Source organism: Kineococcus sp. G2 (assembly GCF_037154035.1).
GTDB lineage: Bacteria > Actinomycetota > Actinomycetes > Actinomycetales > Kineococcaceae > Kineococcus.
The window spans coordinates 1-57,671 of the sequence record NZ_JBBBEM010000118.1 but is presented as its reverse complement, the minus strand read 5'-3'; the positions used below and the strand labels follow the sequence as shown (position 1 = coordinate 57,671).

Here is a 57,671-nt window from a genome sequence, read left to right as displayed (position 1 = left end):
TTCATCGCGGTGACCGCGATCGTGCTGCCGCTGACGCGGTTCCTGGCCCGCAAGGAGGTCGAGCTGTGAGCTCCCTGACCACTCCCGCCCGCCGCCGCACCGCACCTGCGCGCTCCACCGCCGCCCCGGCGGCCGCGCGGGTGGGAGGGACCCGTGCGGCGCTGTACCGCTACGGCGTCGGCACGCTGGCGATCCTCGTCAGCGTGGTCGTCTTCATCGTCCCCTTCCTCTTCATCGTGCTGACCGCGGTCATGGACGCGGAGCAGGCCAGCGAGTTCCGCTTCGCCCTGCCGCGCGAGTTCCAGGCGTGGCAGAACCTGGTGGAGGTCGTGCAGACGCGCGACTACCTGCTGGTGATCGCGTTCATCAACTCCACCACCCTGACGGTGGCCAGCGTGGCGCTGCTGGTGGTGTTCGGCTCCATGGTGGCGTTCGTCCTGCAGCGGCGCGCCACCCGCTTCAACGCTCTGATCAACTTCCTGGTGCTGGCCGGGCTCATCATGCCGCCGGCGGTGGTGCCCACCATCTGGGTGCTGCAGCGCATGGGGATGTTCGGCACCATGCCGGGCCTGATCCTGGTGGAGGTCGCCTTCGGCCTGTCCTTCACGATCCTACTGTTCCGGGCGTTCATCTCCACCATCCCGCGCGAGCTGGACGAAGCGGCCGTCCTCGACGGGGCCGGGCCGTTGCGGTTGTTCTTCCGGGTGATCCTCCCGCTGCTGCGCCCGGTGCTGGTCACGGTGGTGCTGGTGCAGTCGGTGGCGGTGTTCAACGACTTCCAGACCCCGCTGTACTTCCTGCCGGGGGATGCCGGGGCGACGGTGCAGCTGACCCTGTTCAACTTCCAGAGCCAGGACCTGACGACCTACAACCTGCTGTTCATGGACATCCTGCTGATCACGATCCCGATGCTGGTGCTGTACCTGTTCTTCAACCGCCAGATCGTCGCCGGCATGACCTCCGGCGCCGTCAAGGGCTGACAGTCCCGCACGCACCCGCCCCACCCACCCCACCACGGAGAGCCGATGCCCCCCACCTGGCGCGCGACCATGATCGCCGCTGACGCCGACCACGACGGTGCCCCGCTGCTGCGCCGCCGCTTCACCCTCGAGCCCGGCCACGGCGAGGTGCGCCGCGCCGTGCTGCACGTCACCGCGCAGGGCGTCGTCGAGACTCACCTCGACGGCGTGCCCGTGTCCGACGACGTGCTCGCCCCGGGCTGGAGCAGCTACGAGTGGCGGCTGCGCTACCGGACCCACGACGTCACCGGTGCCCTGCGCGAGAGCGGCGGTGAGCACGTGCTGGGCCTGGCGCTGGGCAACGGCTGGTCGCGCGGTCGCCTGGCCTGGGGCGGGGGACGCGCCTACTACGGCGATGACCTGGGTGGCTTCGCCCAGCTGGAGGTGGAGTTCGCCGACGGGCACACCCAGTTCGTCGTCACGGACGAGGCGTGGGAATCGCACGCCTCGGCCGTCACCGCGAACGACCTGTACGACGGGCAGAGCATCGACGCCCGCCGCCTGGACCCGGCCTGGGCCACCGTCGGCGGCGACCGCGAGGGGTGGGGCGGCGTGCGCACCCTGGAGTTCGACACCGGGCGGCTGACCGAGCACGTCGGTCCGCCGGTGCGCCGGCAGGAGGTGCTGCCCGCGCAGCGGGTGTGGACGTCGCCGTCGGGCAAGACCCTGGTCGACTTCGGGCAGAACCTGGTGGGGTGGGTGCGCTTCAGCGTGCGCGGCGGAGCCGGCTCCACCATCACGATCCGGCACGCGGAGGTGCTCGAGCGCGAGGAGCTGGGCACCCGTCCGCTGCGCAGCGCCGAGGCCACCGACCGCTTCACCCTCTCCGGGGGTGAGGACTCCTTCGAGCCGACGTTCACCTTCCACGGGTTCCGCTACGCCGAGGTGGACGGCTGGCCGGGCGAGCTGCGTCCCGAGGACCTCGAGGCCGTCGTCGTCCACTCGCAGCTGCGGCGCACGGGGGAGTTCGAGTGCTCGAACGAGCTGCTCAACCAGCTGCACCGCAACGTGGTGTGGGGGACGAAGGGCAACTTCCTGGACGTGCCCACCGACTGCCCGCAGCGCGACGAGCGCCTGGGGTGGACCGGCGACCTGGCGGTCTTCGCCCCGACGGCGGCGTACCTGTTCGACGTGCGGGACTTCCTGCGCGACTGGCTGCGCGACATGGCCCTGGAGCAGCGCCACGGCGGCGGCATCGTGCCCTTCGTCGTCCCCGACGTGCTGAAGTACCTCCCGCCGCACGACGAGTTCCGGGACCCGGACTCCACCGCCGTGTGGTCCGACGTGGCCGTCTGGCTGCCGTGGGCGCTGCACCAGGCGTACGGCGACGACGAACTGCTGGCCGAGAGCTACCCGGCCATGGCGCTGCACGTCGACCACGTCGCCGGCCTGCTCTCGGAGACCGGTCTGTGGGACACCGGCTTCCAGTTCGGCGACTGGCTCGACCCGGACGCGCCACCGGACGAGCCCGCCGCCGCCAAGGCCGACAAGGGCGTCGTCGCCACCGCCTGCGTGTTCCGCAGCGCCCGCACCACCGCCGACGCCGCCCGCCTGCTCGGGCACGAGGAGGACGCCGGGCGCTTCGACGCCCTCGCCGAGCGCGTCCGCGCGGCGTTCCTGGAGCACTACGTCGACGAGCAGGGCCTCGTGCTCAGCGACTGCGCCACCGCGTACGCGCTGGCCATCGAGTTCGGGCTCCTGGAGGGCGAGCAGCGCGCGTGGGCGGGCGACCGCCTGGCGGAGCTGGCGGAGAAGGCCGGCTACCGCGTCTCCACCGGTTTCGCCGGCACCCCCTACGTGACGGGGGCGCTGAGCAGCACCGGCCACCTGGACACCGCCTACCGGCTGCTGCTGGAGGAGCAGTGCCCGTCCTGGCTGTACCCGGTGACGATGGGCGCCACCACGATCTGGGAGCGCTGGGACTCCATGCTCCCCGACGGCACCATCAACCCCGGGCAGATGACGAGCTTCAACCACTACGCCCTGGGCGCGGTGGCCGACTGGGTGCACCGCACCGTCGCCGGCATCTCCCCGCTGGAGCCGGGCTACCGCAGGGCGCTCATCGCCCCGCAGCCCGGTGGGGGCCTGACCTGGGCCAAGGGCTCCCTGGACACCCCGCACGGGCGACTCGCGGTGCACTGGCGCCTGGAGGGCGGGCAACTGTCCGCCGAGGTGACGGTGCCCGAGGGCACCACCGCCGTGCTGCGCCTGCCCGGCGAGGGCGAGCGGGAGCTGCCGGCCGGCACCCACCGGGTCGGCGCCGGTTCCTGAACCCCGCGCGGTGCCCGGGTCACGGCCCGGGCACCGCGCTCGTCTCTGCCGAGGAGCAGCGTGCACCAGCGAACCCCGCACCGAGGGGAGGGAGGGTGACGTTCGCGGCGGTGCCGCCGCGCCCCGCCCCGGCACCCGCCGAGACCGCCGGCCTGGCACCCTTGGCGGTCGTGGCGACCGTCAAGGAGGTGGCCCAGCGGGCCGGGGTCTCGCTGGGCACCGTCAGCAACGTCCTCAACCGCCCCGAGGTGGTCTCCGAGGCGCTGCGCGCGCGCGTCGAGCAGGCCATCGCCGAGCTCGGGTTCGTGCGCAACGAGTCCGCGCGGCAGCTGCGGGCGGGCGTGAGCCGGACCATCGCCGTCGTGGTCCTGGACGTGGCCAACCCCTTCTTCACCGACCTGGTGGCGGGTGCGGAGGAGGTCGCCGAGCGCCACGGCGCCCTCGTGGTGCTGTGCAACAGCGGCAACGACCCGCGGCGCGAGGCCCGTCACCTGCTGCGCCTGCAGCAGCAGCGGGTCCTCGGCGTGCTGCTCAGCCCGGTGCACGACGCGCCGAGCAGCGCCCTGGAGTCGGTGCGCTCGCACGGCACGCCGGTGGTGCTCGTCGACCGGGGGGCGCCCACCGCGGAGAACTCCTCCGTCGCCGTGGACGACGTGCTCGGCGGGCGGCTGGCCGGGGAGCACCTGCTGGAGCGCGGGCACCGGCGCCTGGCGTTCGTCGGGGTGCCGGCCGGGCTGCGCCAGGTCGACGACCGCCTCGCCGGGTTGCGGCGGGCGGTCGGCGCGGCCGGGTCCGTGGAGGCCGTCAGCGCCAGCGGCCTGACGGTGCGCGCCGGCTCCCAGGCCGCGGCGGCCCTGTTCGCGGGGGAGGACCCGCCCACCGCGGTGTTCTGCGCCAACGACCTGCTGGCCCTGGGGGTGCTCAACGAGTGCGTGCGCCGCGGGGTGCGGGTGCCGCACGACCTGGCGATCGTCGGCTACGACGACATCGGGTTCGCCGCCACAGCCGCCGTGCCGCTCACCTCGGTGCGCCAGCCGCGCGAGGTGCTGGGCCGCACCGGGGTGGAGCTGCTGCTGGCGCAGGTGGAGGGCCGGCCGGCCCGGCAGCTCGTGTTCGAGCCGGAGCTGGTGGTGCGCCGCTCCAGCGACCGCAAGATCGAGCGCTGAACCCCGCCCCCGTCAGCGCGCCGGCGGGGCGGCGGTGCTGGCGCGCACCCGCAGGTCCACGGCGAGGTCCATGCGCGGGGCGGCCGGTTCCTCCCCGTCGGCCAGCGCGAGCAGCAGCCTCGTGGCGGCCTCGGCCATCTCGTGCAGCGGCTGGTGCACCGTGGTCAGCTCGGGCCCGACCCACTCCGCGGCGGGCAGGTCGTCGTAGCCGACGACGGACAGCTCACCGGGCACGGCGACGCCCAGGTCGCGCGCGGCGCGCAGCACCCCGAAGGCCATGAGGTCGTTGCAGGCGAACACGGCGGTGGGCCGGTCGGGGGCGGCGAGCAGTTCGCAGGCGATCCGCAGGCCCCCCTCGACGGAGAAGTCGCCGGCGTGCACGAGCTCCTCCCGGTAGGGCAGCCCGGCCTCCAGGAGGGCGTCGCGGTAGCCGCCCAGGCGGGCGCGGCTGCAGAAGGTGTCCAGCGGGCCGGTGATGACGGCGACGTCGCGGTGACCCAGCTCCAGCAGGTGCCGGGTGGCGATCAGCCCGCCGTGGTAGTTCGCCGAGCCGACCGAGGCCACCCCGGGTTCGACCTCGCCGATGGGGTCGACGATGACGTGCGGGATGCCGCGCGCCACCAGCTGGGTGCGCTGGCCGTCCTCGAGGTCGGAGAAGACCATGATGACCCCGGCGGGGCGGCGGGCCAGGACGCTGGCGAGCCACTCCTGCCGGGGGCGGTGCGCGCCCAGGCACTCGGAGAGGACGACCTCGACGCCGGCGGGGCGCGCGGTGCGCTCCACGCCGCGGATGACCTCCACGGCCCACGGGTTGCCCAGCTCGTTGAAGACCAGGTCGATCAGCCGCGGCCCGGGGGGTGGCCCGCTGCGGCGGCGCTGGCGGTAGCCGTGCTGGGAGATGATCCGCTCCACGCGCGCGCGCGTGCTCTCGGCCACGTCGTCGCGGCCGTTGATCACCTTGGAGACGGTGGGTACGGAGACCCCCGCCTCGGCGGCGAGCTGGGCCATGGTCACGCGGGGCGGGGCCACGTCGTCTCCTCGTTCGTCGTCGGCACGTCGCACACCCTGCCGCGCCCCCGTGCCAGGTGGTGCCCGGCGTGTCCGCGGGCACGGAGGGTGTCGTCCTCGTTGACGCTGCGGGGTGCGGCTGTCTAGTGTCGAATCTATCGGCTCATAGCCGAAAGTTTCGACTGGAGGCAATGGTGCCCTACGGACGACCGAACGACCAGGGCCTTCCCTGGTTCGCCGGCAGCGAGCCCTGCTGGCTGCCGCCGCGACGCGCGGCGGTGCTCGCCACCGCCCGCGCCACCGTCCTCGGCGACGACCCCGTCACCGCGACGCTGCGCGAGGACCTGCAGGTCCTGGCCGCCGCGGCGGGCGGGCAACCGGCCGGGGACGCGGCCGGCGGACGGCGCCTCGTCGTCGGCGCCCTGCCGGAGCTGAGCGCGCAGGCCCTCGGCCCGGCGCTCGCCGGCGCGGTGGAGGACGCCGGCGTCCCCGCCGGCGAAGGTTTCGCCGTCGTCGCCCGCGGCGACGAGGTCCTGCTGACCGCGGCGCGTCCCGCCGGGCTGCGGCACGGGCTGGGCTGGCTGACCCGCCGGTTCCCCGGCGGCTGGCCGGACGCGGACCTCACCCACGTCGAGGAGCCCCGCACGGACCTGCGCGTGCTGGACCACTGGGACAACATGACCGACGGCCCCATGGGCGTCGTCGAGCGCGGCTACGCCGGTGACTCGATCTTCTTCGCCGACGGCCGCGTGCGCACCGGCGACGCCGACCTCGCCCGCGTGCGCGACTACGCGCGCCTGATCTCCTCGATCGGCGTCAACGCCGTGTGCCTGAACAACGTCAACGTCCACGCCACCGAGGCGCACCTGCTCGACGAGCACCTCGCCGACCTCGCCCGCCTCGCAGCGGTCCTCGACGTCCACGGCGTGCGCACCCTGCTGAGCGTCGACTTCTCCGCCCCGATGTCCCTGGGCGGCCTCGACACCGCCGACCCGCTCGACGAGCGCGTCGGGGCCTGGTGGACCGAGGCGACGAAGCGGGTGGCGACCACCCTGCCCGGTTTCGGCGGGTACGTCGTCAAGGCGGACTCCGAGAACCGTCCCGGCCCGCACACCTACGGGCGCACCCACGCCGACGGCGCCAACGTGCTGGCCGCCGCGCTCGCCCCCTTCGACGCGCTGGTGTTCTGGCGCTGCTTCGTCTACGACTGCCACCAGGACTGGCGCGACCGCTCCACCGACCGGGCCCGCGCCGCGCACGACCACTTCGCGCCCCTGGACGGGGAGTTCGCGCCCAACGCGGTGCTGCAGGTCAAGAACGGGCCCATGGACTTCCAGGTGCGCGAGCCCGTCTCCCCGCTGCTCGGGGCGCTGCCGCGCACCGGCGTCGCCGTGGAGTTCCAGATCACCCAGGAGTACACCGGTCAGCAGAGGCACCTGTGCCACCTGGGCACCCAGTGGAGCGAGGTGCTGCGCTTCGACCTGCACGCCCACGGCGGCGGGGAGCCGCTGCGGGTCGCCGACGTCGCCGCGCGCAGCCGCCGGCGGGGGGGAGCCCCCACCGGGATCGTCGGCGTCGCCAACGTGGGCACCGACGCCAACTGGACGGGGCACGCGCTGGCGCAGGCCAACCTGTACGCGTTCGGCCGCCTCGCCTGGGACCCGGAGCTCGACCCGCGCGACGTGCTGGGCGAGTGGGTCGAGCAGACGTTCGAGCTGCCCGGCGACCTCGCCGCGGAACTGGCGACGGTGATGGAGCGCTCCTGGTCGGTGTACGAGTCGTACACCGCGCCGCTCGGCGTCGGCTGGATGGTCCGGCCCGGCCACCACTACGGCCCCGACGTCGACGGCTACGAGTACACGCCCTGGGGCACCTACCACTTCGCCGACCGCGACGGCATCGGCGTGGACCGCACCGTCGCCACCGGCACCGGGTACGCCGGCCAGTACGCCCCGGGGTGGGCCGGGGTCTACGAGGACGTCGCCACCTGCCCCGACGAGCTGCTGCTGTTCTTCCACCACGTGCCCTACGCGCACGAGCTGCGCAGCGGGAGCACCGTGATCCAGCACGTGTACGACACGCACTTCGCCGGCGTGGAGGCCGTCGAGGGCTTCGCCGCCACCTGGGAGCGCATCGCCGCGCACGTCCCCGGTCCCGTCGCGCGCAACGTGACCGAGCGCTTCGCCGAGCAGTTGCGCAGCGCGCGCGAGTGGCGCGACCAGGTCAACACCTACTTCTTCCGCAAGTCCGGCGTCCCCGACGCCGCGGGCCGGCGCATCCACTGACGCGATCGTCCCGCACCACCCGAGCACTCGACGAGGAGGACGAGATGGCTGTGAGCACCCCGCCGGCCAAGCGGTTGCGCTCGCGCGCACCGCTGGCCGACGCGGCCGCCGTGCGCGCGCCACGGACCACCTGGCGCAGCGCGCTGCGCAAGGACTGGCGGCTGTACTCGCTGCTGGTGCTGCCGCTGCTGTGGTTCCTGGTGTTCAAGTACCTGCCGATGGCCGGCAACGTCATCGCGTTCCGCCGCTTCACCCCCGGCGGCAGCGTCTTCGGCGAGGAGTGGGTCGGCCTCGACTACGTGCAGATGTTCATCGACGACCCGACCTTCTGGGCCGTCTTCAGGAACACGCTCGTCCTGGGCGGCCTCACCCTGCTGGTGGGGTTCCCCGCGCCCATCATCTTCGCCCTGCTGCTCAACGAGCTGAAGGCGCGGCGGTTCAAGCGGTTCGTGCAGACCGCCTCCTACCTGCCGCACTTCATGTCGATCGTCATCGTGGTCGCCATGATCATGCAGCTGGTCTCGCTGCGCGGGACGATCAACCAGGTCGTCGGCCTCTTCGGCGCCGACCCGGTGAACTTCATCCAGAACCCCGACTGGTTCCGCACGATCTACGTCACCAGCGACGTCTGGCAGACGATGGGCTGGGGCGCGATCCTCTACCTCGCGGCGCTGACCACGATCGACGACTCGCTGTACGAGGCGGCCCGCATCGACGGCGCCAACCGCTGGCAGCAGACCTGGCACGTGACGCTGCCGGGCATCGCCCCCACCGTGGTCACGCTGCTCATCCTCAACATCGGCAGCTTCCTCGCCGTCGGCTTCGAGAAGGTCCTGCTCCTGCAGAACCCGCTCACCTACGAGACGGGAGACGTCATCTCCACCTACCTGTACCGGGTCGGTCTGCAGTCGAACAGCTTCAGCTACGCGACCGCCATCGGCCTCTTCGAGTCCCTCATCGGCCTGGTCCTGGTCCTGTCGGCGAACGCGGTGTCCCGCCGCGTCGCGGGATCGAGCCTGTGGTGAGCGCGGTCCAGGCGCCTTCGCCGCGCAAGGGCCGCGCCGGCGCCCGCGCCGCCAAGCCCGTCGTCTCCGTGGTGGCCGACACCCCCGGGCAGCGCCGGTTCAAGGTGTTCGCCGTCGTGGTGCTGTCCCTCGTGGTCGCCGTCACGCTGTACCCCTTCGTCAACGTGCTGGCCCAGTCCTTCAGCGACTCCGCGAACATCGCCGCCGGCAAGGTGAACCTGTTCCCGCGCGGCTTCAACGTGGACACCTACCGGGTCGTCATGAGCGACCGCGACTTCTGGGTCGGGTACCGCAACACGATCGTCTACACGGTCCTCGCCACCGCGATCTCGATGGTCCTGACGACCTGCTTCGCCTACGCCACCAGCAAGAGGCACCTGAAGGGCCGCAAGGCCTTCATCCTCTTCGCCGTCTTCACCATGTTCTTCAACGGCGGCATCATCCCCAACTACGTCCTGGTCACCAGCCTGGGGATGCGCAACACCGTCTGGGCCGTGGTCCTGCCCAGCGCCATCAGCGTCTTCAACGTGCTGGTGATGAAGACCTTCTTCGAGGCCATGCCGGAGGAGCTGGAGGAGGCCGCCTCCATCGACGGCCTGAACACCTACGGCATCCTGCTGCGCATCGTCCTGCCGCTGAGCAAGGCCGTGCTGGCGACGATGCTGCTCTTCTACGCGGTCAGCCACTGGAACTCCTGGTTCCAGGCCTTCCTGTACCTGGACGACAAGGACATGTTCCCCGTCACGATCTACCTGCGGAACATGATCGCCGGGGTGTCCAGCACCGCGTCCTCCGGAGCGGAGGCGTCCGACATCGGCATGATCTCGGCCAACATCCAGTCCGTGACGATGGTGCTCATCGTCCTGCCCATCGTCTGCATCTACCCCTTCATCCAGAAGTACTTCGTGTCGGGCGTCATGCTCGGCTCGGTCAAGCAGTGACAGTCCCGCAAGCAGTGATCCCCCGATCGACGACGATCCCTGGAGCGCACCCCGTGAACCGCACCTCGACCTCCCCGTCCGCCCGCACGCTGACCCGTCGCACCACCCTCGCCGGCCTCGTCGCCCTGACCGGCGGTGCCCTGGCCGCCTGCGGCGGTGGCGGCGACGACGGCGCCGACGTGAGCGACAAGACCACCGGTGCGATGAAGGACTTCGACGCCGGCACCGCCTTCAAGGCGACGGCGCCGCTGACGTACACCAGCCTCTTCTCCGACCAGCCCACCTACCCCTTCAAGGAGGACTGGCTGTTCTGGACGGCGCTGCAGGAGAACACCGACGTCGGTCTGGACTTCACCATCGTCCCGGCCAGCGACTACGAGCAGAAGCGCAGCCTCGTCGTCAGCGCCGGCGACTCGCCGATCATCATCCCCAAGACCTACCCGGGCCAGGAGACGCCGTTCGTGGCGTCCGGGGTGGTCCTGCCGGTCAGCGACTACACCGACCTCATGCCGCACTTCCGCGATCAGGTCGAGAAGTGGGACCTGCAGAGCGAGGTCGACACCCTCCGCCAGAAGGACGGCAAGTACTACGTCCTGCCCGGCCTGCACGAGGCGCTGTGGCCGGACTACACCCTCATCGTGCGCACCGACGTCTTCGAGAAGGCCGGCGTGCCGCTGCCCACCAGCTGGGCGGAGGTCGAGAGCGCCCTGGCGGCGATCAAGCAGGCCAACCCCGACTCCATCCCGTTCTCCGACCGCTACGAGGGCAAGAGCGTCCTGAACTACGGCGCCGTCGCCTTCGGCACCGTGGGCGGCTGGGGCTACGGCGAGGGCCTGCAGTTCGACGAGGACAACGACGAGTTCGTCTTCGCCGCCGCCACCGACGAGTACAGGTCGATGGTGGAGTACTTCGCCGGCCTGGTGTCCAAGGGCCTCATGGACCCGGAGAGCTTCACCCAGACCGACGACGCCGCGCAGGCGAAGTTCACCAGCGGCCGCTCCTTCGTCATCTCCGGCAACTCGCAGGACCCCTCGGTGTACCGGGCGCAGATGGACCAGTCCATCGGCGCCGGCAACTACGCCATCTCCAAGATCATCGTCCCCTCCGGGCCGGCCGGCGACCTCATCGGCGGCTCCCGCCTGGAGAACGGCATCATGATCTCCGCGAAGGCCGCCGAGCGCGACGACTTCCAGGCGCTCATGCAGTTCATCGACTGGCTGTTCTACAGCGACGAGGGCCGCGAGTTCGCCAAGTGGGGCGTGGAGGGCACCACCTACACCAAGGACGCCTCCGGCAAGCGCTCCCTCATGCCGGACATCAACTACACCGGGCTGAACCCGGCCGGCACCAAGGACCTGCGCATCGACTACGGCTTCTCGCAGGGCAACTTCTCCTACGGCGGCTCCACCGAGCTGCTGCACTCCATGATGAGCGAGGAGGAGCTGGCGTTCCAGGAGGCCATGACCGCCAAGACGCCCGTGGAGCCGCTGCCGGCGCACCCCTACAGCCAGGTCGAGCAGGAGCAGATCACCCTGCTGGCCAAGCCGCTGCAGGACTTCGTGGACCAGTCCACCCTGCAGTTCATCACCGGTCAGCGCAGCCTGGCCGACTGGGACGCCTACGTCGGCGAGCTGGAGCAGCGCGGGTCCACCCGCTACCTGGAGCTGGTGAACAAGGCCTACGCCGAGGCGAAGGCCTGAGCCGGACGTGAGCACCACCCAGCGGCTGACGCCGCACGACGGTCTGCTGTGGCGGGCCTGCGAGGGCGTGCACCGGGCCCTGGTCGTCGAGGCGTGCTTCCTCGCGGCCTGCGCACCCGGCGTCGCGCTCACCGCGGTGCTCGTCCCGGACCCGTCGAACGCACCGCTCTTCGGTGCGGCGGCGCTGCCGCTGGGGCCGGCGCTGGCGGCGGCGCTGCACTGCGCCGACCGCCAGCTCGCCGGGGACGACGACCCCGCGGCCCGCACCTTCTGGCGCGGCTGGCGGGCGAACGCCACGGACGCGCTGCGGCTGTGGGCGCCGGCGGTCGCAGTCCTCGTCGTCCTCGCCCTGTCGGCGAGCGCGGCCGGTCTCGCACCCGCCGGCCAGGCGGTGCGCGGGGTGCTCGCGGTGGTCGCCGCGCTGGTCACCGTGGTGGCGATCACCGCCCTGGTGATCGCCACCCCGTTCCGCTTCCGCACCCGCGACGCGGCCCGCCTCGCCGTCCACGTGCTGGGCCGGCGGCCCGGGACGGCGCTGGGCGTGGCCGGCCTGCTCGTGCTGGCGGGGGTGCTGGCGCTGACGTCGCTGTGGCTGGCGCTGGCGGCGGCGAGCCTGTGGGTGCTGCTGCTGGCGATGGTGACGCGCGGCGCGGTGCGACTGGTGGCCGCGGAGTTCACGCGGCACGACGAACCCGGTGACGGGACGGACGAGGGAGAACGGTGAGCGAGGCGAAGATCCGCTACGGCGGCGACTACAACCCCGAGCAGTGGCCGGTCGAGGTGCGCGAGGAGGACCTGCGGCTGTTCGACAAGGCTTCCATCGAGACCCTCACCGTCGGGGTGTTCTCCTGGGGTCTGCTGCAGCGCGACGAGTCCACGTACGACTTCTCCGAGCTCGACGACGTCCTGCACCGGTTGCGCGACGCCGGCAAGCAGGTGGTGCTGGCCACCGGGACCGGGGCCCACCCGGCGTGGCTGGCGCGGAAGTACCCCGACGTCACCCGCGTCGACTTCGAGGGCCGCAAGCACGTCTACGGCCAGCGGCACAACGCCTGCCCCAACAGCCCGTCGTTCCACCGGTTCGCCACCGCGTACGTCGAGCGCCTCGCGCAGCGCTACGCGCACCTGGGCAACGTGGTCGCCTGGCACGTCGGCAACGAGTACGGCGGCGCCTGCTACTGCGAGAACTGCGCCGCGGCCTTCCGGGTGTGGCTGCAGCGGCGCTACGGCACCCTCGAGCGTCTCAACGACGCCTGGAACACGACGTTCTGGTCGCACACGATGTACGCGTGGGACGACGTGGTGCCGCCCAACGCCCTCAGCGAGCACTGGCGCGGGCCGAACCACACCGCCTTCCAGGGCATCACGCTGGACTACCTGCGCTTCACCACCGACAGCATGATCTCCTCCTACCTGCAGGAGAAGGAGATCCTGAACCGGATCACGCCCGGGATCCCGGTGACGACGAACTTCATGGGCGCCTACCGCCCCCTGGACTACCACCGCTGGGCCCCGCACCTGGACTTCGCCTCCTGGGACAACTACCCGCCGGACGCGAAGTCGCAGGACCGCATGGCCCTGGCGCACGACCTGATGCGCGGGCTGAAGGGCGGCGACCCGTTCTGGCTCATGGAGCAGACGCCCAGCACCACCGCCTCGCGCGACGTCAACCCGGTCAAGCGCCCCGGCGTCATGCGGCTGTGGAGCTGGCAGGCCGTCGCCCACGGCGCCGACGCGGTGCTGTTCTTCCAGATGCGCCAGTCGCGCGGGGCCTGCGAGAAGTACCACGGCGCCGTCATCGACCACTCCGGCCGCGACGACACCCGCGTCTTCTCCGAGGTCTCGGCCCTGGGCGCCGAGCTGGCCGCCCTGCGCGAGGAGGTCGTCGGCGCGCGCACCCCCGCCCGCGTCGCCCTGCTCTTCGACTGGGACTCCTGGTGGGCGGTGGAGATCTCCGACGGGCCCTCCCGCCTGGTGAACTACCTGCAGACCGTGCGCGGCTGGTACGCCGCGCTGCACGCCGCGAACGTCGGCGTGGACGTCGTGCCGGTGGACACCGACCTGGACGGCTACGACGTGGTCGTGGCCCCGCTGCTGCACGTCGTCAAGGGCGACCTCGCCGAGCGCGTCGAGCGGTTCGTCGCCACCGGCGGGACGTTCCTGACCACCTGGCTCAGCGGCCGCGTCGACGAGGACGACAACGCCTTCCTCGCCGACGTCCCGGGACCGCTGGCCGGCGTGCTGGGGCTGCGCGTCACCGAGACCGACGCCCTGCCGGCCGAGGACGTCAACCCCGTGCGCCTCGTCGACGGCTGGGAGGCCGCGCCCACCCCCCTCGGAACCGGGCCCTGGCCCGGGAGCCTCGTCTTCGACCTCGTCGAGCCGCGCGGCGCGGAGGTCGTCGCCGAGTACACGGCCGACTTCTACGCCGGCACCCCGGCCGTCACCCGCCACGCGGTGGGGGAGGGGTGCGCCTGGTACGTCGCCACGAACCTCGACGAGGCGGGCCTGGCCTGGGTGGTCCACCGGGTGCTGGCGAACGCCGGGGTGAGCTCCCCGTACGGCTGGGTGCCCGGCCTCGAGGCCGCCGAGCGGGTGCGCGAGGACGCGCGGTACCTCTTCCTGCTCAACCACGGCGAGGACGAGGTCGTCGTCCCCGCGGACCGCGCCGGCCGCTCCCTGCTGGACGGGCGCGACGTCGCCGCGGGTCAGGACCTGCGGCTGGCGCCGCGCGACGTGGTGGTCCTGAAGACGTCCACCGGCGTTTCCGGGAGGACTTCCGGAAGCAGCGGTCATACTGGTGCCGTGACCGAGGCGGAGGGGGAGTAGCCGTGGCCTTCGTGGACTGGCCGCTTCAGCGGCTGCGCGAGTACGCGCCCGAACGGGACGAACCCGCCGACCTGGACGCCTTCTGGGAGAAGACCCTCGCCGCCGCCCGCAGCCACCCCGCCGAGCTGCGCGCCGAGCGCGTCGACGCCGGCCTGCGCACCGTCGACGTCTTCGACGTGCGCTTCCCCGGGTACGGCGGGCAGCCGATCGCCGGCTGGCTCCTGGTGCCCGCCGGGCGCACCGAGCCCGGCACCGCCGTCGTGCAGTACATCGGCTACGGCGGCGGCCGCGGCGAGCCGTGGATCAACCTCGTGCCCTCCGCCGCCGGCCACGTGCACCTGGTGATGGACAGCCGCGGCCAGGGCGGCGGCGGCAACCACCGCGCCGTCACCCCCGACGTGGACGAGGGCGGCACCGGTCCGGCCACCCCCGGGTTCCTCACCCGGGGCGTGGAGTCGCCCGAGACGCACTACCTGCGCCGCCTGATCACCGACGCGGTGCGCGCCGTGGACGCCGTGCGCACCCACCCGCTCGTCGACCCCGCCCGCGTGGCCGTCATCGGCGGCAGCCAGGGCGGCGGGCTGGCGCTCGCCGCGGCCGGCCTGAGCGACGACCTGCGCGGCGTCGTGGCCGACGTGCCGTTCCTGTGCCACTACCGGCGAGCCAGCGAGATCACCGACGCCCACCCGTACGCGGAGCTGGGCCGGTTCCTGGCCGGGAACCGCGAGAAGGTCGACGACGTCTTCCGCACCCTGTCCTACTTCGACGCGGTGAACCTGGGGGCGCGCGCCGACGCCCCGGCCTGGTTCTCCACCGGGCTGATGGACTCCACCTGCCCGCCCTCGACCGTCTTCGCCGCCCACCACCACTACGCCGGGCCGAAGCAGATCGAGGTCTACCCCTACAACGGCCACGAGGGCGGCGGGCAGCAGGGCATCGCCCGCACCCTCGCCGCGCTCGCGAGCGTGCTCCGCCCCGACGGAGACTGAACGCACCACGACCGAACGCACCACGACCGAACGCACCACCCGCACCACCCCCGCCGCCCGCACCGGTGCGGCCCTGCGACCGAGGAGCACCATGACCACGCTGGACCAGCCGCCCGCCTCGTCGGCCGCTGCGCAGCCCCGCCCCTGGCACGACGCGTCGCTGCCGATCGACGCGCGCGTCGAGGCGCTGATGGCCGAGATGACGCTGGAGGAGAAGGTCGCCCAGCTGGGCAGCCGCTGGGTCGGCAACAGCCACGGCGGCGGCGAGGGGGCCGTCGCCCCCGCGGAGGTCACCGGCACCGGCAACGTCGCCCCCCTGCAGGACGTCTTCTCCGCCGGCGCCGTGGACTTCGAGCGGGCCAGCGAGCACGGCCTAGGCCACCTGACCCGCGTGTTCGGCTCCCGGCCCGTCAGCGTCGAGGAGGGCCGGGCGGAGGTGGTGCGCCTGCAGCGCTCCATCGTCGAGCGCACCCGCCTGGGCGTCCCGGCGATCGTGCACGAGGAGTGCCTGACGGGCTTCACCGCCTTCGGCGCCACCGTCTACCCGGCCGCGCTGGCGTGGGGCGCGACCTTCGACCCCGAGCTGATCCAGCGCATGTCCGCCGCCATCGGCGCCGACATGCGCGCCGTCGGCGTGCACCAGGGCCTCTCGCCCGTCCTCGACGTCGTGCGCGACTACCGCTGGGGCCGGGTCGAGGAGACGATGGGCGAGGACCCGCACCTGACCTCCGTGCTGGGCGCCGCCTACGTGCGCGGCCTGGAGAGCAGCGGTGTCGTCGCCACCCTGAAGCACTTCGCCGGGTACTCCGCCTCCCGCGCCGCCCGCAACCACGGCCCCGTCTCGATGGGCCCGCGCGAGTTCGCCGACGTCGTCCTGCCGCCGTTCGAGGCGGCGCTGCGCCACGGCGGCGCCCGCTCGGTGATGAACTCCTACACCGACGTCGACGGCGTCCCCGTCGCCTCCGACGAGCGGCTGTTCACCGACCTGCTGCGCGAGCGGTGGGGCTTCACCGGCACGGTCGTCTCCGACTACTCCGCGATCGCGTTCCTGGCCTCCATGCACCGCACCGCCGCCGACGAGGCCGACGCGGGCGTGCAGGCCCTGCGCGCCGGCATCGACGTCGAGCTGCCCGACACCCTCTGCTACGGCGACCGGCTGGTGCAGTCCGTGCGCTCCGGCGCGGTGGAGGAGTCCTACGTCGACCGGGCGCTGCGCCGCCTGCTGACCCAGAAGGCCGAGCTGGGCCTGCTGGACGCCGACTGGACCCCGGAGGGTTCCGTCGCCGCCGGCGAGGGCCGCGAGCTGGACTCCGCGGGCAACCGCGCCATCGCCCGCGAGCTGGCCGAGCGCAGCGTGGTCCTCCTCGCCAACGACGGCACCCTGCCGCTGGCGCCCGCCACCGCCCGGCGCGTCGCCGTGGTCGGCCCGTGCGCGGACGACCCGAACACCTTCATGGGCTGCTACTCCTTCGCCAACCACGTGCTGCCCCGCTACCCGCAGCTCGGGCTGGGCACGGAGGTCCCCACGGTCCTCGAGGCGCTGCGCGCCGAGCCCGGTGCCGCGTGGGAGGTCGTGCACGAGCGCGGGTGCGACGTGCGCGAGCAGGACCTCTCCGGCATCCCCGCCGCCGTGGAGGCCGCCCGCGGCGCCGACGTCGTCGTCGCCGTCGTCGGCGACCGCGCCGGCATGTTCGGCGCCGGCACCTCCGGCGAGGGCTGCGACGCCGACGACCTGCGCCTGCCGGGCGTGCAGGAGGACCTGGTGCGCGAGCTGATCGCCACCGGCACCCCGGTCGTCCTCGTCGTCGTCTCCGGCCGGCCCTACGCCCTGGGCGAGCTGACCGGCGCCGCGGCGCTCGTGCAGGCCTTCATGCCCGGCGAGGAGGGCGGCGGCGCGATCGCCGGCGTGCTGTCCGGGCGCGTGAACCCCAGCGGCAAGCTGCCCGTGCAGGTCCCCGTCACCCACGGCGGCCAGCCCGGCACCTACCTGCAGCCGCCGCTGGGTGCGGACAGCCAGGGCATCAGCAACCTCGACCCGACGCCGCTGTTCGGTTTCGGCCACGGCCTGTCGTACACCACGTTCGCCGTGGAGGACCTTCAGCTGTCCAGCGCCGAGGTCCCCACCGACGGTTCCGTCGAGGTCTCCGCGACGGTGCGCAACACCGGCGAGCGCGCCGGTGAGGAGGTCGTGCAGCTGTACCTGCACGACGTGCTCGCCCAGGTGACCCGCCCGGTGCGCGAGCTGACCGGTTTCACCCGGGTGCGGCTGGAGGCCGGCGAGGCGGCGCGCGTGACGTTCGAGGTGCACGCCGACCGCACCAGCTTCACCGGTCGCCGCGGCGAGCGCGTCGTGGAACCCGGCGAGGTCGAGGTGATGGTCGGCTCGTCGTCCACCGACACCCCCTGCACCGGTTCCTTCACGCTCACCGGGCCGCTGCGCACCGTCGGGTTCGACCGCGTCACCACCACCCCGGCGCGCGTGGACGCCCTGGGCTGAGCCCTACTCCTCCAGCTCGTCGGGGGTGCGCAGCGCGGCGCGCGGCGCCTGCCAGCCGCGCAGCACACCCCCGACGCGCAGGGACGCGCACAGCGCCGCCCCCGCCAGCGACCACACCAGGGGACGACCGCCCAGCTCGGGACCCAGGGCCGCGACGGCCGCCCCCAGCAGGGCCGGGATCGCGTAGAGGCCACCGGTGAGGATCGTGGGCACCTGCCGCACCAGCACGTCGCGCATCGTCCCGCCGCCCACGGCGGTCAGCGCGCCCAGCAGCACCGCCTGCCCGGGGTCCAGCCCCGCCTCCAGCGCCACGCGCGCACCGGTCACCGCGAACAGCGACAACCCCATCGTGTCGAAGAGCAGCAGCGGCCGCGACAACCGCGCCAGCAGCGCGTGCCCCCAGAACGCGATCAGGCCGCCGGCCGTGGCGGTCGCCAGGTAGTACCAGGTGCGCAGGGACGCCGGCGGCAGCTCGCCCAGCAGCACGTCGCGCAGCATCCCGCCGCCGATCGCCGTGACGACGCCCAGCGTGACCACCCCGAACAGGTCCAGCGTGGTGCGGCGCATCGCCGTCAGGGCTCCGTCGACGGCGAAGGCGAGCACGCCCACCAGGTCCAGGGCCAGCAGCAGGTGCGTCGCGCTCACCGCAGGAGTGTGCCCGCCGCCGCCCGGGCGGGCAGGATCGGCCCCGTCCGGGCGGCGAGGGACCGCACCGGGGGAGGAGGGACCGTGCGCATCGCGCTCGGCCAGATCAGCAGCACCGCCGACCCGCGCGCCAACCTGGAGCTGGTCGCCGCCGAGGTCGCCGCCGCCCGCGACGCCGGGGCGCGGCTGCTGGTGCTGCCGGAGGCGACGATGTGCCGCTTCGGGGTGCCGCTGGCACCGGTCGCCGAAGGGGTCGACGGGCCCTGGGCCGCGGAGCTGGAACGCTTGGCCGACGCCGCGGGGCTGACGGTCGTCGCCGGCGCCTTCACCCCGGGGGAGGGCGGCCGGGTCCGCAACACCCTGCTGGTGCGCGGCGCCGGCGTGCGGGCGCACTACGACAAGGTCCACGTCTACGACGCGTTCGGGTACGCCGAGTCCGACGCCGTCGAACCCGGCCGGGAACCGGTCGTCGTCGACGTCGACGGGGTCGGCGTGGGGCTGGCCACCTGCTACGACGTGCGCTTCCCCGGGTTGTTCACCGCGCTCGCCGACCGGGGCGCCTCGGTGGTGGCCGTGGCGGCCTCCTGGGGTGCCGGGCCGGGCAAGGCGGAGCAGTGGGAACTGCTGGTGCGCGCCCGCGCGCTGGACTCCACCTGCTCCGTGGTCGCGTGCGGCCAGGCCGACCCCGGGGTGCCCTCCGACGCCCCGACGGGGGTGGGGCGCTCGCTGGTGGCCGGGCCCCTGGGGCAGGTCGTGGCGCAGCTCGGCCCGGGGACCGGCCGCCTCGTGGTGGACGTCGACCCGGGCGAGGTGCGGCGGGTGCGCGAAGAGCTGCCCGTGCTGGTGAACCGCAGGTTCTGAGGGGGGTCCCGGAGTTTCCCGGAGGTTTCCCGGAACGGAGGGCGTGCCCCTCTTGACCCCGCCCGAGCGGTCCCGTAGGAACGTTTCACCAGGATCGTCCGCACCGCTGCGGACCGGGGAGGAACCACGACGATGACGTCTGCGTCCGACGACCGCGCTCCACGCATCACCCGCCGCCGCTTCACCGGGCTCGCCGGCCTGACGGCGCTCGCCGCCGCCGGCTGCGGGGGCGGAGGTGAGGGCGGGGGCACCGGCGAGGGGGGCCCGGCCGCCCTCCGGTTCGCCTGGTGGGGCAACGCCGACCGCGCCGCCGACACGCAACGGGCGATCGAGGCGTTCCAGGCGGCGAACCCCGGTACCACGGTGGCCGGCGAGTGGGCGGACTTCACCGGCTACTTCGACCGGCTGGCGACCAACGTCGCCGCGAACGACGCGCCGGACGTCATCACGCTGGGCGGCGCCTACCCGCGCGAGTACGGCGACCGCGGCGCGCTGCTGGACCTGTCCGAGGTGGCCGACGCCCTCCCGCTGGACCGCATCGACCGGGCGGCCCTGTCGAACGGGGAGTTCTCCGGCGTCCAGTACGGCGTGCCCACGGGGGTGAACACGTACTGCGTGGTCGTGAACCCGGTCCTGTTCGAGCAGGCCGGTCTCGCGCTCCCCGACGACGGCACCTGGACGTGGGAGGACTTCGAGCGGATCGCCGGGGAGCTGTCGACCGCGAGCCCCGAGGGCACCTACGGCGCGGTCGACCCGACGACGGCCGACGCGCTGGACCTGTTCTCCCGCCAGCGCGGCGAAGGCCTGTACACCCCGGACGGCGGCCTGGCGATCTCCGCGGCGACCCTCGAGGAGTGGTGGACGACCACGCTGCGGATGTCGCGCGCGGGGGCGACGCCGCCCGCGTCGCTGACGACCGAGCTGCTCGCCGACGCAGCTCCCGAGCAGACGCTCATGGGGCGCGGTCTCGCCGCCATGATGCTGGGCTGGAGCAACACGCTGCCCGCGCTGCGGGCCGCCTCCGCGCAGCCGCTGCAGCTGCTGCGGGCCCCCGGCGAGTCGGCCGGTCAGCCCGGGATGTGGTTGCAGGCCTCCCAGCTGTACTCGATCAGCAGCCGCACCGAGCACCCCGAGGAGGCCGCGCGCCTGGTCGACTTCCTCGTCAACACCCCGGAGGCGGGACGGATCGTCAAGGCGGACCGGGGCATCCCGACGAACCCCGACGTGCTCGAGGCGGTGCTGCCGGAGTTCGACGACGACCAGCGGGCGCAGGCGGAGTTCATCGCCCGCGTCACCCCGGTGGTGGGCGACGCCCTCGTCATCGGCCCCGTCGGGTCCACCGAGACGCGCGGTGTCGTGGAGCGGCTGAACGCCGACGTGCTGTTCGGGCAGTCCGCGCCGGCCGCCGCCGCCGGGTCGTTCCTGGACCAGGTCGGCGCGGCGATCGGCGCGTGAGCGCCGGCGTCGACCGCCGCGCGCTGGTGCGCGCGCACGACGTCGTCGTGCGCGGCGTGCTGCCGGACAGCCCCCTGTCCGTGGGCAACGGGCGGTTCGCCGCGACGGTCGACGTCACCGGCCTGCAGACCTTCCCGCAGCTGCACCCGCTGCCGGACGCCGGCGGCGGCCCGGCCGGCACGATGCTCGGCACGCTGGCCGAGTGGGCCTGGCACAGCGAGCCGAACCCGCGGGGTTTCCGCACCGCGGACGCCGAGCGGCAGCTGGACACCCCGCACGGCCCGGCGACGTACGTGGACATGACGCGCGGCGCCGACGGCCGCAGCGCCGACGGTCTGACCCCCGCGGAGGCGTGGCTGCGGTCCAACCCCCACCGCTTCGACCTCTTCCGGGCCGGGTTCACGGTCGACGGGCGCCCGGCCCGTCCGCACGAGCTGCGCGACGCGGAACAGCGGCTGGACCTGTGGTCGGGGACCCTGACCAGCCGCGTGGACCTGGCCGGGCGCCCGCTGGAGGTGACCACGGCCGCGCACCCGGACGTCGACGCCCTCGCCGTGCGGGTGCGCGGCGACCTGCGCGGGATCGGGGTGCGCCTGACGTTCGGCGCCGCCTCGACGTCGTGGAACCTCGCGCGCGACGACTCGCGCCCGCAGGACCACGTGAGCGTCCTGCGCCGCACCGCGGGTGGCCACGTGGTCGAGCGCCGCCTGCACGCGAGCACCTACCGCGTCGACGTGCGCACCGGCGGCGGTGTGCGTCGCGCCGGCCCGCACGCGGTGGACGTCGACCCGCACGGCGACGCCCTGGACCTGGTGCTGCTGCTGGGCCGCGAGGCTCCCGCCGAGGTCCCCGGCGCGGCGGCGTGCCTGGCGGCCTCGGCGGCGCACCGGGAGGCGTTCTGGGAGCGCGGCGCCGTCGTCGACGTCACCGGCAGCCGCGACCCGCGCGCGCCGGAGCTGCAGCGGCGCATCGTCCTGTCGCAGTTCGTCACCGCCCTGCACAGCGCCGGCACCCTGCCGCCGGCCGAGACGGGCCTGGTGGTCAACAGCTGGCGCGGCCGCAGCCACCTGGAGATGCACTGGTGGCACGCGGCGCACTTCCCGCTGTGGGGGCGCGCGGACCTGCTCGAGCGCAGCCTGGGCTGGTACGAGCGCGTCCTGCCGCGCGCGCAGCGCACCGCGCGGCGCCAGGGCCTGCCGGGGGCGCGCTGGCCGAAGCAGGTCACCCCGGACGGGGAGGAGACCCCCAGCGACATCGGCCCGTTCCTGCTGTGGCAGCAGCAGCACCCGGTCCACCTGGCGGAGCTTGTGCGCCGCGCGGCGGCCGGGACGCCGCGGGAGGCCGAGGTGCTGCGGCGGTGGGCGCCGCTGGTGGTCGAGACGGCGCGCTTCGCCGCCGCGCTGCCCGTGCCCGGCCAGGACGGGCGCCTGCACCTGGGCCCGCCGCTGGTGCCGGCGCAGGAGTCGTGGGCGGACGCGCGCGAGAGCGCGGCCGACCCCGCGTTCGAGCTGGCGCAGTGGCGCTGGGGCCTGCGCACGGCCGCCGCGTGGTGCCGGCGGCTGGGTGCGGAACCGGACCCGTCCTGGGAGCGGGTGGCCGACCGGCTGGTGGCGCCGCGGGTGCGCGACGGGGTGCTGGTGGCCCTGGACCGCGACGAGCCGACCCGCCGCACCGACCACCCCTCGATGCTGTGCGCGCTGGGCGTGGTGCCCGCCACCGGCCTCGTCGACCCCGCGGTGGTGCGGGCCACGCTGCACGACGTGCTGGCCGACTGGGACTGGGCGAGCGCGTGGGGCTGGGACTTCCCGGCGCTCGCGATGACGGCCGCGCGGGTGGGCGAGCCGCAGCTGGCGGTGGACGCGCTGCTGACGCCCGTGGCCAAGAACCGGTACCTGCCCAGCGGGCACAACCACCAGACGCCGGTGCTGCCGCTGTACCTGCCGGGCAACGGCGGGCTGCTCGCGGCCGTGGCGCTCATGGCCGGCGGCTGGGACGGCGACGGCGGCGGGCACGCCCCGGGCTTCCCCGCCGACGGGTCCTGGACGGTGCGCGCCGAGGGGCTCGTCCGCTCGCCCTAGGCCGGGCGCCGGGCCGGGCGCTGGGCCGGGAGGGGGAGGCGCGGCGCGCCGGAGGACGACACGCCGGTGACACTCCGCAACAACACTGTTACTTAAAGTCGTTCCTCCACACCTTCCCCACACCCCCTCAGGACAACGGCGCAGGTCACGGGCTCGCGGGGGGCGGTTGTCCACCGCGTCCACAGCCTGGGGAAATCACACGCGTGTGACACACCATCTAGTGGTGCCTTGCGATGTCGCCCCCTAGGGGTAGTGTCTGAGTCACCCCAGCACGCCGGGCTCGCACCCGAGGGAAGGACCACCCCCATGAGCATCACCGTCTACAGCACGCCCTCCTGCGTGCAGTGCAAGGCGACCTACCGCGCGCTCGACCGCAAGGGCCTGCCCTACGAGGTCGTCGACGTCACCAGCGACGCGCAGGCCCTGGAGACGGTGCGTGCCCTGGGGCACGTCCAGGCGCCCGTCGTCGTCAGCGGCGACGAGCACTGGTCCGGCTTCCGCCCCGACCGCATCGAGGCCCTGGCCGAGCGCTTCGCCGCCGTCTCCGCCTGAGGCGGCCGCCGTGCCGCTCGGCGTCGTCTACTTCTCGAGCGTCTCGGGCAACACCCACCGCTTCGTCGGCGAGCTGGACGTCCCGGCGCAGCGCATCCCCCTGCGCGCGCGGGACGAGCACCTGAGCGTCACCGAGCCCTACGTGCTCATCGTCCCCACCTACGGCGGGGGCTCCGGTGCGGGAGCGGTGCCCAAGCAGGTCATCCGCTTCCTGAACGACCCGGCCAACCGCGCCCTCGTGCGCGGGGTCATCGGCGCCGGCAACACCAACTTCGGGGTCCACTACGCCGTGGCCGGCGACGTCGTCGCCGCCAAGTGCCGCGTGCCCCACCTGTACCGCTTCGAGCTCTTCGGCACCCCCGAGGACGTGCGTCGCGTCCGCGACGGATTGGACACGCTGTGACCCTCACCTCCGACGCCCCCGAGGTCTCCGGGACCGTGCCGCAGCCGGCCGTCCCCGCCTCGCCGGGCTTCCACTCGCTCAACGCGATGCTGAACCTGTGGGACGAGCAGGGGCGCATCCAGTTCGACGCGGACCGCGAGGCGGCGCGCCAGTACTTCCTGCAGCACGTCATCCCCAGCACCCCGCGGTTCGAGACCTTCGAGGCGCGCCTGGACCACCTCGTCGCCGAGGGGTACTACGAGGCCGAGGTCCTCGACCGCTACCCGCGCACCTTCGTGCGCGAGCTCACCGACCGCGCCCACGCGGCGAAGTTCCGCTTCGCGACCTTCCTGGGAGCGTTCAAGTTCTTCACCAGCTACGCGCTGAAGAGCTTCGACGGCAAGCAGTACCTCGAGGGCTTCGAGGACCGCGCCGTGATGACGGCCCTGACCCTCGCCGCCGGCGACGAGGCGCTGGCCACCGCCATCACCGACGAGATCATCAGCGGCCGCTTCCAGCCGGCCACCCCCACCTTCCTCAACGCGGGCAAGGCCTCCCGCGGCGAGCTGGTCTCCTGCTTCCTGCTGCGCATCGAGGACGACATGGAGTCCATCGGCCGCGGCATCAACTCCGCCCTGCAGCTGTCCAAGCGCGGCGGCGGCGTGGCGCTGCTGCTGAGCAACATCCGCGAGTACGGCGCACCCATCAAGCGCATCCAGAACCAGTCCTCCGGCGTCATCCCCGTGATGAAGCTGCTGGAGGACTCCTTCTCCTACGCCAACCAGCTCGGCGCGCGCCAGGGCGCCGGCGCGGTGTACCTCTCGGCGCACCACCCCGACATCATGCGGTTCCTGGACACCAAGCGCGAGAACGCGGACGAGAAGATCCGCATCAAGACCCTCAGCCTGGGCGTCGTCGTCCCCGACATCACCTTCGAGCTCGCCAAGAACAACGAGCCGATGCACCTGTTCTCCCCGTACGACGTGGAGCGCGTGTACGGCGTGCCGTTCGGTGACCTGTCGGTGAGCGAGAAGTACCGCGAGATGGTCGCCGACGACCGGATCCGCAAGACGCAGATCAACGCGCGGGACTTCTTCCAGACCCTCGCCGAGCTGCAGTTCGAGTCGGGCTACCCGTACGTGGTGTTCGAGGACACCGTGAACCGGGCCAACCCGATCGACGGCCGCATCAACATGTCGAACCTGTGCTCGGAGATCCTGCAGGTCAACACCCCCAGCAAGCTGGGCGAGGACCTCGGGTACGAGGTCGTCGGCAAGGACATCTCCTGCAACCTCGGCTCGCTGAACATCGCCCTGGCGATGGACGGTGGAGACCTCGGCAGGACCGTCGGCACCGCGGTGCGCGCCCTGACCGCCGTCTCGGTCGCCAGCGACATCCGCTCGGTGCCGTCCGTCGCGCACGGCAACGCCCGCTCGCACGCCATCGGCCTGGGGCAGATGAACCTGCACGGGTACCTCGCCCGCGAGCACGTGCACTACGGCAGCGCCGAGGGCATCGACTTCACGAACGTCTACTTCTACTCGGTGCTGTTCCACGCGCTGCGCGCCTCGAACGAGATCGCGATCGAGACCGGCGCGACGTTCGAGGGCTTCGAGCGCTCCGCCTACGCCGACGGCAGCTTCTTCGACAAGTACACCGAGCAGGAGTGGGCACCGGCCACCGAGCGCGTCGCGCAGCTCTTCGCGGACGCCGGCATCGCCATCCCCACCCAGGACGACTGGCGGGCCCTGAAGGCGTCCGTGGTGGAGCACGGCATCTTCAACCAGAACCTGCAGGCCGTGCCGCCCACGGGGTCCATCAGCTACATCAACAACTCCACCTCCTCGATCCACCCGATCGCCTCCAAGATCGAGATCCGCAAGGAGGGCAAGCTCGGCCGCGTCTACTACCCGGCGCCGTTCATGACGAACGACAACCTGGAGTACTACGAGGACGCGTACGAGATCGGGCCCGAGAAGATCATCGACACCTACGCGGCGGCCACCCAGCACGTCGACCAGGGCCTGTCGCTGACCTTGTTCTTCAAGGACACCGCCACCACGCGCGACGTCAACCGCGCGCAGATCTACGCGTGGCGCAAGGGCATCAAGACGATCTACTACGTGCGCATCCGCCAGATGGCGCTGGAGGGCACCGAGGTCGAGGGCTGCGTCAGCTGCATGCTCTGACGAGCGGCGCGACGGATCGGGCACGAGGGACGAAGGACGAGATGGTGGAGAAGCTCAAGCTCATCGATCGCGTGAACGCGATCAACTGGAACCGCGTGCCGGACGAGAAGGACCTCGAGGTCTGGAACCGCCTGACCAGCAACTTCTGGCTGCCGGAGAAGGTGCCGCTGTCCAACGACGTGCAGTCGTGGGCGCGCCTGTCGGACGCCGAGCGCACGCTGACCATGCGGGTGTTCACGGGCCTGACCCTGCTGGACACCATCCAGGGCACGGTCGGCGCCGTCTCCCTCATCCCGGACGCGCTGACCCCGCACGAGGAGGCCGTCTACACGAACATCGCGTTCATGGAGTCGGTGCACGCCCGCAGCTACTCCTCGATCTTCTCCACCCTCGCCTCCACCCAGGCGATCGACGAGGCCTTCACCTGGTCGGAGGAGAACGAGGCCCTGCAGCGCAAGGCGTCGATCGTCCTGGAGTACTACCACGGCGACGACTCGCTGAAGCGGAAGGTGGCCTCCACCCTGCTGGAGTCCTTCCTGTTCTACTCCGGCTTCTTCCTGCCGATGCACTTCTCGTCCCGGGCGCAGCTGACGAACACCGCCGACCTGATCCGGCTCATCATCCGCGACGAGGCCGTGCACGGGTACTACATCGGCTACAAGTTCCAGCGCGGGCTCGAGCGGGTCGACCAGGCGAAGCGGGACGAGATCAAGGACTACACCTTCGACCTGCTGTTCGAGCTGTACGACAACGAGTGCAAGTACACCGCGGACCTCTACGACAACGTGGGGCTGACCGAGGACGTCAAGACGTTCCTGCACTACAACGCGAACAAGGCCCTCATGAACCTCGGCTACGAGGGCATGTTCCCGGCCGACACCGCGAAGGTCGACCCCGCCATCCTCTCCGCGCTGTCGCCGAACGCGGACGAGAACCACGACTTCTTCTCCGGCTCCGGCTCCAGCTACGTCATCGGCAAGGCCGTGGCCACCGAGGACGAGGACTGGGAGTTCTGATCTGCTCCGCGGGCCCGTCGTGACCACACCCGACGGGCCCGCGGAGCGCACACGGGGCAGGGGCCGGCCGGGCGCGTGAGCGCTCGGCCGGCCCCTCTCGCGTGCCGCGACCCGCTCCCACTACCGCTGCGCGCCACCACGGCGCACCATGGGAGGGCCGGGGCCTCGCCGTCGCGGCCGGTGGGGCCGCGCGAGGGCGCTGGTGGCCGCCGAGGAGGAGCCGTGAGCAGTGCAGACGCCGAGAGCACGATCGTCGTGGGTGTCGCCGAGGGGGGCGCCTCCGGGGCAGCGGTGCGCTGGGCGGTCGCCGAGGCCGCCGTCCGCGGCGCGCACCTGCACCTGGTGCACGCCGTCCCGCACGAGGTGCCGTACGCGGTGCCGCAGGTCCTGGGGGTGCACGCCCCCGCAGCGCCGCTGCCGGCCGATCCGCCCGGTCACCCGCGGGAGCCGGACGTCGCGCTGCGCCGCGCCGCGGAGCAGGTGCGCGCCGCCCGCCCCGGTCAGCCGGTGCGCTCCAGCACGGTGCGCGGCACGGCGCGCGAGGTGCTGCTGCGGGCGGCCGCGGACGCCACCCTCGTCGTGACCGGCCCCGGTCGCACCGCCGTCTTCCTCGCCGAGCACGCCGCCTGCCCGGTCGTCGTGGCCGGTGCCGCGGAAGCCGCCGGGGCCCGCGGCGTCGTCGTCGGCTTCGACGTCTCCCCGGCGGCGACCGCGGCCCTGGAGCTCGCCGCGGCCGAGGCGGCCCTGCGCGCCGAGCCGCTGCGCGTGGTCCACACGACCCACCTGCCGGGCGGTCACCTGGCCGTGACGGACCCCGAGGCCCACCTGGTGTCGCGGCGGCAGGCGCGCGCGCGGGTGCGCGGTGCCGTCGAACGGGCCGTGGAAGTGGTGCGGCGCCGGCACGACGTGGAGGTGGAGGTCGTGGTGGTGACGGACTCCTTCGCCTCGGACGTGCTGGTGGAGAGGTCCCGCCGCGCCCGCCTGCTCGTCGTCGGCGCCCACGAGCGCACCACGTTCGCGGCGACGCTGCGCGGCTCGACCGAGCGCTCGGTGCTGCACCGCGCGCACGTGCCCGTCGCCGTCGTGCCCGCCCCGGCGCACGTCGTGCACGTCGACCGGACAGCCGCGGGGGAGCTGGTCGGCAGCGCCTGAACAGCTCCCCGGGCGCGGACCTTGGTCCCTGTCCGCGCCGCCGCACCACCGGGACGCTGGAGGCGGCCGGGGATCCGGCGGTGGTTCCCGAACGGGACGGAGGCGCGGCGATGAGCGGGTCGGGCGGCAGGGTCGTGGTGGGTGTCGAGGAGGTGGGGACCGCCGCGGCGGCCCTGCGGTGGGCGGCCGCGGAGGCGCGGCGGCGGGGTGCGGCGCTGCACCTCGTGCGGGCGGTGCCGTACCCGGTGGCCGCGGACGCGGCGACGGCGTGGGCGGTCGCCGGGATCCTTGAGGACCTCGAGGCGGCAGCCCGCGGGGTCCTGGACGAGGCGGTCGCGCTCGTGCGCGAGGTGGCGCCGGAGGTCGAGGTCACCACCGCCGTCGAGCGGGGCGGGGCCCGCCCGGCGCTGCTGCGCGCGGCGGAGGGGGCGGCCGTGGTGGTGACCGGTGCGCGCCGCCGGCACGGTCGCCGCCGGCCCGCCGCGGGGCTGCGGCTGGGCTCGACGGGCCTGTTCCTGGCCACGCACGCTCCCTGCCCGGCGGCCGTCGTCGCCGAGGACGCACCCGCCGGCGCGCGCGGCGTCGTGGTCGGCGTCGACGGCTCGGCCTCGGCCACCGCCGCCCTGGAGGCGGCGGCCGCCGAGGCGGAGGCGCTGGGGGAGGGGCTGCGCGTCGTGCACGCCGTGCACCTGCAGCTGGACCCGTCCCTCGCCCTCGAACCGGGCCTCGCCGAGCAGCTGCGCGAGGACGCCGCGCAGCGGGCCCGCGAGCTCGTGCGCCGGGCGGTGGCGGAGGTCACCGCCCGCCACCCGGTGCCGGTGGAGCAGGTGGTCCTGGCCGACGCCTTCGCCTCCGACGCCCTGTTGGACGCCGCTCGCGACGCCCGGCTGCTCGTCGTCGGCTCGCGCGGGCACGGGGCGTTCCTGCGCGCGCTGCTGGGCTCCACCAGCCACGCGGTGCTGCAGCACGCGCAGGTCCCCGTCCTCGTGGTGCCGGACCCCGACCGCGCCCGCGGGCACCGGCGCGAGGCGGGCCTGGCGACGACGGCGGGCTGAGGCGGGCGGCAGGCGGGGCGGCGCCCGGCCTCAGCGCTCCAGGGTGGCGGCGGTCGCCGACAGCTCCTGGAGCGCGTCGAGGATCCCGCGGGTCGCCGCCGCGGCGTTGCTCAGCTCGCGCGCGACCTCCACGACGACCGTCGCCTGCTCCTCCACGGAACCGGCGATCTCCGCCTGGATGCCCTGGATCCTGCCGACGACCTCGCTGGTCGCGGCGCAGCTCGCGGCGACCGCGCCGGTCTCGGCGACCACGGCGGCGATGACGGTGTTCACCTTGTCGGCCGAGGCGGCGGTCTCGGTGGCCAGCTCCTTGACCTCGCTGGCCACCACCGCGAAGCCCTTGCCGAGCTCGCCGGCGCGGGCTGCCTCGATGGTGGCGTTCAGCGACAGCAGGTTCGTCTGCCCGGCGAGCTGGCCGATGACGGCGTTGACGGCGGAGATCTCCGTCATGGAGCTCTCCAGCTGCTGCACGGTGCCGGCCGCCGCGTCGGCCGCCTGCTGACCGCTGGTGGCGGTGCGCGCGGCCTGCTGCGCCCGTTCGGCCACCTCGCGGACCGCGGCGCTCAGGGCGGCGAGCTGACCCTCCACGTTCTCCACGGCCCGGTTGCTCTCGGCGGCGCCCCGCTCGATCCCGGACGCCTGCTCAGCCAGGGACGCGGTGATCGCGGCGAGCTGCTCGCGGCGGCGGCGCTCGGCCTCCACCTGCTCCTGCGCGGCGAGCTGCTGGGCCTCGGCGGCGCGGGTGCGCTCGCGCGCGGCCTCCTCGGCCACCCGCTCGCTCTCGCGCTCCGCCGCCTCGGCGAAGTGCCACAGGAAGAGGATCCCGATGATCTCCAGCACCAGCACGCCGACGTGGTAGCCGACCAGCCCGGCCAGCTGCAGGCCGTGCACGTGGGTGTGGAAGACGCGCTCGGGGAACAGCACCCCGATCACGACGTGGTGCACGGCGGCGGTGACCACGGCGGCCGCCAGGGCGCGCCAGGACTGGTACAGGGCGATGAACACCAGGATCACGAACAGGTGGAAGTGCGCGGCCTGCGTCCCACCGGTCAGCTCGATGAGCACGAACGTGGCGCTGAACAGCCCCACGCTCGTCAGGTCGTGCGCCGCCGGGACGACCTGACCGGGGCGGGAGCGGGAGGCCGCGGCGGCCAGCGCGCCGAACACCCCCGGCACGGCGCCCACCAGCAGCGCGGTGAGCGCGCCGCGGTGGGCGCCCAGCCCCACGGCCCACAGCGCCGGCACGTGCAGCCACAAGAGCGTGGTGTTGATCCGGTGCCGGGCGGCGGCGGACTCCGGGCTCAGGCGGGCGCCGCGCGGCAGCGCGCTCAGCAGGGTCACGTCCGGTGGATCGGGCGGTGCGGAACCCCCCTTGAGGAAGGGTGCCCCGGCGCCCCGTCAGCCCGCCCCGGGCCGGTGCGCCTGCAGCGCCGCGGTCATGTCGCCCAGGAACCGGCGCACCACGTCCAGCTCGGTGTCGTCGTAGCGGGCCATCAGCTCGTCGCTGCGCCTGCCGAGGGGGCCGAAGAACTCCACGGCGACGGCGGCGCCGTGCTCGCCGAAGCGCAGGTGGACCTTGCGGCGGTCGGCGGTGTCGCGCTCGCGACGCAGGTGCCCGGCCCGCTCCAGGCGGTCGACGACGCCGGTGGCGGCGCCGGAGGTCAGGCCCAGGGCGGTGGCGAGCTCCCCGGTGGTCATCGGGTCGCCCTCGCCCTCGCGGCGCATGACGTGCAGCAGGGCGCGCATGTCGGTGGGGTGCAGCCCGCGGCTGCCGGCGAAGTCGTCCGCGACGCGCTGCGCCTGGACGCCGAGGTCGCGCACCAGGTCGAGCACCTCGGCCTGCAGGCGCTCGCGGGGGGTGTCGCGCCGCCGGTACATGCGGGCGGTGGCGGGGTCGGGGCCGGGCGCGGTGCTGCTCATCGGTTTGCCAGCCTACCTCACGGCTGCTAGACATCTCAGTCACTGAACATTCCGGTCGATGAGGTGCCTTGTGCCCGAACAACCCCGCCCCACCCGCTCGCCGGCGGGAGCCGTCGGCCGCCTGGTGACCGGCCGCGTCAGCGCCTGGGTCGTCCTCGCCCTCGCCGCCCTGTTCGCCGGCCTCGTCGCGGTCGGCGCCGGCGAGGCCCCGCCCTCCCGGGCCGGCGGCACCCGCCTGCCGGAGAGCGCCGAGTCCGCCCGGGCCGCGCAGCTGCTGGCGTCCTTCCCCGGCGAGGAGAGCGCACCCGCCCTCGTCGTGTGGACCCGCCAGGACGGCACCGCCCTCACCGCCGCCGACCGCCGCGCCGTGGCCGACGCCGCCGAGGACCTCGCCGCGATCGGCACCGGCGGCCAGGCCTCCCCGCCGGTCCCCTCCGAGGACGGCGAGGCCCTGCTCGCCGTCGTGCCGCTGCCCACCGGCACCAGCGACGAGGAGAGCGCCCGCCTCGTCGCCGACGTGCGCGCCGCCGCCGGCGAGGACCTGCCCGACGGGCTGCGCGCCCAGGTCACCGGCGGCCCCGCGTTCGCCGTCGACATCGCCGACTCCTTCTCCGGCGCCGACACCCGGCTGCTCGCCGTCACCGCCGGCGTCGTCGCCCTCCTGCTGCTGGTCACCTACCGCAGCCCCGTGCTGTGGCTGGTGCCGCTGGCCGTCGTCGGCGTCGCCGACCGCACCGTCGCCGGGCTGCTCACCGTCGTCGACCGCGTCGCCGGCACCCCGGCCGACCCCTCCAGCACCGGCATCACCAGCGTCCTCGTCTTCGGCGCCGGCACCAACTACGCGCTGCTGCTCATCGCCCGCTACCGCGAGGAGCTGCGCCGCACCCCCGACCGGCGCCTCGCCGTGCGGCGCGCGCTCGCCGGCGCCGGCCCGGCGATCCTCGCCAGCGCCTCCACGGTGGTGCTCGCGGTGCTGACCCTGCTGGTGGCGGTGCTGCCGGCCAACCGCTCGCTGGGCATCGACGTGGCCGTCGGCATCGTCGTGGCCGGGGTGTTCGGCCTGCTCGTGCTGCCCGCCGCGCTGTCCGTGTGCGGGCGCGGGCTGTTCTGGCCGTTCGTGCCGCGCGCGGGCTCGGAGGACACCTCCCGCTCCGGCGCGTGGGCGCGGATCGCCGACCGCGTCGTGCGCCGCCCCCGGCCCGTCGTCGCGCTGTCCCTGGTGCTGCTGGCCGCCCTCGCCGCCGGCCTGGCCGGCGCCGAGCAGGGGCTCTCGCGCACCGAGCAGTTCCGCACCGCGGCCGAGTCCGTCGCGGGCGCCGAGACCCTCCAGGAGCACTACCCCGAGCAGGGGACCGAACCCGCGCAGGTCGTGGCCGGCGCCGGCACCGCCGAGGAGGTGGTCGCCGCCGCCTCCGCCGTCCCCGGCGTGAGCTCCGCACGGGTCGCCGGCACCTCCGGCGACCTGGTGCGCGTCGACGCCGCGATCGCCGCCGAGCCCGGCTCGGCCGCCGCGCGCGAGACGGTGCAGCGGTTGCGCGAGGCCGTGGGCGCGGTGCCCGGCGCCGAAGCCCTCGTCGGCGGCACCGAGGCGGAGGTCGTCGACGAACGGGCCGCCGCCCTGCGCGACCTGCTCGTCGTCGGCCCGCTCGTCGTCGCCGTCGTGCTCGTCGTGCTCGTCGTCCTGCTGCGCGCCCTGCTCGCGCCCGTGCTGCTCGTGCTGACGGTGCTCGCCACCTACGCCGCAGCGCTGGGAGCGGGCAACCTGCTGTTCGAGAACGTCTTCGGCTTCCCCGCCCTGGACACCGGGGTCCCGCTGTTCTCGCTGCTGTTCCTCGTCGCCCTCGGCGTGGACTACAACATCTTCCTCGTCACCCGGGCCCGGGAGGAGGCGCGCGCGGTCGGCACCCGCGAGGGGATCCGCACGGCCGTGGCCGTCACCGGGGGCGTCATCACCAGCGCGGGGATCCTGCTGGCGGCGGTGTTCACCGTGCTGGGGGTGCTGCCCCTGATCACCCTCACCCAGATCGGCGTGGTCGTCTGCGTCGGGGTGCTCCTGGACACCCTGCTCGTGCGCACGCTGCTCGTGCCGGCGATCGTCTCGCTGCTCGGGGAGCGGTTCTGGTGGCCCGGTCACGTGGGGGGCGCCCGCGGCCCCCGGCACCGTGAACCCGTCGGCTGAGGGACCCCGGGTCGTCAGCGCGGCGGCCGGGCCCGTCGCACCAGCTCGTCGATGCGCGCGGCGTGCGCGCCGCGCCAGTACACCCGCCCGCACGCCGTGCACCGGGAGAACTCGTCGTAGCTGCGCAGGGTGCCGGCGGGCACGTCCGCCGTCACCTCCTCCTTCGCCACCGCGCGCAGCGGGGCGCCGCACGCGGTGCAGCGCGTCAGCGGGGCGAGCGCGGGACGGAAGCGGTCCAGCACGTCGGCGAGCTGCGCCTGCGCCCCGGCACCGCGCACCAGCGCGCCGCGAGGGAGGGCCCGGCGCGCCAGCAGGCCCCGGTCGGCGGTCAGCAGCACCCGGTCCTCCTCGCGCGCCCGCGCCACCAGGTCCGGGTCGTCGGCGTGCGCGGACCACGCCGCGTCCAGGCCCAGCAGGCGGAGCCGGCGGGCCAGGCTGCCCAGGTGCACGTCCAGCAGGAAACCCCCGGCGGGCACGGTCTCCGGTCGTCCGACCGCCCCGGCGTGCAGCTGCGCGCCCGGGTGCAGCCGATCGGCGGCGGAGGCGGGGCGACCGTCCACGGCGAGCGCGCCGACCTCGGTGAGCGGGATCCCCGCCGCCTGCACGACGTGGCCGGCCGTGGCGTGCTCCTCGTGCCGCACGAGGAGCCGGCCGGTGCGACGGGCGCGCGCCGGCAGCAGCGCCAGCAGGTCCGCGTCCACCGTCAGCGCGACGACCGGGCCGCCCGCGCCCTCCGGTCGGCGACCGCCCGGGCTCCCGCCGCTCCCGCCGGTGGTCAGCCGTCGACCTGCATGGTGTCGGGGATGCGGTCGCGGTCGTAGGTGATGGTCGTGTACCCGTGCGGCGCCGGGCGTCCGTCCGGGCCGAGGTTCACGAACACGATCTCCTCGATCGTCAGGATGCTCTGCCGGGTGATCATGTTCCGGACCTCCGCGCGCATCGTCAGGGAGGTGCGCCCGAACCGCACCGCGCGCAGGCCCATCTCGATGAGGTCGCCCTGCCGCGCGGAGGAGACGAACTCGATCTCCGAGACGTACTTCGTGACGACGCGGCCGTTGCCGAGCTGGAGGATCGCGTAGATGGCGGCCTCCTCGTCGATCCAGCGCAGCAGGCTGCCGCCGAAGAGGGTGCCGTTGGCGTTGAGGTCCTCCGGGCGCACCCACTTGCGCGTGCGGAAGTTCACGCTGTGCGGGTTCGCCGGGTCCGGGTCGAGGATGGGCTCGTGTCCTGACACGCCCCCAGGGTAGGTCCGGGCGTCCTCACCCCTGCTGGGCGGCTCCCCAGCCGTGCCAGCGCTCCACCTCGACCAGCGCGCTGACCCGTGCGCGGTCGCGCGTGGGGTACTCGGTGCCCAGGTAGTGCCGCGAGAGGCGATCGATGTCGGTGAGGTCGGTGTCGTCGCGGAACTCCACGACGCGGCCCTGCACGCTGACGTGGGTGTACCAGTCGTCCTGCGCCAGCGCGGTGAGGGAGACCCGCGGGTCGGCGCGCAGGTGCCGCAGGCGCGCGCGGGCGGCGTCGAGGTTCAGCAGGACCCGTCCGTCGTCCTCGAGCAGGTACCAGGTGGCGACGCTGACCGGGTGGCCGTCCGGGTGGACGGTGGCCATGACGGCGGGGTTGGGGCGCGCGAAGAGCGCGGCGACGTCCTGGGGAAGGGGCGGGTGGGCCACGGGGTTCTCCCTCGCGTCGGTCGGTGTGCGGTGGCCCCGGATGCTACGACCCGGCCGCGGCGGGGGGTGCTCGGGAGGCGCTTGGACTCTGACGTCGCGTGAAGGTATCGTGCCTGAGGCCCTCGTGCCGTCGACGCACCTCGCGGTGCTCCGGTGCGGCCCACGGACGAACCGGCGCAGCGGTGCGCCCCGGTGGAGATCGACTTCAGACCCGCCCACCAGGGGTGCGCTGCGGCGGGCCCCGTGAGCACGAACGGAAACACCTCTTGACCAACCCCGAGCAGATGACCGCGCCGGCACCGGCGCGAGCGCCCCGCAGCGGTCCGGGCCGGCCGGCGTGGCTGGCCTCCCCGAAGGTGCTGCGCACCGAGGTCCTGGCCGGTCTCGTGGTCGCCCTGGCCCTGATCCCCGAGGCCATCTCCTTCTCCATCATCGCCGGCGTCGACCCGCGCGTGGGGCTGTTCGCCTCCTTCACCATGGCCGTCTCCATCGCCTTCCTCGGCGGGCGCCCGGCGATGATCTCCGCGGCCACCGGGGCGGTGGCGCTCGTGGTGGCCCCCCTCGTGCGGGAGCGGGGACTGGACTACCTCGTCGCCACGGTGATCCTGGCCGGGGCGCTCCAGATCGTCCTGGGCCTGCTCGGGGTGGCCCGGCTGATGCGGTTCGTGCCGCGCAGCGTCATGGTCGGTTTCGTCAACGCCCTGGCCATCCTGATCTTCACCGCGCAGCTGCCGTACCTGCGGGACGTGCCGTGGGTCGTCTACGTCATGGTGGCGGTCGGCATCGCGATCATGGTGTTCCTGCCGAAGCTGACCACCGTCGTGCCCGCGCCGCTGGTGGCGATCGTGCTGCTGACCGCCGCCGTCGTCGTGTCGGGCCTGGTCGTGCCGGACGTGGGCGACCAGGGCGAGCTGCCGGACTCGCTGCCGGCGCTGTTCTTCCCCGACGTGCCGCTGACGTACGAGACGCTGCAGATCATCGCCCCCTACGCGCTGGGCGTGGCGCTGGTGGGGCTGATGGAGTCGCTGATGACGGCCAAGCTCGTCGACGACATCACCGACACCCGCTCGCACAAGACCCGCGAGGCGTGGGGGCAGGGCGCGGCCAACGTCATCACCGGCTTCTTCGGCGGCATGGGCGGCTGCGCCATGATCGGCCAGACGATGATCAACGTGCGCTCCGGTGCCCGCACCCGCCTGTCGACGTTCCTGGCGGGCACGTTCCTGCTGATCCTGGTCGTCGGCCTGGGCGACGTGGTGGCGATCATCCCGATGGCCGCCCTGGTCGCGGTGATGATCATGGTGTCGGTGGGCACGTTCGACTGGCACTCCGTGCGCCCGGCGACCCTGCGGCGCATGCCGCGCAGCGAGACCGCGGTGATGGTCGTGACCGTCGCCGTCGTGGTCGCCACGCACAACCTGGCCATCGGCGTCGTCGTCGGCGTGCTGGTGGCCGCGCTGCTGTTCGCCCGGCGGGTCGCGCACCTGGTGCAGGTGGAGGGGACCCTGGAGCAGGACGGGGCGGTGCGCCGCTACCGGGTGACCGGGGCGCTGTTCTTCGCCTCCTCCAACGACCTCGTCTACCAGTTCGACTACGCCGAGGACCCCGACGAGGTCGTCATCGACCTCTCCGACGCGCACGTGTGGGACGCCTCCACGGTGGCCGCCCTGGACGCGATCACCACGAAGTACGCAGCCAAGGGCAAGCACGCCGAGATCGTCGGGCTGAACGAGGCCAGCGCCGAGCGCTACGAGCGCCTGGCCGGCCACCTCGGCGGCGGCCACTGACCCGTCGGCACCGGTCCGGTGGGTCGGGCGGGGGCGGTCGGGCGGGGGCGGTCAGGCGGGGTCCTGCCCGCCCTTGCGCTCCACGAGGTAGGTGTGGCCGCCGACGGTCACGCGCTCCCACTGCGCGTACCCGGCGCGCGCCTCCTCGTCGGTGCGCGGCCCGCGCTGCGGCCCCTCGTGCGACGAGATCTGCGCCGGGCCGCTGAAGGAGAAGAACGCGTCCAGCGCCAGGTCGACCCAGCGGTTCTTCGACCGCGGCCGCTGCAGGCCCGGGGGCAGGCCGTCGGGGTCGTCGAGAGGCATGGCGGTCCTCGATCTCGTCGTTCACGGGCGAACTCTTCGTGCACTAACTATCGTACCCTCGAGGGGTGAGCTCAACCCCCGACCGGCACCCCGTGATCCAGACCACGCCGGGGGAGGACCCCCTGGCGCTGGAGCGGCAGGTCTGCTTCGCGCTCGTCGTCGCCGCCCGCAGCGTCCTCGCCGTGTACCGGCCGGTGCTCGAACCCCTCGGGCTCACGCACCCGCAGTACCTCGTGATGCTGGCCCTGTGGGGTGCCGAGCCGATGTCGGTGCGCGAGCTCGGCGACGCGCTGCAGCTCGACCCGCCCACCCTCTCGCCGCTGCTGAAGCGCCTCGAGGTCGCCGGGCTCGTGGAGCGGCGCCGGCTGCCGCAGGACCAGCGCTCGCTCGCCGTCTCGCTCACCGAGCGGGGCCGTGCGCTGCGCGCCCGCGCCGAGCAGGTGCCCGCGCAGGTCGTCCAGCGCCTCGGGGTCGACGTCGCGGAGCTCGAGGCGCTGCGCGACGGCCTCACCCGCGTCATCACGGCCTCCGCCGCCCCGGCCGCGAGGGCGAGCTGACGGTGGCCGGCACCGGACGGGGCCGCGTCGGCGTTCTGCTGCCGCGCGACCTCGACGCCGCGCGGGTGCTGCCCTTCGCGCGCCGCGCCGACGAGCTCGGCTTCGACGAGCTGTGGGTCGTGGAGGACCTCGGCTTCCGCGGCGGGGTCGCGCAGGCCGCGGCCGTCCTCGCCTCCACCTCCCGGCTGCGCGTCGGCGTCGGCGTCCTGCCGGCCGGCGCCCGCAACGTCGCGTTCACCGCCATGGAGGTCGCCACCCTCGCCCAGCTCTTCCCCGGGCGCCTCGACGTCGGCCTGGGCCACGGGATGCCCGCGTGGATGCGCTCGGTGGGGCAGTGGCCGGCCAGCCCGCTGGCGCTGCTGGAGCAGCAGTTCGGCGTCCTCGCCGACCTCCTGCGCGGCCGGGCGTGCGACGCCACCGCCTCCGCCGGCCCGGTGCGGCTGGACGGGGTGCGCCTGGACCCCTCGGCCGTCCCCGCGCAGGTGCCGCCGCTGCTGGCGGGGGTGCGCGGGCCGCGCTCCCTGGCTCTGGCGGGCCGTGCCGCCGACGGCACCGTCCTGGCCGAACCGGTCACCCCGGAGTACGTGCGCGCCGCGCTGGAGCAGGTCGCCGCCACCGGCCCGCACCTCGTCGTCGCCTACAACGCCGCCGCCGTGCACCCCGACGAGGCCACCGCCCTCGCCGCGGCGCGCACCGGCCTGGAGTGGATCGGCGAACCCGACTGGGCCCCGCACCTGGCGCCGCTGCCGTTCGCCGCGGACCTGGCGGCGCTGCGCCGCGACTGCGGCAGCCGGGAGGAGTTCGCCCGCCGCCTGCCCGACGCGTGGGTCCACCGGCTCGCGGTCACCGGCACCCCCGAGCAGGCGCGGGCGCGGCTGGCGGGGCTGTTCGCCGCCGGGGTCACCAGCGCCGTCCTCATCCCCACCGGGGACGACCCGCTGCGCGCGCTGGAGCACCTCGCCACGGTGCTGTGAGGCGGCCCCCTCCCCTCGGACCCCGCCCCCTCAGGACAGGTCCAGCAGGGAAGCGGGCCTGCCGTACTTGCCCTCCGCGAAGCGGTGCTGCTGGTGCAGGCGGTCCACCGCGCCGGCGTAGACGTCCTCGCGCAGCCGCCACGCCTCCCGCTCCAGCAGCGCCAGGGTCCGCAGCGCCCGCTCCAGCGCAGCCGGTGCTCCCGCCGGGCCCGGTGCCGCGGCGACGTCCGGCGGCAGCGGACCCAGGGTCGCGGCCAGCTCCGCCAGGCCGTCGCGCAGCGCCGCCAGCCGGTGCTCGTGCAGGGCTTCCAGCGGCCCGCTGCGCGCGGCGGCGTACGCCTGCAGCTCCGCGACGACCGCCGCCACCCGCTCGAAGCGCTCCCGTGCCACCGGGTGCCGGTCCAGGGCGCTGCCGTCGAGCCGCGGGGGCGCCGGCGGCGGGACCGCGCGGCGGCGCGCGCGGGGCAGTGCGCGGGCCAGCCACGGCGGCGGGCCGGCCACCAGCGCGCACGCGAGCGCCGCCACGGCGAGCAGGGCCAGCAGCAGCACGCCCAGCAGCGCGACGTGCGGGTCACCGCCCCCCGCGTCCTGCCACTGCGCGGTCTGCCACTGCTGCAGGTGCTGCGGGCGGGGCCCGTGCCCTGCGCCTGCGGGACCGAACGCGTCCGCCACGTCCCGTCTCCTTCCGTCCCGACGGTTCCGTGGAATCCATTGGAGCACCCGCGGGCCGGGAACGGCACCTCGCCGCCGGTTCTCACAGCTCGGCGCGGAACGCTTGCGCCGCAAGGGGGTCGCCGTACCCAGCGTGCTCACAGCGGGCTCCGCGCAGCCGCACCGGGAACTCCCGGGAACGGCTCCCGGAGCCTGGCGCGCCGGCCGGTTCAGCCGTCCGCCGACTCCTGCAGGGCGGCGATGACGCTGGCCAGGTGCGTGCGCGCGGCCTGCTCGGCGCCCTGCGGGTCCCGCTGGACGACGGCGTCGATGATCGCCAGGTGCTCCGGCAGCGACACCTGCGGGCGGCCGGCGCGCAGCGCCAGGCGGAACTGGTGGCGCACGATCTGCGCGTTGAGCCGGTCCAGCAGACCGGTGGCGACCTCCTGGCCGGACATCTCGCGCAGCAGGCGGTGCAGCTCCCGGTTGTGCGCGGAGTAGGCGACGGGGTCGCCGGCGGCGACGGCCTCCTGCAGCCGGTGGCCGAGGGCGGTGAGCACGGCGGCCTGCTCGTCGTCGACGCGGGCGGCGGCCTTGGCGGCGCACAGCCCTTCGAGGACCATGCGGCACTCGGTGATGGCCACCGCCTCCTCCACGGTGACGACCCGCACGCGGGCACCGCGGTGGGGGATGCGCTCGACGAGACCCTCCGCGGTCAGGTCCATCAGGGCCGCTCGCACGCTGGCCCGGCTGACGCCGTGGGCGGCCGCCAGGTCGGCCTCCACGAGCCGCTGGCCGGGGGCCAGGTCGCCGGTCAGCAGCGCCGCGCGCAGCGCCTCCAGGGCGGTGCGCGTCCCGGCGGCGCCCTCCTGCGGTGCCACGCTCACGGTGCTCTCCTCGGCGGTGCGGTGGGGCATCGGGTCCGCAGCACTCTAGGAGGTGCCTGGTCCGGCACGGCGAGATGGATTCGCGACAAGATTGTTGACAATCTGGTCGACAGGTTCCTAGCCTCCTCGGGACGAGCGAGGGAGCTCGCGGCCCCCGCCGCGGCAGGCCCCTGGAGGAGCGAGACGTGATCATCGACTGCCACGGCCACTACACGACCGCGCCGGCCGCGCACACCGAGTGGCGCCGGGCGCAGCAGGCGGCGTTCGACGCCGGCCGCGACGCCCCGGCGTACCCCCGCATCGACGACGACGAGATCCGCGCGTCGATCGAGGGCAGCCAGCTGCGCCTGATGGACGAACGGGGCGTGGACCTGACGATCTTCTCGCCCCGCGCCTCGGCGATGGGCCACCACGTCGGCGACGAGCACGTCAGCGCCCGCTGGGCCCAGGTCAGCAACGACCTGATCGCCCGGGTGGTCGGGCTGTACCCCGAGCGGTTCGTCGGCGTCTGCCAGCTGCCGCAGTCGCCGGGCGTGCCGATCGAGCGCTCCGTCGGCGAGCTGCGCCGCTGCGTGGAGGGCCTGGGGTTCGTCGGCTGCAACCTCAACCCCGACCCCAGCGGTGGGCACTGGGACGCGCCGCCGCTGACCGACAGCAGCTGGTACCCCCTCTACGAGGCGATGGTGGAGCTGGACGTGCCGGCCACGGTGCACGTCTCGGCGGTGACCAACCCCGCCTTCCACGCCACCGGCTCGCACTACCTCAACGCCGACACCACGGCGTTCATGCAGTTCCTGCAGGCGGACCTGTTCCGGGAGTTCCCCGGCCTGCGCTTCGTCGTCCCCCACGGCGGGGGAGCCGTGCCGTTCCACTGGGGACGCTTCCGCGGCCTGGCCGACATGCTCGGCCGCCCACCGCTGGAGGAGTCGGTGATGGGCAACGTCTTCTTCGACACCTGCGTGTACCACCAGCCCGGCATCGACCTGCTCCTCGACGTCGTCGGCGCCGACAACGTCCTCTTCGGCTCGGAGGCGGTCGGCGCCGTGCGCGGCATCGACCCGCGCACCGGCCACCACTTCGACGACACCCGCCGCTACGTGGACGCCCACGGCCTCGACGCCGCCGAGCTGGAGAAGGTCTACGAGCTCAACGCCCGGCGCGTCTACCCGCGGCTGGACGCGGCGCTGCAGCGACGGGCCGCGACCGCACCGACCGAGGGAGCCCTGGCGTGAGGAACGTCGTCGTCACCGACCCGCCGCGCGCGGACCTGACCACCGCCACGGCGCTGGGTGAGCACGGTGTCGCCACCGTCCACGAGGCGCAGGGGCGCACCGGGTACCTCGGGCCGGCGTTCCGGCCCGCGTGGCCCGGCGCGCGCACCGGCGGCACGGCCGTGACCGCGCTGTGCTGGCCGGGGGACAACCTGATGATCCACGTCGCCGTGGAGCAGTGCCGCGAGGGCGACGTGCTCGTCGTGGCGACGAACTCCCCGTCCACCGACGGGTTGTTCGGCGAGCTGTTCGCCACCGCCCTGGCGCAGCGCGGGGTGCGCGGCGTCGTGCTGGGTTCGGGCGTCCGCGACGTCGCCGAGCTGCACGAGATGCGCTTCCCCGCCTGGTCCACGGCGGTCAGCGCCCAGGGCAGCGTCAAGGCGACCCCGGGGGCCGTCAACGTCCCCGTCGTGCTCGGCGGGCAGCTGATCTCCCCCGGTGACGTGGTCGTCGCCGACGACGACGGCGTGGTGCGCGTCGAGCGCGAACGGGCGGCCGCGGTGCTGACCGCCTCGCGGGCCCGCGCCGAGAAGGAGGAGGCGAACCGCGCCCGGTTCCGGGCCGGCGAGCTGGGTCTGGACGTGTACGGGATGCGCGAGAAGCTCGCCGCCCTCGGCGTCGAGTACGTCCCGCACGCGGAACTGCCCGAGGGCCGCGCGTGACGTACGACGACAGCGGGGTGCGCTGCACGATGCTGCGCGGCGGGACCTCCCGAGGGTTGTTCTTCGACGCCCGCGACCTGCCGGCCGACCCTGCCGTGCGCGACGACCTGCTGCTGCGGCTGATGGGGACCCCCGACCCGCGCCAGATCGACGGCCTCGGCGGTGCCACCTCGCTGACGAGCAAGGTGGCCGTGGTCGGCCCCTCCGGGCACCCGGACGCCGACGTCGACTACCTGTTCCTCCAGCTCGGCGTCGAGGAGGCGACGGTCAGCGACAAGCAGAACTGCGGCAACGTCCTCGCCGGCGTCGGCCCCTTCGCCGTCGAGCGCGGGCTGGTGGCCGCCGGGGAGCGCGAGACCAGCGTGCGCATCCGCATGGTGAACTCCGACAGCCTCGCCGTGGCGACCTTCCCCACCCCGGGCGGGCACGTCGAGTACCGCGGGGACGTGAGCATCGCGGGTGTTCCCGGGACGGCGGCCCCGGTCGTGCTGGACTTCGCCGACACCGAGGGTTCGGCGACCGGCGCGCTGCTGCCCACGGGGAACGTGCGCGACACCGTCGACGGGATCGACGTCACCTGCGTCGACAACGGCATGCCCGTGGCCCTCGCGACGGCCGCCTCCTTCGGCCTGACCGGGTACGAGACGCACGAGGAGCTGGCCGCCGACACCGGCCTGCTGGAACGCGTGGACGCCTTCCGCGTGAAGGTGGGCGCGCTGATGGGACTGGGCGACGTCACCGCGTCCTCCGTGCCCAAGACGATCCTGCTGGCCCCGGCGGCCGACGGCGGCGGGCTGTGCACCCGCTCGTTCATCCCGGTGCGCCCGCACACCGCCATCGGGGTGCTGGCCGCGGTCAGCGCGGTCACCGGGGCGCTGCTGCCCGGGGCCGTCGGCCACGAGCTGACCCGCGACTGGCCCGCCGGGGCCACCACGGTCGACGTGGAGCACCCCACCGGCCACCTCCTCGTCGACGTGGTCGTCGACACCGCCACCGACCCCCCGCGGGCCGTGCGGTCCGGCGTGGTCCGCACCGCCCGCAAGCTCTTCGACGGCACCGCGTACCCGCGCGCCTGACCCACCCCGCACAGCCCCCGCACTCCCGGAGACGACGATGCCCCCGCTGCACGAGATCGCCCACCTGTCCCACGTCGAGCTGCGCACGCCCGTGCTGGAGCAGTCCGTCGAGTTCTTCACCGGGTACCTGGGTCTGACCCGGGTCGCCGAGCACGGCGACTCGGTGTTCCTGCACGCCTGGGACGACTACGAGCGCACCACGCTCAAGCTCACCGCCCACACCACCTCCGGCATCGGCCGCACGAACCTGCGCGCCGCGAGCCCGGAGGCGCTGCAGCGCGTCGTGCAGCGGATCGAGGCGACCGGGCGCGGCACCGGCTGGCGGGACGGCGACCCCGGCTGCGGGCCCACCTACGTGTTCACCGAACCGGACGGGCACGAGATGGGCGTGTACTACGAGACCGAGTGGTACGCCCCGCCCGCCGGGCTGGAACCCTCCCTGAAGAACCAGGCCCAGGCGCGCCCCGCCCACGGCGTGCCGGTGCGCCGGCTGGACCACGTGAACTACCTCGGCGCCGAGGTGGTGCCCAACCGCGACTACTTCCGCGACACCCTGGGGGCCCTGGTCACCGAGCAGATCGTCCTGGACGACGGCACCACCGCCGGCAGCTGGACGACGTTCACGAACAAGGGCTACGACGCGGTGTGGACGCGCGACTGGACCGGCTCCTCCGGGCGCCTGCACCACATCGCCTTCGCCACCGACACCCGCGAGGACGTCCTGCGCGCGGCCGACCTGGCCCTGGACCACGGCGTGTTCATCGAGACCGGCCCGCACAAGCACGCCATCCAGCAGACGTTCTTCCTGTACGTCTACGAGCCCGGCGGCAACCGCGTCGAGCTGTGCAACGCCGGCGCCCGCCTCGTCATCGCGCCCGACTGGCAGCCGGTGGACTGGACCGAGGCCGAGCGGGCCAAGGGGCAGGCGTGGGGCCTGAAGACGATCGAGTCCTTCCACACCCACGGCACCCCGCCCGTGCCGCAGGGTGAGCGCGTGACGGTGGGCAGCGACCCCGTCGAGGGGAACGCGTGGTGACCGACGGTCCCGCGGACGCGCGCGTCGCCGTCCTCGGCCTCGGTGAGGCGGGTGCGGAGATCGCCCGCGACCTGTTCGCCGCCGGCGCCGACGTGCGCGGCTACGACCCCGTCGCGGACGCGCCGGCGGGTGTGGACGTGCGCCGCGACGAGCGCGACGCGGTCCGCGACGCCGACCTGGTCCTCAGCGTCAACAGCTCCCACGACGCGCTGCCCGCGCTCGAGGCGGCGCTGGGCGCCCTGCGCCCCGGGACCGTGTGGGCCGACCTCAACACCGCCTCGCCCGGCGTCAAGCAGCAGCTCGCCGCCCGGCTCGACGGCCGGGACGTGGCGGTCGCGGACGTCGCGCTGATGGCGCCCGTGCCCGGCAAGGGCCTGCGCACCCCGATGGTGGTCTCCGGGCCGGGCGCCGAGCGGTGCGCAGCGGCGCTGCGCACCTGGGGGGCCGCGGTCGACGTCCTCGACGGCCCGCCGGGAGCGGCGATCTCCCGCAAGCTGCTGCGCAGCGTGTTCTACAAGGGCCTGGCCGCGGCCGTGGTCGAGGCGCTGGAGGGTGCCCGCGCCGCCGGTGTGGAGGACTGGCTGCGCGAGAACATCGCCGCCGAGCTCGCGGGTTTCGACGAGCGCACCCTCGACCGGCTCGTCGACGGCACCCACCGGCACGCCCGCCGCCGGGCCGACGAGATGGCCGCCGCAGCCGGGCAGCTGCGCGAGCTCGGCGTCGAACCCCGCGTCGCCGCGGCCGCCCACGACCTGCTGACCGCACTGCTCCAGGCGCCCGTCACCCGCTGACCGCGCCCACGGGTGCGTCCCCGCGCCCGGAACCCCTTCCCACGGAGGTACGACGATGTCCTCGCCACCCCTGCCCGCCGCCCGGCCCGCGACCGCCCGGCTCGCGGCCCTCGTCCTGGGCCTGTGCTGGTTCACCGTCCTGGTGGACGGCCTCGACCTGTTCTCCTACGGCGCGGTCCTGCCCGCGGTGCTCGCCGACGAGTCGTTCGGCCTGGACGCCGCGACCGCGGGCGAGATCGGCAGCCTGACCACCTTCGGCATGCTCCTCGGGGCCCTGACCTCCGGGATCATCACCGACCGGGTGGGGCGGCGCACGATCCTGCTGGCCGGTGTCGTGGTGTTCTCCCTGGCCTCGGCCGGTTGCGCGCTGGCCCCGGGGGCCGCCGCCTTCGGCGCGGCGCGCTTCGTCGCCGGGTTCGGCCTGGGCGGGCTGCTGCCCACCGCCATCACCACGGTCCTGGAGTTCGCCCCGCCCGGGCGCAAGAACATCACCGTGACGCTGCTCATGACCGCCCACCAGGCCGGCGGTGCGCTGGCCGGCGTGCTGGCGATGAGCGTCGTGGAGGCGCTCGGCTGGCGCGCGGTGTTCTGGCTGGGGGCCCTGCCCCTGGTGCTCGTGGTGCCGGTGCTGTGGGTGCTGCTGCCCGAGTCGATCACCTTCCTGCTCGCCAAGGGCCGCACCGAGCAGGCTCAGCGTCTCGCCACCCGCTACGGCGTCCCCCTGGAGGCGTACGCCCCGGTGGCCGCGGAGGGCGACAGCGAGCGCACCGGGCTGCGCGGGTTGTTCGCGCCCGGGCTGCGCAAGGTCACCGTCCTGTTCTGGATCGGTTCCTTCTTCGGCCTGGTGCTCGTCTACGGCGTGAGCACCTGGCTGCCCACGATGATGCGCGCCGCCGGGTACGAACTGGGCTCGGCCGTCAGCTTCCTCGTCGTCATCAACATCGGCGGCATCGTCGGCATGCTCGTCGCCGGCCGCCTCGCGGACCGCATCGGCGCCCGCACCGTGGCCGTGGCCTGGTTCCTGCTGACCGCGGCGGCCGTCGGGTTGCTGTTCCTGCGCATGCCGCTGCTGCTGACCTACCTCGTGGTGTTCCTCGCCGGGGCGTGGCTGTTCAGCGCGCAGACGCTCGTCTACGCCGCCGTCGGCACCACCTACCCGGCGCGCAGCCGCGCCACCGCCGTCGGCTGGGCGGCCGGCATCGGCCGGTGGGGCGCGGTCGCCGGTCCCTGGGTCGGTGGCCTGCTCATCGCCTCCGGCGCCTCCCGGTGGGGCTTCGTGATGTTCGCCGTCGCGGGCCTGATCGGCGCGGCCGTCATCGCCGCGGCGCGCACCCGCGGCCCCGCCGCCCCCGCCCCGGCGGCGGAGCGGGGCGCCGGCGTCACCGCCTGACGCCGCGCACCGGTGCCCGCGGTCCCCGCCCGGCGGGACCGCGGGCACCGGCGCGCCCGGCCGCGGGCCCGGCGCTCGATGCCGCCCCCCGTCCGGGGGGTGTCGCCTTGACCGCCGCACCCGGCGAGCGCATCATCCGGGGACCAGCACGGCACCCCCGGCGACGGTGGTGCGGACCGAGGAGCAGCCGATGACGTCTGCCGAGGTGTCGACGACGACGCCGAGCAGCCCCGCGACGCCGAACACCGGTGCGCCCGATGCGGCGGGCCGCCCCGCGCAGCCGCTCGTCGTCTCCAGCCGTCCCCCCGAGGTGCCGCCGGCGACCGGTGGCAACCTCAGCGACCTCGTCGTCGACTGGGAGCGCGCGGACCCGGGGGCGGTCTGCTTCAGCCGCAAGGACGCCACCGGCGCCTGGGGCGACGTGAGCGTCGCGGAGTTCGCCGCGACGGTGCGCGCGGTCGCCAGGGGGCTGATCGCGGCCGGCGTGCGCCCGGGGGACCGGGTGGGGCTGATGTCCCGCACCCGCTACGAGTGGACCGTCGTCGACGCCGCCTGCTGGTTCGCCGGCGCCGTCGTCGTCCCCGTGTACGACACCTCCTCGCCCGAGCAGGTGGCGTGGATCCTGTCCGACTCCGCCGCGGTGGCCTGCGTGGTGGAGAGCACCGAGCACGCGCAGCTGCTGGCGGGCGTGCGCGGGCAGGTCCCCTCCCTGGTGCACGCGTGGACCCTGGACACCGGTGGCCTGGAGGAGCTGGCCGCCGCCGGGCGCGAGGTCGGCGACGACGCCCTGGAGGCCGCCCGCACCACCGCCGGCCCGGCCGACACCGCCACGATCGTCTACACCTCCGGCTCCACCGGCCGCCCCAAGGGCTGCGTGCTCACCCACGCCAACTTCGTCGACCTGGCCCGCAACGCGCACGCCGTCATGCCGGACATGCTCGACGAGCCCGGTGCCCGAACCCTGCTGTTCATCCCGCTGGCGCACGTGCTGGCCCGGTTCGTGGAGGCGCTGTGCCTGTCGGCGCGGGTGCCGATGGGTTTCGCCCCCGACACCCGCGAGCTGCTGGCGGACCTGCAGGGGTTCCGCCCCACGTTCGTCCTCGCGGTCCCGCGCGTGTTCCAGAAGGTGCACGCCGCCGCCCAGCACAAGGCGGCCACCGGCGGGAAGCTGCGCGTGGCGCTGTTCGCGCGCGCCGAGGCGACGGCCGTGGCGTACTCGCGCTCCCTGGACACCGGCGGGCCCGGCCCGGCGCTGCGGGCGCGGCACGCGCTGTTCGACCGCCTCGTGTACGCGAAGCTGCGCACCACCCTGGGCGGCCGGCTCACCCGGGCCGTCTCCGGCGGCGCCTCGCTGGGCGAGCACCTGGGCCACTTCTTCCGCGGGGCGGGGATCACCGTGTTCGAGGGGTGGGGCCTGACGGAGACCGCGGCACCCGCCAGCGTGAACCGCCCCGGCGACGTGCACATCGGCACCGTCGGCACGCCCCTGCCGGGCACCGACGTGGCGATCGCCGAGGACGGGGAGATCCTCTGCCGCGGCATCGGCGTCTTCCGCGAGTACCTCAACCGGCCCGAGGAGACCGCCGAGGCGTTCCGCGACGGCTGGTTCCGCACCGGCGACGTCGGCGAGCTCGACGGGGCGGGTCGCCTGCGCATCACCGGCCGCGCCAAGGAGATCATCGTCACCGCCGCCGGCAAGAACGTCGCCCCGGCCGTGCTGGAGGACCGCCTGCGCGCCCACCCGCTGATCTCGCAGGCCGTCGTGGTGGGGGAGGGGCGACCCTACGTGGGGTGCCTGCTCACCCTGGACGAGCAGGCGCTGAGCGCGTGGGGGCAGCTGCACGGGCGCCCGGGCCTGACGGTCGCGGCGGCCCAGGAGGACCCGGCCGTGCTCGCCGAGCTGCAGGGGGCGGTGGACGGCGCCAACGCCGCCGTCAGCCGTGCCGAGTCGATCCGCCGCTTCCGCGTGCTGGAGGAGGACTTCACCGTCGAGAACGACTGCCTGACCCCCAGCCTGAAGATGCGCCGCGGCGAGGTGATGCGGGTCTTCGCCGCGGACGCGGAGGCGCTGTACGCCTGAACGGCGTGCCCCACCGCCCGGCGCACCGCCCGGGCGCCGCTCAGCGGTGCGGCGCCCGGTGCGGCAGGAGCAGGCGCCGGCCCAGCGCCAGCAGGGTGCTGCGCAGCTCCTCGTCGTCCACGTCCGCGCACGCGGGGTCGTGCAGGGGACCGACCAGGCCGGTCAGGAACAGGCTGACGGTGACGCGCGCGGCGGCGTCGGGGTCCGGGCCGGCGAGCAGGGCGACCAGCTCGTCACCGGCGCGCCGCAGCAGCGGGTGCTCGCCCAGCAGGTGGGCGACGGTGGGGTCGCTGACCAGGACGACGTACAACCCGCGGCCCCGCACGACCACGTCGACCAGCCCGGTCAGGACCGCCTCCACCTGGGCGCGCCGCCCCCGCCGCGCCGCCGCGGCCTCCAGCACGCGCAGCAGCTCCTCGAGGAAGGGGCGGACCACCCCCAGCACCAGCTCGTCCTTGGTCTTGTAGCGGTAGTAGAGAGCGGCCTTCGTGACGCCCAGCTCGTCGGCGATCATCTGCAGGGACGTGCCGCTGGTGCCGTGCTGCGCGAACAGCCGCAGCGCGGCCTCGTGCAGCCGGGCGGGGTCGGTGACCGACCGGCGCTCGCCGGCGCTCGCCGCGGAACCCGCTGCCGTCATGGTCCCCCCGATCCCCGGACCGCCCCGCGAGGTGGTCGCCGTACCCGTCCACCGTACTCGCCGCGCCCCCTGGGAACTTGCCGATCGGCTGACGGGCTCCTAGCCGTACGGCTGACGGGTGACTTGTCGGCCCCGGAGTCCGGGGTTACCTTCAGGAAGCCGGTCCGCTAGCCGATCGGCTATCCAGCAGGCCGCCACCGGCGTCGGCGTGCACCCCGCCCACCGCGCCGAGGAGTCCCCATGGCCACCCTGCTGCACCGCCTCGGGCGGTTCAGCGCCCGCCGACGCCGGCTGGTGCTGTCCGTCTGGGCCCTGCTGCTCGCCGTGATCGCCGCCCTGGCGCTGGGGCTGGAGCAGACCGCCGCCGAGGACACGGGCTTCTCCATCCCCGGCACCCAGGCCAGCGAGGGCCTGGACGTGATCTCCGAGGAGTTCTCCGGCGCCGGCGCGGACGCCGCCACCGCCACCGTCGTCCTCCAGGCGCCGGACGGGCAGACGCTCACCGGCGAGAACGCCGCCGTCGTCCAGGGCCTGCTGGAGGAGCTGCGCGGCATCGACGGCGTGGTCTCGGTGACCGACCCGCTGGCGCCCGAGAGCCCGCGCGTCTCCGCCGACCAGACCATCGCCGCCGCGACCGTCACGTTCGACGGCGGCGTCGGCGAGGTCGGCGAGGCGACGACGGAGGCGTTCGAGGACGCCACCGGCGACGACCTGGACGCCGCCGGCGGCCAGGTGCGGGTGGAGGTCACCTCCCAGCTGTTCACCGGCGAGCCGGTCGGCCACACCAGCGAGGCGATCGGCGTGGCCGTCGCCCTCGTCGTCCTGGTCCTGACCTACGGCTCGCTCGTGGCGGCCGGGGCGAACCTGCTGACCGCCGCCGTCGGCGTCGGCGTCGGCGTGCTGGGCATCACCGCCCTCAGCAAGGTCGTCTCCCTGTCCTCCACCACCCCGGCGCTGGCCTCGATGCTCGGCCTGGCCGTCGGCATCGACTACGCCCTGTTCGTCTTCGCCCGCACCCGCGGCGAGCTGCGCCGCGGCGCCACGGTCGAGCAGGCCGTGGCCAAGGCCACCGGCACCGCCGGCACCGCCGTCGTCTTCGCCGGCACCACCGTGATCATCGCCCTGGTCGGGCTGGCGGTGGTGGACATCCCGTTCCTGACCGAGATGGGCCTCGCGGCCGCCGCCACCGTCGCCGTCGCCGTGCTCGTCGCGCTGACCGCCGTGCCCGCGCTGCTGGCCGTCATGGGGCGCAAGGTGCTGCCGAAGAAGGAGCGCGGCCTGGACCCGGCGGCTCTCGCCGCCCACGCCACCGCCCACGCCCACGACGACGACACGGCCGGTGAGGAGGCGCTCGCCGGTCCCGGCCCGCTGGGCCGCTGGGCCCGCGGCGTCACCCACCACCCCGTGATCGCCCTGCTGGCCGCGGTGGTCGCCGTGGGCGCCGTCGCGATCCCCGTGGCGAGCATGCGCACCGCGCTGCCGTCGGCCGAGAACCAGGACCCGGCCAGCTCCGCCCGGCAGGCGTACGACCTGCTCGTGCAGGGCTTCGGCGAGGGGTCGCAGGCCACGCTGCTCGTCGTCGTCGACGGCGAGGACGGCGCGAGCACCGAGACCGTGGCCGCCGCGGCCGGGGCCGTCGCCCAGGAGGTCCAGGGCCTGGACGACGTGGTGGCCGTCCTGCCGCCGGCGCCCTCCGCCGACGGCAGCGCCCAGCTCATCACCGTGGTGCCCGGCAGCGGACCGACCGACGAGGCCACCAGCGACCTGGTGCGCGCCATCCGCTCCGCCACCGGCGACGTCGACGGCGCCCGCGTCCTGGTGACCGGCCAGACCGCCCTGGACATCGACGTCACCGACGCCCTGAACGACGCCCTGCCGGTGTACATCGCCGTCATCGTCGTGCTGGCGCTGGTGCTGCTGGTGATGCTGTTCCGCTCGATCGCGGTGCCGCTGATGGCCACCGCCGGGTTCCTGCTCTCCCTGGGCGCGTCCCTCGGTTCCGTCGTGGCGATCTACCAGTGGGGCTGGCTGGCCGACGTCTTCCAGGTCGCCCAGCCGGCGCCGCTGCTGAGCTTCATGCCCGTCCTCGTCGTCGGCATCCTGTTCGGCCTGGCGATGGACTACCAGATGTTCCTCGTCTCGGCGATCCACGAGGCCCACGCGCACGGGCGGAGCCCGAAGCGCGCGGTGCTGGCCGGGTTCCGCCAGTCCGCTCCCGTCGTCGTGGCCGCGGCCCTCATCATGAGCGGCGTCTTCGTCGGATTCGCCACCAGCGGCGACGCGATCATCGGCTCCATCGGCACCGCGCTGACCGTCGGCGTCCTCGCCGACGCCCTCGTCGTCCGCATGGTGATCATGCCGGCCGCCCTCACCCTGCTGGGGGAGAGGGCGTGGTGGATGCCGCGCTGGATGGAGCGGCTCGTGCCGGACGTCGACGCCGAGGGCCGCGGCCTGGAGGCGGCGCTCGCCCGCGAGGGCGCCCGCGGCGCGCAGGAGCCCGCCGAGGTCCCGGTCGCCGTGGTGCCCCGCCCGCGCCCCGAGGACGCCGCCGCGGTGGGCGCCGGGAACGCGGAGGACGGCACGGGCCTGGCGGTCCGCGGCACCCTCACCGGGTCCGGTGGGCGGGCGCTGCCCGGCGCGGCGGTGACCCTGACCGACCAGGTCGGCCGGGAGGTCGCGAGCGCCACCACCGGCGACGACGGCCGCTACCACCTCCCCCTGGCCGTCGGCGGCACCTACCTGCTCATCGCCGCGGCCCCCGCCGCCAAGCCGGCCGCCGTCCTGGTGGCCGTGGCCGACGCGCCCGTCGAGCGCGACGTGCAGCTGGCCGGCACCGCCTCGATCACCGGGTGGGTGCGGGCGGCCTCGCGCGGGAGCCTGGCGCGGCCCGTGGCCGGCGCCGTGCTCACCCTCGTCGACGTGCGCGGGGAGGTCGTGGCCAGCACCCGCAGCGAGGAGGGCGGTTTCTACCGGCTCCTCGACCTGCCCGGCGGCGACTACGTCCTCAGCGTGCTCGCCGCCGAGCAGCGGCCCGTGGCGCAGAACCTCCAGCTCCCCGGCGGTGCCGCGCTGACCCACGAGGTCCTGCTCACCGCCGGTGCGCGGCTGACCGGCACCGTGCTCACCGGCGACGGCCTGCCCGTGCCGGAGATCGCCCTGACGCTCACCGACGCGGCCGGCGGCCTCGTGGGCGGCACCACCACCGGCGCGGACGGCGGGTTCTGCTTCGAGGACCTCGCCAGCGGCCGCTACACCCTCACCGCCAGCGGCTACGCCCCGGTCGCCACCGGTGTGGAGGTCACCGAGGGCCGGGCGTGCGTGGTCGACGTGGAGCTGGGGACGCCGGTGTCCTGACCGGCCGGCACGGGGAGCATCTCCAGCAGGTGCGGGGCCGCCGAGGCCCCGCGCCCGCCGGGGGAGCTGACGGCCGAGACGACCCAGCGCGGGGCGCCGTCCGGCAGCGGCAGCGCGCGCAGCCGGGACGCCTGCGGCTTGCCCGCCACGTGCCGCGGCACCAGCGCCGCGCCCAGGCCGCGGTCCACGAGGTCGATGAGGGTGTGCACGTCGCCCACCGTGAACCGCACCCGGCGGCGCACCCCGTGCGCGGCGCAGGCCGCGTCGTTCAGCGGGCGCACGCCCCAGGCGGGGGAGAAGTCGATGACGTCGACGTCGGCGAGGTCGTCCCAGCCGATCCCCCCGTGCTGCTGCACCCGCCCGGCCAGCGGGTGCCCCGGCGCGCACAGCAGCACCAGCGGCTCGCTGCCCAGCACCGTGGCCGGCAGGGCGCCGAGGTGCTCGGTGGTGGCGACGAACGCGACGTCGATCTCACCGGCGCGCACGCGGGCGAGCAGGTCGTGCGAGCCGGCCTGGTCGAAGTGCACCTCCACCTGCGGGTAGCGGCGGTGGAAGCGCTCCAGCAGGCCGGAGACGTCCACCAGGCCCAGGCACTGCTCGGCTCCCACCCGCAGCGTGCCGGACAGCTCGCGGGTGGCCCGCACGACGGCGTCGCGGGCCGCGGCCGCCTGCGCCAGCATGGAGCGCGCGTGCGGCAGCAGCGCCCGGCCGGCGTCGGTGGGTTCCACCCGGCGCGAGGTGCGCGAGAACAGCACCGTGCCCAGCTCCTCCTCGAGGCCGCGGATCGCCGCGGACAGCCCCGACTGCGAGACGCCGGTGAGCGCGGCGGCGCGCGTGAACTGCTGCTCGTCGGCGAGGGCGACCACGTACTGCATCTGGCGCAGGTCCACCGCTGAACCCTAGTGCCCATGAGTCGCGCTTCTGGAAGCGAGAAGCGGCAGTCGTTGGACTTCTCCCCGCCTGCTCCCTAGCGTCGCGGCCATGGAGCAGCGCAGCCTCGGGAACCGCACCGTCTCGGCCATCGGCCTCGGTGCGATGCCCATGTCCATCGAGGGCCGCCCCGACGAGGAGCGGTCGATCGCCACCGTCCACGCCGCGCTCGACGCCGGCATCACCCTCATCGACACCGCCGACGCGTACCACCGCGACGCCGGCGAGGTCGGCCACAACGAGGAGCTCGTCGCCCGTGCCCTCAGGAGCTGGGGCGGTGACGCCTCGCAGGTCCTCGTCGCCACCAAGGGCGGCAGCCTGCGCCCCGGCGACGGTTCCTGGTACCAGGACGGCCGCCCCGAGCACCTGAAGGAGGCCGCCAAGGCCTCCGCGAAGCGCCTGGGCGTGGAGGCGATCGGCCTCTACCAGTTCCACCGGCCCGACCCGGGCGTCCCCTACGCGGAGTCGGTCGGCGCGCTGCGCGACCTGCTCGACGAGGGCGTCATCGCCATGGCCGGCATCTCCAACGCCAGCGTGGCGCAGATCGACGAGGCGAACGAGGTCCTCGGCGGCCGGCTCGTCTCCGTGCAGAACCAGTTCTCCCCGGCGTTCCGCTCCAGCCTCGGTGAGCTGCAGCACTGCGCGCAGCTCGGCATCGCGTTCCTGCCGTGGAGCCCGCTGGGCGGCATCAAGGACGCCGGTGAGCTCGGCAGCCGGCACGCGGCGTTCCAGCGGGTCGCCGACGCCCGCGGCGTCAGCGTCCAGCAGGTGGCCCTGGCCTGGGAACTCGCCCTCGCGCCGGTCGTCGTCCCCATCCCGGGCGCCTCGCGCCCGCAGACCATCGCCGACTCCGCCCGCGCCGCCGAGCTGGCGCTCAGCGCGGACGAGGTCGCGGAACTGTCGGAGGCGTGACCGTGAAGACCGTCCCCCTGGGAACCAGCGGCCTCGACGTGCCGAACGTCGTCCTCGGCCTCATGCGCATCGTGGACATGAGCGACGAGGACATCAGGACCCTGTGGTCCGCGGCCCGCGACGCGGGCATCACCTTCATCGACCACGCCGACGTCTACGGCCGTGAACTGCACCGCTGCGAGCGCCGGTGGGCCGAGGCGGTGCCGCTGAGCCCGTCCGAGCGCGACGCCGTGACGATCCAGACCAAGTGCGGCATCGTCCCCGACGGGCCGTACTTCGACTTCTCGTACGAGCACGTCGTGGAGTCGGTGAACGCCTCGCTGGAGGCGCTGCGCACCGACCGCATCGACGTGCTGCTCCTGCACCGCCCCGACGCGCTCGTCGAACCCGACGAGGTGGCGCGCGCCTTCGACGAGCTGCACGAGGCCGGCAAGGTCCGCGCGTTCGGCGTCTCGAACCACACCCCGGGGCAGATCGAACTGCTCAAGCGCTCCGTGCGCCAGCCGCTCGTGGCGAACCAGCTGCAGCTGTCCATCACCCACGCGCCCCTGGTGGCGCAGGGCGTCGCGGCGAACATGCAGGGCCTGGACCAGTCGATCTCCCGCGACGCCGGGCTGCTCGACTACTGCCGCCTGAACGACATCACCGTGCAGGCGTGGTCGCCGTTCCAGGCGGGTTTCTTCGACGGGGTGTTCCTCGACGACCCGCGCTACCCGGAGCTGAACGCCGTGCTCGACCGCCTGGCGGAGCGGTACGGCGTGCCGAAGCTGGCGATCGCCACCGCGTGGATCACCCGCCACCCCGCGGGCATGCAGGTGGTGCTGGGCACGACGAACCCCGAGCGGGTCGCCGCCGCCGCGCAGGGTTCCGACCTGCCGCTGACGCGCGCGGAGTGGTACGAGCTGTTCCGCGCCGCCGGGTACACCGTCCCCTGACCGGCCGTCCCCCGTCCCGCCCGCGGGGCGGGGGACACCCCGGCGGTCCGTCCGCCGCTCTCCCCGCGGTTCAGTCGTCGCGGTCCTCGCCGACGCCGGTGAGGTCCACCACCTTGCGCAGGCAGTGCTCCAGCAGAGGTTCGGGGAACCCGTCGGCCAGCCGGTAGAACACCACCCGGCCCTCCTTGCGACGGTTGACCAGGCCGGCCGTGCGCAGCACCCGCAGCGCGTAGCCGACGACGTCCTCGTTGACCTCCAGCGCGAGCGCGAGGTCCCCCACGCACAACTCCTCGACCAGGTCCAGCGCGTACAGCACCCGGGCGCGCGTGGGGTCGGCGATCAGGCTCAGGGCCGCGGTCAGCTGCGCGGTCTCGTCCGCCGAGGGCAGGCGTTCACGCGCGCGCGCCACCCGTTCGGCGTCGACCGGGTGGGCGTGGGGCTGTCCGTGCTCTCCGACGGCGGGTTCCACGCGAGCACGCTACCGCCGGTGGTGCCCGGGTACCCGTCCGTGGCGGGCGCGCCAGCTGCCGACCGGACCTGCGGAGCGTTCGCCGCCGCGAGGTGCAGCCCCGCCGGGACAGGTGCCACGGTGTGCCGGTGGATGTGGAGCAGGTCCTGTTGCTGGTGGTCGCGGTGGCGGTGGTCCTCGCCGTCTTCTTCGACGCCCTGGTCACCACGCTGAAGGTCGGGGACACCGGCCCCCTGACGCGCTTCGTGCTCGGGCGCGCCTGGCACCTGGTGCTGCGCCTGCACCGGCGCGACAGCGGGTCCGCCCTGTTGAGGAGCACCGGGCCGGCGCTGCTGTTCGGCACCGTCCTGGTGTGGGTCGTGCTCCTGTGGGCCGGGTGGAGCCTGGTGTTCTGGGAGGTCGGCGCCGTCGTCGACGCGCAGACCTCCGCCCCGGCCCCGCTGGTGGAGACCGTCTACTACGCCGGGTTCACGGTCTTCACCCTCGGTGTGGGCGACTACGTCTCCGCCACCTCCACCGGTCGCCTCCTCACCGCCGTCGCCGGCTTCAGCGGACTGTTCCTCATCACCCTGGCGATCACCTACCTGCTCTCGGTGGTCTCCGCGGTGGTCGACCGGCGGGCCCTCGCGGCCCGCGTCCACACCCTCGGCGACGACGCCCAGTCCATCGTGGTCAACGGCTGGAACGGGCAGGGGTTCGCCTCGGCCTTCGTGCAGCACCTGGTCTCCCTCACCGGTCAGGTGACCGACGTCGCCGAGCAGCACCTCGCCTACCCGGTCCTGCACTACTTCCGCAGCCGTGAACGCTCCTCCGCCGCACCGTGCGCCCTGGTCCACCTCGACGAGGCGATGCTGCTGCTGGACAGCGGGATCGCCCCCGAGGCGCGGCCGCACCCCGATGCGGTCGAACCCGTCCGCCGCGCGATCGGGCACTACATCGACACGGCGTCGCGGACGACCACCGCGCGCGGGGTGCCGGACGTGCCCGCCGCCCCGGGCCGGGCGCTGCTGGAACGGGCCGGCCTGCCGCTGGCCGACGAGCGCGACCACCAGCGGGCGGTCTCGGCCACGGCGGAGCGCCGTCGACGGCTGCGGCAGCTGCTGGAGAGCAACGGCTGGTCCTGGCCCACCGCCCCCGGCGACCGCTGAGCCGGGGGCGGCCGCACCCGCTCAGCGCGGCGGGGCGGTGGAGGCGCGCACCTGCAGCGAAGGGCTGACCAGGACCCGGTGCGCGGGCCGGCCGGGGTCGGCCAGGCGCGCGGTGAGCAGGCCGACCGCGGCGCGCCCGATCGAGCGCCGCGGCGGCCGCACCGCGGTCAGCGCCGGCCGGAACAGCCCGGCGACCTCGTCGTCGTAGGAGACGACCGACAGGTCGCCGGGCACGGAGAGCCCGCGGGCCTCGCAGCGCTGCACGAACGCGATGGCGTCGGGGTCGGAGTGCACCAGCAGCGCCGTCGTGCCCGTGGCGGTGACCCGGTCGATCAGGTCGTCCACGGCCGCGTCCCAGTCGCCCGCGACGCGCGGGGGCAGGTCCACCTCCGGGGCGTCCCCGTGGGGCAGGCCGAGGTCCTCGCACGCCTCGCGCCAGCCGGCCCGCACGTGCGGGGTGGTGGGGCTGGAGCGGGTGACCGCCACGCCGATGCGCCGGTGCCCGAGCCCGGCGAGGTGCTGCACCGCCGTCGCAGCGCCCAGCCGGTGGTCGGAGACGACCGACTCGAAGGCCTCGCGGTGCGGCCCGCGCACCGCGGTGCGCTCCAGCAGCACCACGGGCAGCGGGGCGTGCGCCAGCCACTCCAGCGTGGCGGCGGTGCCGGGGCCGTCCAGGGTGGGGGCGACCAGGAGGCCGCGCACCCCGGCCTGGCCGGCGAGGCGCTCCAGCTGGGGGCTCTCGTCGTCGCCGGCGTACGAGGAGCCGCGCAGGACCACGTCGATGCCGTGGTCGCGCGCCTCCTCCTCGGCGCCGCGCACCACCCCCGGCCAGTAGTAGTCCAGCGACGGCACGAGCATCCCGAGCGCCGTGGTGGCGGCCGGCGCCCCGTCCCGCCCGCCGGGGGAGCGGCCGGTGCCGGCGGGCGGCCCCGGCGCC

General features: G+C 74.5%; 50 protein-coding genes (1 of these 50 running past the window's edge). 36 read left to right on the top strand and 14 right to left on the bottom strand.

Annotation, left to right across the window (positions count from 1 at the left end; all coding sequences use genetic code 11):
• The 4 genes from V9U69_RS16795 to V9U69_RS16780 form a co-directional block, all read left to right on the top strand.
• On the top strand, positions 1-69 hold the 3' portion of the coding sequence (locus V9U69_RS16795) for a carbohydrate ABC transporter permease (RefSeq protein WP_337063003.1). It extends 855 nt beyond the left edge of the window; the window shows 69 of its 924 coding nt (coding positions 856-924); its start codon lies beyond the left edge, outside the window; the stop codon is at positions 67-69.
• A 71-nt stretch (positions 70-140) separates the two neighbouring features.
• Positions 141-980 (top strand): carbohydrate ABC transporter permease, encoded by an 840-nt coding sequence (locus tag V9U69_RS16790; RefSeq protein ID WP_442907802.1) that lies wholly within the window; start codon positions 141-143, stop codon positions 978-980.
• A gap of 45 nt (positions 981-1,025) precedes the next feature.
• Positions 1,026-3,290: a family 78 glycoside hydrolase catalytic domain gene (locus V9U69_RS16785; RefSeq protein WP_337063001.1), complete on the top strand. Its 2,265-nt coding sequence runs from the start codon at positions 1,026-1,028 to the stop codon at positions 3,288-3,290.
• Positions 3,291-3,460: 170 nt separating this feature from the next.
• Positions 3,461-4,456, top strand: coding sequence for a LacI family DNA-binding transcriptional regulator (locus V9U69_RS16780; RefSeq protein WP_442907801.1), 996 nt, complete (start codon positions 3,461-3,463; stop codon positions 4,454-4,456).
• A 12-nt stretch (positions 4,457-4,468) separates the two neighbouring features.
• Here the strand turns inward: V9U69_RS16780 and V9U69_RS16775 are convergent, their stop codons facing one another.
• Positions 4,469-5,464 carry a LacI family DNA-binding transcriptional regulator gene (locus tag V9U69_RS16775; protein WP_442907800.1) on the bottom strand — a complete coding sequence of 332 codons (996 nt, stop codon included), beginning with the start codon at positions 5,462-5,464 and terminating at the stop codon, positions 4,469-4,471.
• A gap of 194 nt (positions 5,465-5,658) precedes the next feature.
• Between V9U69_RS16775 and V9U69_RS16770 the strand changes: the two genes are divergently transcribed.
• The 8 genes from V9U69_RS16770 to V9U69_RS16735 all read left to right on the top strand — a co-directional run bounded on the left by V9U69_RS16770 (position 5,659) and on the right by V9U69_RS16735 (position 17,730).
• Entirely contained in the window at positions 5,659-7,749 is a 2,091-nt protein-coding gene (locus V9U69_RS16770) for an alpha-glucuronidase (RefSeq protein ID WP_337062998.1), read from the top strand.
• Positions 7,750-7,793: 44 nt separating this feature from the next.
• The gene (locus V9U69_RS16765; protein WP_337062997.1) at positions 7,794-8,774 is read left to right on the top strand and encodes an ABC transporter permease; all 981 of its coding nucleotides are present in this window, start codon (positions 7,794-7,796) and stop codon (positions 8,772-8,774) included.
• A gap of 71 nt (positions 8,775-8,845) precedes the next feature.
• Entirely contained in the window at positions 8,846-9,715 is an 870-nt protein-coding gene (locus V9U69_RS16760) for a carbohydrate ABC transporter permease (RefSeq protein WP_442907799.1), read from the top strand.
• A 53-nt stretch (positions 9,716-9,768) separates the two neighbouring features.
• A complete protein-coding gene (locus tag V9U69_RS16755; protein ID WP_337062995.1) occupies positions 9,769-11,415 on the top strand; it encodes an ABC transporter substrate-binding protein in 1,647 nt (548 codons plus the stop codon).
• Positions 11,416-11,422: 7 nt separating this feature from the next.
• Complete coding sequence (locus tag V9U69_RS16750) at positions 11,423-12,139, top strand: hypothetical protein (RefSeq protein ID WP_337062994.1); 717 nt, start codon at positions 11,423-11,425, stop codon at positions 12,137-12,139.
• Positions 12,136-14,244 (top strand): beta-galactosidase, encoded by a 2,109-nt coding sequence (locus V9U69_RS16745; RefSeq protein WP_337062993.1) that lies wholly within the window; start codon positions 12,136-12,138, stop codon positions 14,242-14,244. The genes V9U69_RS16750 and V9U69_RS16745 overlap by 4 nt, the downstream gene beginning before the upstream one ends.
• A gap of 2 nt (positions 14,245-14,246) precedes the next feature.
• A complete protein-coding gene (locus V9U69_RS16740; RefSeq protein WP_337062992.1) occupies positions 14,247-15,233 on the top strand; it encodes an acetylxylan esterase in 987 nt (328 codons plus the stop codon).
• Between the two features lie 91 nt (positions 15,234-15,324).
• Complete coding sequence (locus tag V9U69_RS16735) at positions 15,325-17,730, top strand: glycoside hydrolase family 3 N-terminal domain-containing protein (protein WP_337062991.1); 2,406 nt, start codon at positions 15,325-15,327, stop codon at positions 17,728-17,730.
• A 3-nt stretch (positions 17,731-17,733) separates the two neighbouring features.
• Here V9U69_RS16735 and V9U69_RS16730 read toward each other — a convergent pair whose 3' ends face one another.
• On the bottom strand, positions 17,734-18,375 hold the full coding sequence (locus V9U69_RS16730; protein WP_337062990.1) for a trimeric intracellular cation channel family protein: 642 nt from the start codon (positions 18,373-18,375) through the stop codon (positions 17,734-17,736).
• An 84-nt stretch (positions 18,376-18,459) separates the two neighbouring features.
• On the opposite strand from V9U69_RS16730, the gene V9U69_RS16725 reads away from it, so the two are divergent.
• The 9 genes from V9U69_RS16725 (at position 18,460) to V9U69_RS16685 (ending at position 29,115) form a co-directional block, all read left to right on the top strand.
• On the top strand, positions 18,460-19,236 hold the full coding sequence (locus V9U69_RS16725; RefSeq protein ID WP_337062989.1) for a carbon-nitrogen hydrolase family protein: 777 nt from the start codon (positions 18,460-18,462) through the stop codon (positions 19,234-19,236).
• Positions 19,237-19,368: 132 nt separating this feature from the next.
• A complete protein-coding gene (locus tag V9U69_RS16720) occupies positions 19,369-20,691 on the top strand; it encodes an ABC transporter substrate-binding protein (protein ID WP_337062988.1) in 1,323 nt (440 codons plus the stop codon).
• The gene (locus tag V9U69_RS16715) at positions 20,688-22,769 is read left to right on the top strand and encodes a hypothetical protein (RefSeq protein WP_337062987.1); all 2,082 of its coding nucleotides are present in this window, start codon (positions 20,688-20,690) and stop codon (positions 22,767-22,769) included. Before V9U69_RS16720 ends, V9U69_RS16715 begins: the two co-directional genes overlap by 4 nt.
• A 306-nt stretch (positions 22,770-23,075) precedes the next feature.
• Entirely contained in the window at positions 23,076-23,321 is a 246-nt protein-coding gene (gene nrdH, locus V9U69_RS16710; RefSeq protein WP_337062986.1) for a glutaredoxin-like protein NrdH, read from the top strand.
• A 10-nt stretch (positions 23,322-23,331) separates the two neighbouring features.
• The gene (gene nrdI, locus V9U69_RS16705) at positions 23,332-23,724 is read left to right on the top strand and encodes a class Ib ribonucleoside-diphosphate reductase assembly flavoprotein NrdI (RefSeq protein ID WP_337062985.1); all 393 of its coding nucleotides are present in this window, start codon (positions 23,332-23,334) and stop codon (positions 23,722-23,724) included.
• 35 nt (positions 23,725-23,759) lie between these two features.
• Positions 23,760-25,892, top strand: a complete 2,133-nt coding sequence (gene nrdE / locus V9U69_RS16700) for a class 1b ribonucleoside-diphosphate reductase subunit alpha (RefSeq protein WP_337063006.1) — start codon at positions 23,760-23,762, stop codon at positions 25,890-25,892.
• Positions 25,893-25,933: 41 nt separating this feature from the next.
• Positions 25,934-26,908, top strand: coding sequence for a class 1b ribonucleoside-diphosphate reductase subunit beta (gene nrdF / locus V9U69_RS16695; protein WP_337062984.1), 975 nt, complete (start codon positions 25,934-25,936; stop codon positions 26,906-26,908).
• Between the two features lie 222 nt (positions 26,909-27,130).
• Positions 27,131-28,060 (top strand): universal stress protein, encoded by a 930-nt coding sequence (locus V9U69_RS16690; protein ID WP_337062983.1) that lies wholly within the window; start codon positions 27,131-27,133, stop codon positions 28,058-28,060.
• A gap of 110 nt (positions 28,061-28,170) precedes the next feature.
• Positions 28,171-29,115: a universal stress protein gene (locus V9U69_RS16685; RefSeq protein ID WP_337062982.1), complete on the top strand. Its 945-nt coding sequence runs from the start codon at positions 28,171-28,173 to the stop codon at positions 29,113-29,115.
• Positions 29,116-29,145: 30 nt separating this feature from the next.
• Here V9U69_RS16685 and V9U69_RS16680 read toward each other — a convergent pair whose 3' ends face one another.
• Together V9U69_RS16680 and V9U69_RS16675 are read right to left on the bottom strand one after the other, a co-directional pair.
• Positions 29,146-30,456 (bottom strand): methyl-accepting chemotaxis protein, encoded by a 1,311-nt coding sequence (locus V9U69_RS16680; RefSeq protein WP_337062981.1) that lies wholly within the window; start codon positions 30,454-30,456, stop codon positions 29,146-29,148.
• Between the two features lie 57 nt (positions 30,457-30,513).
• On the bottom strand, positions 30,514-31,035 hold the full coding sequence (locus V9U69_RS16675; protein ID WP_337062980.1) for a MarR family winged helix-turn-helix transcriptional regulator: 522 nt from the start codon (positions 31,033-31,035) through the stop codon (positions 30,514-30,516).
• 70 nt (positions 31,036-31,105) lie between these two features.
• On the opposite strand from V9U69_RS16675, the gene V9U69_RS16670 reads away from it, so the two are divergent.
• A complete protein-coding gene (locus V9U69_RS16670; protein ID WP_337062979.1) occupies positions 31,106-33,214 on the top strand; it encodes an MMPL family transporter in 2,109 nt (702 codons plus the stop codon).
• Between the two features lie 14 nt (positions 33,215-33,228).
• Here V9U69_RS16670 and V9U69_RS16665 read toward each other — a convergent pair whose 3' ends face one another.
• The 3 genes from V9U69_RS16665 to V9U69_RS16655 all read right to left on the bottom strand — a co-directional run bounded on the left by V9U69_RS16665 (position 33,229) and on the right by V9U69_RS16655 (position 34,884).
• The gene (locus tag V9U69_RS16665; protein ID WP_442907797.1) at positions 33,229-33,915 is read right to left on the bottom strand and encodes a Mut7-C RNAse domain-containing protein; all 687 of its coding nucleotides are present in this window, start codon (positions 33,913-33,915) and stop codon (positions 33,229-33,231) included.
• Between the two features lie 74 nt (positions 33,916-33,989).
• On the bottom strand, positions 33,990-34,448 hold the full coding sequence (locus V9U69_RS16660; RefSeq protein ID WP_337062978.1) for an acyl-CoA thioesterase: 459 nt from the start codon (positions 34,446-34,448) through the stop codon (positions 33,990-33,992).
• A 25-nt stretch (positions 34,449-34,473) separates the two neighbouring features.
• Positions 34,474-34,884 (bottom strand): TIGR03618 family F420-dependent PPOX class oxidoreductase, encoded by a 411-nt coding sequence (locus tag V9U69_RS16655; RefSeq protein ID WP_337062977.1) that lies wholly within the window; start codon positions 34,882-34,884, stop codon positions 34,474-34,476.
• Between the two features lie 284 nt (positions 34,885-35,168).
• Here V9U69_RS16655 and V9U69_RS16650 point away from each other — a divergent pair, with 284 nt between their 5' ends.
• A complete protein-coding gene (locus V9U69_RS16650) occupies positions 35,169-36,671 on the top strand; it encodes a SulP family inorganic anion transporter (RefSeq protein WP_442907798.1) in 1,503 nt (500 codons plus the stop codon).
• A 51-nt stretch (positions 36,672-36,722) separates the two neighbouring features.
• Here V9U69_RS16650 and V9U69_RS16645 read toward each other — a convergent pair whose 3' ends face one another.
• Entirely contained in the window at positions 36,723-36,974 is a 252-nt protein-coding gene (locus tag V9U69_RS16645) for a hypothetical protein (protein WP_337062975.1), read from the bottom strand.
• A gap of 65 nt (positions 36,975-37,039) precedes the next feature.
• Here V9U69_RS16645 and V9U69_RS16640 point away from each other — a divergent pair, with 65 nt between their 5' ends.
• Both V9U69_RS16640 and V9U69_RS16635 read left to right on the top strand, forming a co-directional pair.
• A complete protein-coding gene (locus V9U69_RS16640) occupies positions 37,040-37,531 on the top strand; it encodes a MarR family winged helix-turn-helix transcriptional regulator (protein WP_337062974.1) in 492 nt (163 codons plus the stop codon).
• 2 nt (positions 37,532-37,533) lie between these two features.
• A complete protein-coding gene (locus V9U69_RS16635; RefSeq protein WP_337062973.1) occupies positions 37,534-38,505 on the top strand; it encodes an LLM class flavin-dependent oxidoreductase in 972 nt (323 codons plus the stop codon).
• Between the two features lie 30 nt (positions 38,506-38,535).
• On the opposite strand, the gene V9U69_RS16630 is transcribed toward V9U69_RS16635, so the two are convergent.
• Together V9U69_RS16630 and V9U69_RS16625 are read right to left on the bottom strand one after the other, a co-directional pair.
• A complete protein-coding gene (locus V9U69_RS16630; RefSeq protein WP_337062972.1) occupies positions 38,536-39,177 on the bottom strand; it encodes a hypothetical protein in 642 nt (213 codons plus the stop codon).
• A 209-nt stretch (positions 39,178-39,386) separates the two neighbouring features.
• The gene (locus V9U69_RS16625) at positions 39,387-40,043 is read right to left on the bottom strand and encodes a GntR family transcriptional regulator (RefSeq protein WP_337062971.1); all 657 of its coding nucleotides are present in this window, start codon (positions 40,041-40,043) and stop codon (positions 39,387-39,389) included.
• Positions 40,044-40,228: 185 nt separating this feature from the next.
• Between V9U69_RS16625 and V9U69_RS16620 the strand changes: the two genes are divergently transcribed.
• The 7 genes from V9U69_RS16620 (at position 40,229) to V9U69_RS16590 (ending at position 48,349) form a co-directional block, all read left to right on the top strand.
• Complete coding sequence (locus V9U69_RS16620) at positions 40,229-41,275, top strand: amidohydrolase family protein (RefSeq protein WP_337062970.1); 1,047 nt, start codon at positions 40,229-40,231, stop codon at positions 41,273-41,275.
• A complete protein-coding gene (locus V9U69_RS16615; RefSeq protein ID WP_337062969.1) occupies positions 41,272-41,976 on the top strand; it encodes a 4-carboxy-4-hydroxy-2-oxoadipate aldolase/oxaloacetate decarboxylase in 705 nt (234 codons plus the stop codon). Before V9U69_RS16620 ends, V9U69_RS16615 begins: the two co-directional genes overlap by 4 nt.
• Positions 41,973-43,052, top strand: coding sequence for a 4-oxalomesaconate tautomerase (locus tag V9U69_RS16610; protein WP_337062968.1), 1,080 nt, complete (start codon positions 41,973-41,975; stop codon positions 43,050-43,052). Before V9U69_RS16615 ends, V9U69_RS16610 begins: the two co-directional genes overlap by 4 nt.
• A gap of 37 nt (positions 43,053-43,089) precedes the next feature.
• Positions 43,090-44,088 carry a VOC family protein gene (locus V9U69_RS16605; RefSeq protein WP_337062967.1) on the top strand — a complete coding sequence of 333 codons (999 nt, stop codon included), beginning with the start codon at positions 43,090-43,092 and terminating at the stop codon, positions 44,086-44,088.
• A complete protein-coding gene (locus V9U69_RS16600) occupies positions 44,085-44,879 on the top strand; it encodes a DUF1932 domain-containing protein (RefSeq protein ID WP_337062966.1) in 795 nt (264 codons plus the stop codon). Before V9U69_RS16605 ends, V9U69_RS16600 begins: the two co-directional genes overlap by 4 nt.
• Positions 44,880-44,934: 55 nt before the next feature.
• The gene (locus V9U69_RS16595) at positions 44,935-46,269 is read left to right on the top strand and encodes an MFS transporter (protein WP_337062965.1); all 1,335 of its coding nucleotides are present in this window, start codon (positions 44,935-44,937) and stop codon (positions 46,267-46,269) included.
• 190 nt (positions 46,270-46,459) lie between these two features.
• The gene (locus V9U69_RS16590) at positions 46,460-48,349 is read left to right on the top strand and encodes an AMP-dependent synthetase/ligase (RefSeq protein WP_337062964.1); all 1,890 of its coding nucleotides are present in this window, start codon (positions 46,460-46,462) and stop codon (positions 48,347-48,349) included.
• A gap of 40 nt (positions 48,350-48,389) precedes the next feature.
• Here V9U69_RS16590 and V9U69_RS16585 read toward each other — a convergent pair whose 3' ends face one another.
• Entirely contained in the window at positions 48,390-48,986 is a 597-nt protein-coding gene (locus V9U69_RS16585) for a TetR/AcrR family transcriptional regulator (RefSeq protein ID WP_337062963.1), read from the bottom strand.
• 240 nt (positions 48,987-49,226) lie between these two features.
• Here V9U69_RS16585 and V9U69_RS16580 point away from each other — a divergent pair, with 240 nt between their 5' ends.
• Positions 49,227-52,340, top strand: coding sequence for an MMPL family transporter (locus tag V9U69_RS16580; RefSeq protein ID WP_337062962.1), 3,114 nt, complete (start codon positions 49,227-49,229; stop codon positions 52,338-52,340).
• On the opposite strand, the gene V9U69_RS16575 is transcribed toward V9U69_RS16580, so the two are convergent.
• Positions 52,256-53,230, bottom strand: a complete 975-nt coding sequence (locus tag V9U69_RS16575) for a LysR family transcriptional regulator (RefSeq protein ID WP_337062961.1) — start codon at positions 53,228-53,230, stop codon at positions 52,256-52,258. The two genes, V9U69_RS16580 and V9U69_RS16575, sit on opposite strands and share 85 nt — an antisense overlap.
• Positions 53,231-53,321: 91 nt before the next feature.
• On the opposite strand from V9U69_RS16575, the gene V9U69_RS16570 reads away from it, so the two are divergent.
• On the top strand, positions 53,322-54,182 hold the full coding sequence (locus V9U69_RS16570) for an aldo/keto reductase (protein WP_337062960.1): 861 nt from the start codon (positions 53,322-53,324) through the stop codon (positions 54,180-54,182).
• Between the two features lie 2 nt (positions 54,183-54,184).
• The gene (locus V9U69_RS16565; RefSeq protein ID WP_337062959.1) at positions 54,185-55,117 is read left to right on the top strand and encodes an aldo/keto reductase; all 933 of its coding nucleotides are present in this window, start codon (positions 54,185-54,187) and stop codon (positions 55,115-55,117) included.
• 70 nt (positions 55,118-55,187) lie between these two features.
• On the opposite strand, the gene V9U69_RS16560 is transcribed toward V9U69_RS16565, so the two are convergent.
• Positions 55,188-55,586 carry an ArsR/SmtB family transcription factor gene (locus V9U69_RS16560; RefSeq protein ID WP_337062958.1) on the bottom strand — a complete coding sequence of 133 codons (399 nt, stop codon included), beginning with the start codon at positions 55,584-55,586 and terminating at the stop codon, positions 55,188-55,190.
• Between the two features lie 128 nt (positions 55,587-55,714).
• Between V9U69_RS16560 and V9U69_RS16555 the strand changes: the two genes are divergently transcribed.
• Positions 55,715-56,734, top strand: coding sequence for a potassium channel family protein (locus V9U69_RS16555; RefSeq protein WP_337062957.1), 1,020 nt, complete (start codon positions 55,715-55,717; stop codon positions 56,732-56,734).
• 21 nt (positions 56,735-56,755) lie between these two features.
• Here V9U69_RS16555 and V9U69_RS16550 read toward each other — a convergent pair.
• On the bottom strand, positions 56,756-57,671 hold a 916-nt coding region (locus V9U69_RS16550), incomplete at its 5' end, for a LacI family DNA-binding transcriptional regulator (protein WP_337062956.1).

Coding starts and splice junctions, on each gene's coding strand:
- V9U69_RS16785 (WP_337063001.1), top strand. CDS start 1,026: ATGCCCCCCACCTGGCGCGCGACCATGATCGCCGCTGACGCCGACCAC.
- V9U69_RS16775 (WP_442907800.1), bottom strand. CDS start 5,464: ATGGCCCAGCTCGCCGCCGAGGCGGGGGTCTCCGTACCCACCGTCTCC.
- V9U69_RS16765 (WP_337062997.1), top strand. CDS start 7,794: ATGGCTGTGAGCACCCCGCCGGCCAAGCGGTTGCGCTCGCGCGCACCG.
- V9U69_RS16735 (WP_337062991.1), top strand. CDS start 15,325: ATGACCACGCTGGACCAGCCGCCCGCCTCGTCGGCCGCTGCGCAGCCC.
- V9U69_RS16720 (WP_337062988.1), top strand. CDS start 19,369: ATGACGTCTGCGTCCGACGACCGCGCTCCACGCATCACCCGCCGCCGC.
- nrdH (WP_337062986.1), top strand. CDS start 23,076: ATGAGCATCACCGTCTACAGCACGCCCTCCTGCGTGCAGTGCAAGGCG.
- nrdF (WP_337062984.1), top strand. CDS start 25,934: ATGGTGGAGAAGCTCAAGCTCATCGATCGCGTGAACGCGATCAACTGG.
- V9U69_RS16685 (WP_337062982.1), top strand. CDS start 28,171: ATGAGCGGGTCGGGCGGCAGGGTCGTGGTGGGTGTCGAGGAGGTGGGG.
- V9U69_RS16675 (WP_337062980.1), bottom strand. CDS start 31,035: ATGAGCAGCACCGCGCCCGGCCCCGACCCCGCCACCGCCCGCATGTAC.
- V9U69_RS16650 (WP_442907798.1), top strand. CDS start 35,169: ATGACCGCGCCGGCACCGGCGCGAGCGCCCCGCAGCGGTCCGGGCCGG.
- V9U69_RS16645 (WP_337062975.1), bottom strand. CDS start 36,974: ATGCCTCTCGACGACCCCGACGGCCTGCCCCCGGGCCTGCAGCGGCCG.
- V9U69_RS16605 (WP_337062967.1), top strand. CDS start 43,090: ATGCCCCCGCTGCACGAGATCGCCCACCTGTCCCACGTCGAGCTGCGC.
- V9U69_RS16595 (WP_337062965.1), top strand. CDS start 44,935: ATGTCCTCGCCACCCCTGCCCGCCGCCCGGCCCGCGACCGCCCGGCTC.
- V9U69_RS16590 (WP_337062964.1), top strand. CDS start 46,460: ATGACGTCTGCCGAGGTGTCGACGACGACGCCGAGCAGCCCCGCGACG.
- V9U69_RS16585 (WP_337062963.1), bottom strand. CDS start 48,986: ATGACGGCAGCGGGTTCCGCGGCGAGCGCCGGCGAGCGCCGGTCGGTC.
- V9U69_RS16580 (WP_337062962.1), top strand. CDS start 49,227: ATGGCCACCCTGCTGCACCGCCTCGGGCGGTTCAGCGCCCGCCGACGC.
- V9U69_RS16570 (WP_337062960.1), top strand. CDS start 53,322: ATGGAGCAGCGCAGCCTCGGGAACCGCACCGTCTCGGCCATCGGCCTC.